At 39.8% G+C, this 48,918-nt stretch carries 30 protein-coding genes and 2 rRNA genes (1 of these 32 running past the window's edge); 21 read left to right on the top strand and 11 right to left on the bottom strand.

What is annotated here, in order from left to right:
* Nucleotides 1-670, top strand: a 23S ribosomal RNA gene (locus J4N24_RS04015); the annotation flags it as partial.
* Between the two features lie 84 nt (nt 671-754).
* Nucleotides 755-866: ribosomal RNA gene (rrf, locus tag J4N24_RS04010) — 5S ribosomal RNA — on the top strand.
* 315 nt (nt 867-1,181) lie between these two features.
* On the opposite strand, the gene J4N24_RS04005 is transcribed toward rrf, so the two are convergent.
* The 4 genes from J4N24_RS04005 to J4N24_RS03990 all read right to left on the bottom strand — a co-directional run bounded on the left by J4N24_RS04005 (nt 1,182) and on the right by J4N24_RS03990 (nt 7,757).
* Nucleotides 1,182-3,575 carry a TonB-dependent receptor gene (locus J4N24_RS04005; RefSeq protein ID WP_207532330.1) on the bottom strand — a complete coding sequence of 798 codons (2,394 nt, stop codon included), beginning with the start codon at nt 3,573-3,575 and terminating at the stop codon, nt 1,182-1,184.
* 82 nt (nt 3,576-3,657) lie between these two features.
* Nucleotides 3,658-5,820 carry a cation:proton antiporter gene (locus J4N24_RS04000; protein WP_207532329.1) on the bottom strand — a complete coding sequence of 721 codons (2,163 nt, stop codon included), beginning with the start codon at nt 5,818-5,820 and terminating at the stop codon, nt 3,658-3,660.
* Between the two features lies 1 nt (nt 5,821).
* Entirely contained in the window at nt 5,822-6,364 is a 543-nt protein-coding gene (locus tag J4N24_RS03995; protein WP_207532328.1) for a hypothetical protein, read from the bottom strand.
* Nucleotides 6,365-6,521: 157 nt separating this feature from the next.
* Nucleotides 6,522-7,757 (bottom strand): isocitrate dehydrogenase (NADP(+)), encoded by a 1,236-nt coding sequence (locus J4N24_RS03990; protein ID WP_207532327.1) that lies wholly within the window; start codon nt 7,755-7,757, stop codon nt 6,522-6,524.
* A gap of 150 nt (nt 7,758-7,907) precedes the next feature.
* On the opposite strand from J4N24_RS03990, the gene J4N24_RS03985 reads away from it, so the two are divergent.
* Nucleotides 7,908-8,372, top strand: coding sequence for a hypothetical protein (locus tag J4N24_RS03985; RefSeq protein WP_207532326.1), 465 nt, complete (start codon nt 7,908-7,910; stop codon nt 8,370-8,372).
* 113 nt (nt 8,373-8,485) lie between these two features.
* Here the strand turns inward: J4N24_RS03985 and J4N24_RS03980 are convergent, their stop codons facing one another.
* Entirely contained in the window at nt 8,486-10,312 is a 1,827-nt protein-coding gene (locus J4N24_RS03980) for a DNA polymerase III subunit gamma/tau (RefSeq protein WP_207532325.1), read from the bottom strand.
* Nucleotides 10,313-10,589: 277 nt separating this feature from the next.
* Between J4N24_RS03980 and J4N24_RS03975 the strand changes: the two genes are divergently transcribed.
* A complete protein-coding gene (locus J4N24_RS03975; RefSeq protein WP_207532324.1) occupies nt 10,590-11,270 on the top strand; it encodes a TatD family hydrolase in 681 nt (226 codons plus the stop codon).
* A gap of 27 nt (nt 11,271-11,297) precedes the next feature.
* Nucleotides 11,298-12,113 carry a tRNA threonylcarbamoyladenosine dehydratase gene (locus J4N24_RS03970; RefSeq protein ID WP_207532323.1) on the top strand — a complete coding sequence of 272 codons (816 nt, stop codon included), beginning with the start codon at nt 11,298-11,300 and terminating at the stop codon, nt 12,111-12,113.
* Between the two features lie 107 nt (nt 12,114-12,220).
* Here the strand turns inward: J4N24_RS03970 and J4N24_RS03965 are convergent, their stop codons facing one another.
* Nucleotides 12,221-12,622, bottom strand: coding sequence for a GtrA family protein (locus J4N24_RS03965; RefSeq protein WP_207532322.1), 402 nt, complete (start codon nt 12,620-12,622; stop codon nt 12,221-12,223).
* 212 nt (nt 12,623-12,834) lie between these two features.
* Here J4N24_RS03965 and J4N24_RS03960 point away from each other — a divergent pair, with 212 nt between their 5' ends.
* Entirely contained in the window at nt 12,835-14,175 is a 1,341-nt protein-coding gene (locus J4N24_RS03960; RefSeq protein ID WP_207532321.1) for a deoxyguanosinetriphosphate triphosphohydrolase, read from the top strand.
* Here the strand turns inward: J4N24_RS03960 and J4N24_RS03955 are convergent.
* From J4N24_RS03955 to J4N24_RS03945, 3 genes are all read right to left on the bottom strand, one after another.
* Nucleotides 14,172-14,753, bottom strand: coding sequence for a chemotaxis protein CheB (locus tag J4N24_RS03955; RefSeq protein WP_207532320.1), 582 nt, complete (start codon nt 14,751-14,753; stop codon nt 14,172-14,174). The genes J4N24_RS03960 and J4N24_RS03955 overlap by 4 nt on opposite strands.
* A 92-nt stretch (nt 14,754-14,845) precedes the next feature.
* Nucleotides 14,846-16,234 (bottom strand): hypothetical protein, encoded by a 1,389-nt coding sequence (locus J4N24_RS03950; RefSeq protein WP_207532319.1) that lies wholly within the window; start codon nt 16,232-16,234, stop codon nt 14,846-14,848.
* A 214-nt stretch (nt 16,235-16,448) separates the two neighbouring features.
* Nucleotides 16,449-17,708, bottom strand: coding sequence for a PAS domain-containing protein (locus J4N24_RS03945; RefSeq protein WP_207532318.1), 1,260 nt, complete (start codon nt 17,706-17,708; stop codon nt 16,449-16,451).
* Nucleotides 17,709-17,920: 212 nt separating this feature from the next.
* On the opposite strand from J4N24_RS03945, the gene J4N24_RS03940 reads away from it, so the two are divergent.
* The 15 genes from J4N24_RS03940 to J4N24_RS03870 all read left to right on the top strand — a co-directional run bounded on the left by J4N24_RS03940 (nt 17,921) and on the right by J4N24_RS03870 (nt 47,141).
* Entirely contained in the window at nt 17,921-19,111 is a 1,191-nt protein-coding gene (locus J4N24_RS03940; RefSeq protein WP_207532317.1) for an L-lactate MFS transporter, read from the top strand.
* 238 nt (nt 19,112-19,349) lie between these two features.
* A complete protein-coding gene (locus tag J4N24_RS03935; protein WP_207532316.1) occupies nt 19,350-19,580 on the top strand; it encodes a hypothetical protein in 231 nt (76 codons plus the stop codon).
* Between the two features lie 223 nt (nt 19,581-19,803).
* The gene (locus J4N24_RS03930; RefSeq protein WP_207532315.1) at nt 19,804-22,584 is read left to right on the top strand and encodes a carboxypeptidase-like regulatory domain-containing protein; all 2,781 of its coding nucleotides are present in this window, start codon (nt 19,804-19,806) and stop codon (nt 22,582-22,584) included.
* A gap of 403 nt (nt 22,585-22,987) precedes the next feature.
* Complete coding sequence (locus tag J4N24_RS03925; protein ID WP_207532314.1) at nt 22,988-26,224, top strand: two-component regulator propeller domain-containing protein; 3,237 nt, start codon at nt 22,988-22,990, stop codon at nt 26,222-26,224.
* Between the two features lie 272 nt (nt 26,225-26,496).
* Nucleotides 26,497-28,047, top strand: a complete 1,551-nt coding sequence (locus J4N24_RS03920; RefSeq protein WP_207532313.1) for a serine hydrolase — start codon at nt 26,497-26,499, stop codon at nt 28,045-28,047.
* Nucleotides 28,048-28,087: 40 nt separating this feature from the next.
* A complete protein-coding gene (locus tag J4N24_RS03915) occupies nt 28,088-28,954 on the top strand; it encodes a polysaccharide lyase (protein ID WP_207532312.1) in 867 nt (288 codons plus the stop codon).
* 48 nt (nt 28,955-29,002) lie between these two features.
* Nucleotides 29,003-29,887 carry a hypothetical protein gene (locus tag J4N24_RS03910; protein WP_207532311.1) on the top strand — a complete coding sequence of 295 codons (885 nt, stop codon included), beginning with the start codon at nt 29,003-29,005 and terminating at the stop codon, nt 29,885-29,887.
* 6 nt (nt 29,888-29,893) lie between these two features.
* Entirely contained in the window at nt 29,894-31,078 is a 1,185-nt protein-coding gene (locus J4N24_RS03905) for a chondroitinase-B domain-containing protein (protein WP_207532310.1), read from the top strand.
* 130 nt (nt 31,079-31,208) lie between these two features.
* Nucleotides 31,209-33,131, top strand: a complete 1,923-nt coding sequence (locus J4N24_RS03900) for a 7TM diverse intracellular signaling domain-containing protein (RefSeq protein ID WP_207532309.1) — start codon at nt 31,209-31,211, stop codon at nt 33,129-33,131.
* A 585-nt stretch (nt 33,132-33,716) separates the two neighbouring features.
* Nucleotides 33,717-36,902: a SusC/RagA family TonB-linked outer membrane protein gene (locus tag J4N24_RS03895; protein ID WP_207532308.1), complete on the top strand. Its 3,186-nt coding sequence runs from the start codon at nt 33,717-33,719 to the stop codon at nt 36,900-36,902.
* Nucleotide 36,903: 1 nt separating this feature from the next.
* Nucleotides 36,904-38,658 (top strand): RagB/SusD family nutrient uptake outer membrane protein, encoded by a 1,755-nt coding sequence (locus J4N24_RS03890; RefSeq protein ID WP_207532307.1) that lies wholly within the window; start codon nt 36,904-36,906, stop codon nt 38,656-38,658.
* Nucleotides 38,659-38,687: 29 nt separating this feature from the next.
* Nucleotides 38,688-41,738: a SusC/RagA family TonB-linked outer membrane protein gene (locus J4N24_RS03885; RefSeq protein ID WP_207532306.1), complete on the top strand. Its 3,051-nt coding sequence runs from the start codon at nt 38,688-38,690 to the stop codon at nt 41,736-41,738.
* 17 nt (nt 41,739-41,755) lie between these two features.
* The gene (locus J4N24_RS03880) at nt 41,756-43,498 is read left to right on the top strand and encodes a RagB/SusD family nutrient uptake outer membrane protein (protein WP_207532305.1); all 1,743 of its coding nucleotides are present in this window, start codon (nt 41,756-41,758) and stop codon (nt 43,496-43,498) included.
* A 62-nt stretch (nt 43,499-43,560) separates the two neighbouring features.
* Nucleotides 43,561-45,861 (top strand): glycoside hydrolase family 3 N-terminal domain-containing protein, encoded by a 2,301-nt coding sequence (locus J4N24_RS03875; protein ID WP_207532304.1) that lies wholly within the window; start codon nt 43,561-43,563, stop codon nt 45,859-45,861.
* A gap of 188 nt (nt 45,862-46,049) precedes the next feature.
* Nucleotides 46,050-47,141, top strand: coding sequence for an alginate lyase family protein (locus J4N24_RS03870; RefSeq protein ID WP_207532303.1), 1,092 nt, complete (start codon nt 46,050-46,052; stop codon nt 47,139-47,141).
* Nucleotide 47,142: 1 nt separating this feature from the next.
* Here J4N24_RS03870 and J4N24_RS03865 read toward each other — a convergent pair whose 3' ends face one another.
* The gene (locus J4N24_RS03865) at nt 47,143-48,267 is read right to left on the bottom strand and encodes a glycoside hydrolase family 18 protein (RefSeq protein ID WP_207532302.1); all 1,125 of its coding nucleotides are present in this window, start codon (nt 48,265-48,267) and stop codon (nt 47,143-47,145) included.
* Between the two features lie 9 nt (nt 48,268-48,276).
* On the bottom strand, nt 48,277-48,918 hold the 3' portion of the coding sequence (locus tag J4N24_RS03860) for a DUF5009 domain-containing protein (protein WP_207532301.1). 576 nt of this gene lie beyond the right edge of the window; the window shows 642 of its 1,218 coding nt (coding positions 577-1,218); its start codon lies beyond the right edge, outside the window; the stop codon is at nt 48,277-48,279.

Raw genomic sequence — 48,918 nt, 5'->3', positions numbered from 1 at the left:
GAGTAGAGGACATTGTTTGGTGGGTAGTTTGACTGGGGTGGTCGCCTCCAAAAAGGTAACGGAGGCTTTCAAAGGTAAGCTCAGTACGCTTGGTAACCGTACGTGGAGTGCAATAGCAAAAGCTTGCTTGACTGTGAGACAGACAAGTCGATCAGGGTCGAAAGACGGATATAGTGATCCGGTGGTTCTGCATGGAAGGGCCATCGCTCAAAGGATAAAAGGTACGCTGGGGATAACAGGCTGATCTCCCCCAAGAGCTCATATCGACGGGGAGGTTTGGCACCTCGATGTCGGCTCGTCACATCCTGGGGCTGGAGAAGGTCCCAAGGGTTCGGCTGTTCGCCGATTAAAGTGGCACGCGAGCTGGGTTCAGAACGTCGCGAGACAGTTCGGTCCCTATCTGTTGTGGGCGTAGGAAAATTGAGTGGGGCTGACCTTAGTACGAGAGGACCGGGTTGGACAAACCTCTAGTGAATCTGTTATGGCGCCAGCTGTACTGCAGAGTAGCTACGTTTGGAATAGATAAGCGCTGAAAGCATCTAAGTGCGAAACTAGCCACGAGATGAGTTTTCCATATAGGATCGTAGTAGACTACTACGTTGATAGGCTACAGATGTAAAGGTGGTGACACCATAGTCAAGTAGTACTAATCATCCGAAGCTTTCTTAGAGCAGATTAAAACTGTTGTTTTCTAAATTACTTCTTTCAATATATGTCTTAGGTAAAAGCGAAAAGCTTTCACCTTAAATGATCTTCAGGTGCCTATATCGGCGGTGTCCACCTCTTCCCATTCCGAACAGAGAAGTTAAGCCCGCCAGAGCCAATGGTACTGCAGTAAAATGTGGGAGAGTAGGTCGGTGCCAACTTTTAAACAAAAGCCCTTCAGGTAACTGATAGGGCTTTTTTAGTTTTAGGGCTTTTTCTACTTTTAATTATGCCTTGTTGAGTTCACAAGAATGAACAACAAGTTTTAGCGCTTCTATCAGCGTTAATCCGCGACCACAATCTTGGCAAAAAGAGATCTCTGAGATAAAGTATCGAAATGCCATGCAAATCCTGTTCCTACCGCTGCACGACAGATTTCACCCCTCCAGAGATAACAGTTCATTTTAAACTTAGAAGTTCCATCATTTTTAAACAAATAGTGCTCTGCAACACCAATTTTCGCTAAGTTATCTCCGTTAGTCTTTTTTTACCCGACTGGATTCATCTTCCGAAGCTGTTTTTCTGTTTCTTTCAGCTTTTAATTTCTGGTTACCGAAAGAATAGCTGAACGTTAGCCTCGCATTGCGGCTTTCATAGAACTGACGAAAATTTACGTTGATTTCCTGATACAATATAGATCCTCGTACTTTGTCTGAAAACAGAACGTCCTGAACATTTAAGCTTAAGCGCGCTTTGTTATCCCAGAACGTTTTTTGAACAGAGGCATTAAGGCTCCCCAGGTTCTTTATCAAAATAAATTCATTGAGGAACTTAGTCATGTAATATCCGGAAATTTCAAAGCTGATCGTTTTTGTGGGCTTATAAGCGGTTTGCCAATAAGCCAGCCAATTCCACTTTCCACGATCAAACTTGGATCCTAAATAGTCAGCTTTGTAATGATTGTAGATGAATTGGTTTCCACCGAAACCACTAATCTTCTTACCCAATTTTAGAGGAAAATTAAGTTCAAAAGCTAAATTATTAAAAGATGCCAGATTCTCAGAAGTTGTATAGGTTAGATTGCCGTTCTGCTTTGGCGCATTATCAAAAATTACATCTTGCTTTTTATTGTAACTTACCGAGAAGAAAGGTTGGTTATCGTAAGTGATTGATAGCTTATATTGATCAGCAGTTTCAGGTCTTAGTTTCGGGTTTCCCTGTGTATAAGTTAATGAGTCTAAGTATTCAATGAAAGGGTTTTGCTGATTAAAACTTGGCCGGTTCACTCTCCGACTATACTGTAGTACTGAAGCAATTTTAGAATTGATATTTCTGGTGACGAAAACTGAGGGAAATAGCTGAATATAATTCCTGTCGAGAACTGTTCCTCCTTCGTCTTTACCTTTCGCTATGGTTTGTTCTGCTCTCAACCCTGCCTGAAGGTTCCAATTACCAAACTTCTGCTGATAAGAAGAATAAATAGCGTTAATATTTTCATTGTATTTAAAATCTGTACTCCGATTTTCATCAAAGATGCCATTGCTGCTGTAGGTAAGATAATTGTCGATACTAGCTAAACTACTTTTTGCACCTGCTTCCAGTTTTGAATCTTTAGTAAAGGTTTTAACATAGTCAATCTTAAGGACACCAAGATTGACGGGGTTTCTTACTCGTTGTTCGTTTTCATACTGGCTTCCATTTGATAAAATGTTACTTATTATACTGTTATTGGAGCTATTGAAGTGCGAATAATCCAGGTCAATATTAAGATCCGTTCCGATTGTATCGAAGCTGTGTTTCCAATTAACGTTTCCTGAGAAATTTCCCCTTTTGTTGTCTGTTGCAATTTCTGTTTGAAAATTGCTTATATGACTATTATCCGATGATAACAATTGCTCGGTTGCATTAGTTGCCATCCTGTCCCCGTCTCTAGTAAAGCCTCTTAAAATAATTCCAAAGGTATTTTTTTTGTCAGCGTAAAGGTCAGTCCCTATCCTGAAGTTGTGACTGCTGAAGGCTGTAGGAGTGTAGTTTAGTTGTACATAACGGTTCGGTGAAATGATGCGATCGAATTCGCTATATTCATAGAGGTTTCTATGAAAGAAGCTGTAGTTGCCAAAAACATTTACTTTGCCTTCCCGGTGATTGAGGGTGATCGAAGGACTCGCTCTGTAAAAGTTTCTGTCGATGTTATATGTTCCTCGTTCATAAAGACCTATTCCACTGCTTAATGCTATAGATCCATTTGTCCCCAAATTAGCGTTCCTTTTCAATATGATATTAATCACAGCGCCTCCCGCTGCATCATATTTAGCTCCTGGATTCGTGATCACTTCTATTCGATCGATATTAGCTGCACTTAAATCTTTTAGCACCTGATTGATATCGGTATACTGGGAGCTTCGTCCATCGATAAGGATATTAGGTGTGCCGCGGCCGACGATAGTAAGCTTATCGTTCGTGATAATTAGACCGGGAACCTTCTGAAGAACCTCGAAAGCGGTCGAACCTGCAGAGGTAGCACTTGCATCTACATTCACCACCAATTTATCTGGTCGCTGTTCCAAAAAAGGCTTTTTTGCAGTTACTGTAACTTCTTTTAATTGAGATGCTGCTGCTGCCACTAAACGGATCTCTGGTACATCAACATTTTTGGTTGAGATTTCAATGCCTCGTTCTGCCCGTTTAAACCCTAATAGCGAGGTCCTGATCAGGTATGATCCGGGAGCAATATTGTTAAAAGTATATCGTCCTAATGCTGTGGTGAGAGCAGATTTGACTAGCGTAGAATCAGATCGTTTACTTAATAAAACAGTTGCAAACTCAGCAGGTTTGCCAGTGCTGGTTGTAATATTGCCACTTATAACAAACTGAGCTTTAGTGCAAAGACAGATACTCAGAAAAGCAAACAAGGCAAGACAAGTTCTCATTTAGTGTTAGGGTTTATGGTAAGATGATTTTTCAAAAGGAAAGTTGCAAACTTCGAGCTTTTATTAGAAATAATATTTTCTATTATTTTCGAAACAACCGTTTGAAAAGACTACCTGCCTTATTTACAGAACCAAGACGTTCTGATAGCGCTTCAATAATTTTATAATCACTTGTAGAGATCCCTTCTATGTCTATTTCATGTCCAAACTGTTTAGGGTAAAGTAAGATAAAGCTATAGTCTGAGAAGTAGTTTATTAAATAATAGGGAAGCTTATCTAGTACTTCATTATAGGATACATTGCCCTTGCGGGAGGTGACTATGAAAAATAGATCGTTCCTTCTTAGCTCTCGACTAAAAATCAGGAAATCTTCCCACTTATCAAAGATTTTAAATTCTGCTTCTACTGGTCTACCTTTCAGGTAGGCGCGGATAGCAAAGTTGGTTTTCTGAGTGGTGTAGAAGGTTATAGGAAGTGCTGCTTCTTTAGATAGCATTGTCAATCGGTGTAACCAATGCTCGAATCCAGGCTCGTCTTCTCCAGACGGAGTAACGGCAGCAACAATCCTTTTTAATGTATTAAGAGGTTGTATCGCCCTGTAAATGAAAATTGTCTCAAAAGTTCTCTGTAAAGTTTCTTGTGCCACTGCCCCAAAAAAACTTTGTTGCTCGGTTGTCCTTTGAATGCTAATCAGAACATCGCTAATATTGTGACCCTTGATCGTATAGACAATACCGTTACTAATGTTGCTGTCAAAACGGGTAAGGGGAATAATGGCGTTTTCTGTAGCTGCAGCGTATTTAGTAGCTGCATCGAGCATTTTCCTACCTGCTGTTTGTGCGTTTTCATCGCTAAGAGTGTCGCTCACTACATGAAGGGCGTAAATTGGCACTTCACTTCGTTTCGGCTTTAACATCACCGCCAGGTCTACAAGTTGTGTAACAGATTCAGGGTGGGCAAGGGAAAGAAGTATTCGTTCATTACTTTCCTCTTCTTCTGTAGTTGATGTTTCCTCATTAACAGCCATCTTTCTTGCTGCTTTTTCTACTACAAATGAGCTTACGGCACAACTTACCAATATAAGGAGGATTGTTCCATTCAGAACATCTTCGTCCAAAAGCCTTATAGGCTGTCCATTTTCAGATTCCCCAATAATAATGTTATAGCCCACTAGTATAATGGCCAGAGTAGCAGCAGCATGAGAAGCACTCAGACCAAAAATGATATTTCCTTCCTCCCGTGATAGTTTAAACGTTTTTCTCGTAATATAGGCAGCCAGGTATTTAGTTATCAAGGCCACGGCTACAATAACGCCTGCTACCTCCAGTGCTCCCGTACCTGTTATTAGCACCCGTACATTAACAAGCATTCCTACGCCAATCAGAAAAAAGGGGATAAATAACGCATTACCTACAAAATCTATCCGGTTCATAAGAGGGGAGGAGTGCGGGACAAAGGTATTAAGGACTAATCCAGAGAAAAAGGCGCCAATAATAGCTTCTAAACCTGCAACTTCGGCAAGGAATGATGAAAGGAACACAATTGCAAGAACAAAAATGTACTGCGAAACACTGTCGTGGAAGTTTTTGAAAAACCATCTTATTATAGGGGGGAACACGAAGAAAACTGTAGCCACGAATGCTACACAGGAAACACTGAGCTGAACCCAGAAACCTGTTCCTGCTTCTCCTTTGGCTGCACCAGCAATAGCGGCAAGGATAAGTAAGGCAAGGATATCTGTGATCATCGTACCTCCAACAGTTAATGCTACGGCACGATTTCGAACTATTCCATACCGGCTAGCTATAGGATAAGAAACCAGCGTGTGTGTGGAGAACATACTTGCCAGGAGCAGTGATGATAAGAAACTATATCCAAGGATATAATAGCTGGCGAGGCAACCTATACTAAGCGGAAGCAGAAATGTTGCAATTCCGAATACGGCAATCTGCTTGCGGTTTTTCTTGAACTCTGAAATATCAATTTCCAATCCGGCGAGAAACATGATATATAAAAGGCCCACAGTTCCAAAAAGCACAATACTGCTGTCACGACTTAGAAAATTTAAACCATAGGGACCTACAACGACCCCGGCAATGATCAGCCCGATGATATGAGGAATCTTTATCTTCTGCAGGAGTATGGGTGCAAAAAGAATAATGAAAAGCACCAGTGAGAAAATCACCACAGGGTTTTTCAATGGCAGAGTAAAATCCACCTTAGAGATCAGAAGAAGGAGTTCCATATTATTGCTTTTCTAGTTCAAGAGAATAAATTATCCTGCATCCTTCTCTATATATTTCCCTTCTGCCTTCCATCTCCTGATAAGACAGAGGTTTTAACCGTACCAGCATTTTAGCCTTAGTATCATTACTGTTTATTGTGGGTCTTACCGACAGTAAGAACGCTTCTCCATTTTGCGCTCCCCGGTACACCCGCTTCAATTTATCATTAACCTGTGCTTCTGCCTGTAAAGTTCCGTTTTTGTAGGAAATATCCCAACGTTCTGTCTTAATATCTCCTACGGCTGAGCCTTCGCAATCAGTTTCTATACATGTCATGGTTACAGACCATAGGCCACTGATAGAATCGTTTGCTGCCGCATTTACCTGACCAGTTAAAATGCTGTCCGTATGATCTCCCAAATCTTTACCTTCCAGGGCTTTTTCCCGCTCTAAAAGTTCCTGTTCTTTCTGGTTAAGCTCCGATTCTTTTTCACGGAGCTTCTGTTCTCTGTCGCCACATGAAAATAGAGTAAGCAGTAAAATAAAGGTTGAGAAGAGTTTCATACGAAATTTGGACTGGTAGCGATATTTTGTATATAAAGTAAAAGAAAGGGCTTTCGGTTTTTAATAAAAGAGGCCCACTGATATTTGATGATAGGTAAGATGAAATAAAAAAGCCCTGCATGCAGAGCAGCAGGGCTTTTACATTATATTGCTAATCTTAGTAACCTAGTTTAGCTTTCAAATTCTGGTCGATAGCTTCTAAGAACTCTTCAGTATAAAGGTAATCTGTACCATGTTCAACTTTAGCTTTGATAGAGATAGCCAAGTCTTTAGTCATTTTACCGCTTTCTACAGTTTCGATACAAACTGCCTCTAATTTGTGGCAGAAATCGATAAGCTCCTGATTGCCGTCTAATTTACCGCGGAATTCAAGTCCTCTTGTCCATGCGAAGATAGAAGCGATAGGATTTGTTGAAGTTGGGCGTCCTTTCTGGTGTTCGCGGTAGTGACGTGTTACCGTTCCGTGTGCTGCTTCAGCTTCCATTACCGTTCCATCCGGAGTAACTAATGTAGAAGTCATTAAACCTAATGAACCGAAACCTTGAGCAACTGTATCAGACTGCACGTCTCCATCATAGTTTTTACAAGCCCAAACAAAATTACCATTCCACTTAAGCGCAGAAGCAACCATATCATCAATTAGGCGGTGTTCGTAAACTATACCCGCAGCTTCGAATTTTTCTTTGTAATCTGCCTGATAGATCTCTTCAAAAATATCCTTGAAACGACCATCATATTTTTTAAGGATAGTATTTTTAGTAGATAAATATAAAGGCCATCCTTTTTGTAATGCAGTGTTAAAGCAAGAATGAGCAAAACCTTTGATTGACTCGTCAGTATTGTACATCGTTAATGCAACACCATCACCTTTAAAGTTGTATACTTCGTAAGATTGCTCTTCGCCTCCGTCTTCTGGGGTAAAAGTAACTGTTAATTTACCTTTTCCTTTTGTTACGAAATCTGTAGCACGGTATTGATCACCAAAAGCGTGACGACCGATACAGATAGGAGCAGTCCAGTTCGGAACCAGGCGAGGAACATTGCTCATAACGATCGGCTCACGGAATACCGTACCATCAAGGATGTTACGAATAGTTCCATTCGGAGATTTCCACATTTGTTTTAAACCAAACTCTTCAACACGTGCTTCGTCTGGAGTAATAGTTGCACATTTAATACCAACACCATATTCTTTGATCGCGTTAGCAGCATCAACTGTAACCTGGTCATTAGTCTCATCGCGGTACTCGATACCTAAATCGTAGTACTTGATATCTAAATCAAGGTAAGGAAGGATCAATTTGTCTTTGATGAACTTCCAGATGATACGGGTCATTTCATCGCCATCAAGTTCTACAACCGGATTGGCAACTTTGATTTTTTGTATTGACATGCTTTGAATTTGTTTTTATGTTTATCTGAGCGTCGCAAAGATATAAAAATTGCAAAAAAGCCGGTGTTTGATTCTATTTCAAATTCTACTGTAGTGTAAAAACATTTATAAGTGATTTTTTCTTTAATAGATATAGTAAAAACTAATCTAATGGGAGAGAAAAATTCGTTTTATCCGGGTTCTAATGATGAAAATCTGGATAGAGATAAAGAAATGAAAGAACAATTGGGCGCAGAGATAAGTAAGGATGATCTTTCTTTTAACGAGGATACAGACAGCTTCGAGCTGGATGTTGACAGTAAAGACGAAGATTATGACCATCCCGATCCATATAATACAGCTGTAAAAAGCGGAAGTGATTTCGACTCTGATTATGATGAGGCAAACATTACAGCAGTAGACGAATACCGCAGAGCAAATGATGTTGAAGTGGTAGATCCGGCAATTGAAGAATTTGGGATGCACATTGACAGCGGGAAGATTGTAGAACTGGATCCTCTTGATGAAGAGTTAGCCCACACACCAGAAGATGATCGTGACGATTTGGATGAAGAGGGTTATCCGAAGAACGATGAAAGTCCCGATGATCTTGGGGGAAATGAGTATTTGAAGTAAAAATACTGAAGTTCGAAGTTGAGAAGTAAGGTCGATTAAATATTGATATTTTTTAAGGTAATAGAAGCTTCCGCTTTTATTACCTTTCTTATTATTTGAGGTATTGCTTTAATTTATTCCACGCTCAAATTAAATCGTCTCTTGAATTCTTCAAGAGTGGGATTCTTCTCTGCAAGAGCCTGGTATTTTTCAACAGAAGTATACAAACGCCGCTTTTCGTTTTTCTCTATCTGCCTGGTAACGATATCTATATCAAAGTTTCGAAGTTGAGTTCGTAAATAGTTCAAAAGGTCAACCTTTTCAACTGAAAGCGTCATCTCCTGTATTTTGTTCTCGATAACAACTTCTATATGATAGTTATCTAAAAGTGTAGGAGCATTTGAAGTCATTAAGGTATACAAGTTGATCTTACTTTCCCGGTTGGCCTTGTCTGCATACTTTGCCCACTCTTGTACAAAGGTCTGCTGGCTGAAATGTTCACGACTATCACCTGTCACATACTGAGGCCCTTTATCTTCTTCCTTTTCTGTGTTACTGCCCGACAGATCGTTAAGGCTTGGGATAATTGAAGGGATGGCTGATACTGGCTTTATCGCAATTTTCGGACGTTCGGCTACCGGAGCAGGTGCCGCTGAAGAAACAGGAGTTCCTGACGGCTTAGCAACAGGGATATTTCCTGTAGCAGGACCGCTCTGTGGTTTCTGCGGTGGTGCCTGTTGATGACTTACGGGCTCCCTGGTATTAGTTGTAGCTGCCTGAGATTCAACTGCGAGGGTGGAATTGCTTACTGGGGTATCAGGTTTTTTTTTTACCGCTTCAGAAGGTGTTGAAGAGGTTAAACTTAGTGCTGAAGGAATATGACATATTTTTATGAGTGCCAGTTCCACCTGTAATCGCTGATTTTTACTGTTTTTATAGTTCAGATCGCACTGATTCGCAATATTGAGGCCTGACAGCAGGAAGGAAGCGGAAGCTGCTTTAGATTGTTCCAAATACTTTTGACGGATACCTTCACTTACTTCAAGCAATTTCAGCGTTGCCTGGTCTTTTCCTACAAGCAGATTTCGGAAGTGGGAAGCAAGACCTGTGATGAAGTTATTACCATCAAAGCCATTAGCAAGGATCTCATCGAAAATGAGCAGTGTCCCGGCAATGTCTTCCTTCAGGAGTGTGTCTGTTACTTTAAAGTAGTAGTCGTAATCAAGAATGTTCAGATTATCAATAACAGAACGGTAGGTGACGTTCCGGTTCGAGAAGCTAACGATCTGGTCGAACATAGAAAGAGCGTCTCGTAAACCTCCATCTGCTTTTTGGGCAATGAGGTGAAGTCCGTCAGCATCAAACCCAACACTTTCTTTTTTAGCTATCGAGGCCAGGTGACTGGCCATGTCTTCCACTCTGATTCTGTTGAAATCAAAGATTTGACATCTGGATAAAATAGTAGGAAGGATCTTATGCTTTTCTGTTGTCGCGAGGATGAAGATTGCATAAGAAGGCGGCTCTTCAAGGGTTTTCAGGAAGGCATTAAAAGCAGCCTGAGATAGCATGTGAACCTCATCTATAATATAGATCTTGTACTTTCCTGTTTGGGGTGGGATTCTTACCTGCTCAATCAAGCTTCTGATATCATCTACCGAATTGTTTGATGCAGCATCTAGTTCATGGATACTAAAGGAATTCCCGTTCTGGAAAGATCGGCATGAATCACATTCACCGCAGGCTTCTATTTGAGGGGTTAAGTTTTGGCAATTGATTGTTTTTGCCAAAATACGTGCACAAGTAGTTTTTCCTACTCCACGCGGACCGCAAAAAAGAAAAGCTTGAGCAAGTTGATTATTCTTGATGGCATTTTTTAAAGTGTTAGTAATGTGTTGCTGGCCCACAACGCTTTCAAACGTTGCTGGCCGGTATTTCCTCGCCGACACTATAAAATTATCCATCGCCGCTAAATTAAGGAGAAGTTGGCAAATTGGGAAGAGGAAGTTTAGGGTTCTCCGATTTTAGAGATTTAATATAAGTGTAACTTCTTTAAGCTTAAAAAGGTAATAATGGAGTATTTAATAGCTTGATGGTCAAAAGGTTGTTAAATGATGTTGTTGGTTTTAAGGTTAATAGTTCGGAATGCCTGTTAATTATGCTTTTCTTTGGAAGGCCTGATCAGCTTTTTTATAGGCTTTTAACTTTTATTCTGATCTTTATCGCTCAATGGATCGTTAGATGTACTTAAACTTCCACACTCATTTTCCCGGTAAAAAGTCAGAGGTTCAGTCTGTACAAAACCTTATTGTTGGAAAGGATGATGTTCAAGTACTTGAAGGACAAGATTCGGTATTTTCAGTGGGAATACATCCCTGGTATCTTGACAAGTCTGAATTTGAAAAACAATTTCATAAGTTGGAGGCACTGGCTGAAATGCAAACGGTACACTTAATTGGAGAGTGCGGTTTGGACCGTTTACGAGGGCCTGAGTTGAAATTTCAGGAATTCGCGTTTGAAAAGCAGATAAAACTGGCCGAAAGAGTTAATAAACCGCTTGTTATCCACTGTGTAAAGTGTTTCAGCGAACTACTGGCAATAAAGAAAAAACTAAATCCAAGGGTACCAATGGTAATACATGGATATAATAATAAAGTAGAAACTGGATTACAGTTATTAAAAGCAGGCTTCTATTTCTCAATAGGGGGAGCAATTATGAGGGAAGGTTCTAATGCAAGAGCATTGCTTGAACAATTACCTATCGAAAAAGTATTCCTTGAGACTGATGATCAGGAAATACGGATTGAAGAAGTGTATGAAGCAGCCGCTGTTGTAAGAAAATGCACGGTGAATGAGCTGAAAGAATTTATCTTTGCAAATTGGGTGAGTTTACGGAAGGATGCATCACAAAGCTCCTTTTAATTGAAATATAGAATTTGATTTCGTAGAATGACTGATTTAGGATGGCTGTCGCGGTCTGCCTTATTGGTGGGCAATGAAGGTATTGATGTATTACAGACAAAGCATGTGCTTGTTGTTGGGTTAGGTGGGGTAGGATCTTTCGCTGCTGAGTTTATTTGCAGATCGGGAGTGGGAGAGATGACGATTGTTGACGGGGACGTGGTAGATCCCTCAAACAGGAACAGGCAACTGCCAGCCTTAGCAACCAATCACGGGGTTTCAAAAGCAGAGATTATGCAGGAGAGGTTGCTTTCTATTAATCCTGATCTGAGGCTACATGTGGTAAGAGATTTTTTGACACCACAAAAATGCCGTGAGATATTAGAGACTAAGTTCGATTATGTAATGGACTGCATTGACAGTATTACACCTAAAGTAACCTTACTATCCACTGCTTTTAACACAGGCCAGCGAATTGTAAGTTCAATGGGAGCAGGAGGAAAGTTTGATCCCTCTAAACTTCGAGTTACTGATCTATTCGACACTTACCAATGTCGTTTTGCTGAATACGTTCGTAAGCGTGGAAAGAAATTAGGAATCACCTCTGGAATAAAGGCAGTTTTTTCAATTGAGGAAGTAAAACGCGATTCATTAATCATGACAGACGGAAGTAACTTTAAACGTTCGGCATACGGTACCATATCCTATCTACCGGCTGCATTCGGCGGGATGTGTGCATCTGTAGTAATTCGTGATCTGCTTAATATAGCGATCGAGATGGAAGAGCGCCCGAAGAAGATCCAGCACAAAAATCTTCAGGCAAAGAAAAAGCTTAAAAAAACTAAGAAAAAAGAGATTGTTTAGTTGAGCGCTTTACAAAATGAGGGTACCTGGATTCAGGCACCCTCTTCTCTTTCTCAATATTTGTATAAAATTATCTTCTCTCTTTCGGGATTTTCCTTCTAACTCAACTAGAAAACAAAGAATCGTTTCGTAATATAATTAAAGCCAGATACTACTGCTACTGCCGTAACTTTAGATACCTTAACATTAAGGTGAAGTTTTTCAACTGTAAACCAAAGTAGAAATTGGTTTAAAACCACACCAGCCAATGTAAAGGCAATAAAAAGAATAAAGGTTAAACGGTCATTATAACGAGTTGAGTCAAATACCAGTTTACGACTCAGAAAGTAACTTGCTACTATCGCCACACTAATAGACGGAAGGTTAGCATGTGTATATTTTACGTGAAAAACATCGATAAGTAAAGTAAATGTGAAAAACTCAAGAAGAAAGCAGATGAAACCTACAAAAAGAAATCTGATCACTTGCGATCGACCTAAATCTTTTACTACCGCTGCTGTTTTACTCATAAGTTGCTTTTTTAGATAGAATAATAATTAATTATTTGGTTTACTTATAACTACAAAAAAGGTTACTTTAAAATTGATAACTGAAATTTGTTTAGCAAAGTCGGTACCAATTTAGCTTTATCACCCTGCAAGCCGTACTTGCAGGCTTGCTTTCGTTCATTGCATTATCATTTCCGGTTCCTAATTCCGCGGTCTTTCGTTTACTTTGCAACATGGAATGGGAAAAACTGCTTTCAGCAAAACGCTGGGGAAATGAGAAGAAAGTACAAAGTGCAGAAGAGGCACGGTCTGAATTTCAAATTGATTATGATCGCCTGATCTTTTCATCTCCGTTCAGAAGACTGCAGAATAAAACCCAGGTATTTCCTTTGCCGGGCAGTGTCTTTGTACACAACCGTTTGACTCATAGCTTAGAAGTTGCAAGCGTTGGGAGATCTCTTGGACGTATCTTTTACAACAAATTGAAAGAACAGCAAGCAGATCTGGATAAAAATTTACCGCTTATCAGCGAAATCGGTAATATTGTTGCGGCGGCCTGTATTGCCCATGACATGGGGAATCCGGCATTCGGACATTCTGGAGAAACTGCTATATCCCACTATTTCAAGGAACGAGAAGGAAAGCAATACAAGGAACTGGTAACAGAAACACAGTGGAGGGATATCATCAAGTTTGAAGGCAATGCTAACGCTCTTCGCATTTTAACCCATTCCTTTGCAGGAAAAGGCAATGGCAGTTTCGCTCTTACTTATTCCACACTCGCCTCTATTGCAAAATATCCCTGCGCTTCAATTGCCGGTCACAATAAAAAGAATATCTATACCAAGAAGTATGGTTTTTTTCAGACGGAGGAGGAAACCTTTAGGAAGATTGCTGAGGAGTTAGGTTTAGAGAAGGTACAAGATGCCCCATTAGTCTACAAAAGGCATCCTTTAGTTTATCTGGTTGAGGCCGCAGATGATATCTGTTATAACATTATCGATCTTGAAGATGCTCACAGATTAAAGATCCTGACTTATAAGGAAGTTGAAGATCTATTGATGCCCTTATGCTTTAGTGAAAATCTGCCTAAGCGACTTGCAGAGATGGAAGACGAGGATGCCAAGGTGGGGTTGTTACGTGCAAGAAGTATTAGTGCAATGGTAAGGGCATGTTCCGATGTTTTCTTTAATGAGCAGGAGACTTTATTAAAAGGAGATTTTAATAAGTCTCTTACTGATGCCATCCCTTCCGAGTTAAGCAACGCTTGGAGAAAGATTGCGGAAGTTTCTATAGAGAGAATTTACAATAACAGCTCGGTTGTTCAAATAGAGGTGGCTGGTTATAAAGTAATAGGGGGCCTGCTGGAAGAATTTATTCCTGCTTATTTACAGAATGATTCAAGTTATCATGAAAAATTAGTACAGTTAATTCCAAAGCAGTTCTTGACCGGTAATGAGGATACTTATTCGAAAATAATGGCTGTCCTCGACTTTGTATCCGGTATGACGGATATCTATGCGGTAGAACTCTACCGCAAGATTAAAGGAATTTCCTTTCCTTCTATGAGTTAAGTGGCGGTTAGTTGTTCCAGGTGCCAGTTTAACGATTCTGCAAGTTCAGCAGGTGGAAGGATAAGTGTAGGATGGTTTCTATTTACGATCTGAGATGGCATGCTGTTGAACCTTGTGGTAGCGGGGTCTTGAACGAGGATACGTCCTCCTTTATCTTCAATCGCTTTTGCGCCTTCAAGTCCATCTGTTCCGGTTCCGGAAAGGATTATACCGATAGCTCGTTCTTTACAATCTTCGGCAAGTGATTTGAAAAAAATGTCTACAGCGCGGTTAATTACTTCTTCATTTCCCCTGTCTCGAAGGTATAGAACGCCCTTTTGTATGACCATCATTTTACCTTCCGGTAAAACATAAACTTTATTTGCTTCTACCTTTGTAGGTGCATCCACCCTGCAAACTTTCATTTTGGTTGTTCTTGACATAAAGTAGTCGAGTCGACTGCGTGCATGAACATACAAATGTTGAATAATTACGAAAGCTACGCCTGTAGACGTGTCTACGTGTTGAAAAAAATCAGTTAGTGCTTTCAATCCACCTGCAGAGGCACCAATTCCAATTACCAATAAAGGTTTCTCCATCAAACAATCCTATTTGCTTCTGTATAACTATAACCTCTATTAAAATATTTGGTTTTAAGGTGACTGAATAGTTACTGATAGGAGGGGGATTATTAGAGATATATCTGGAACTGCATTATCCATTCCCCCGCTCTTTCGAATATTTTATTGTTATTGTATAAGGGTCTGTCTGAATATTGGATTGTTATCTTAGCATTATGGCCATCGATATAAAAGTTGGATCCAATGTCATAATAACTTCCTGACTCATCCAGAGCTTCTAAATTTTTGACAGTATATGCTGCCATGGGTTGAATCCTTACTTTTTTACTGATCTGCTGAGGAAGCAGAAATCCGGCCTGTGTATACCAAATTTTACCCGTTCCTAAAACATATCTGGCATTACCAGCACCTTCCTGTGCTTTAACACCTGTAAACCCGGGATCCACAACACCCGTATTCATTGTTCCTGATGCCCTGATGTAGTTAGGGCCATAGTTGTAATTGTAGAAAGATGTCAAGGCAGTTAGTGACATTTTACTGGCTTTGCCGCCAACAGGTAGATCGGCAAAGGCATCTACACAATAAATCTTTATGTCGTGTTTTTTAAGTTCGTTATTCGTAGTAAGACTCTTTGTGCCATCCTTATCGCTTAGAAAGCCTGCACCTATATTGAAAACCTTTTTAGTTCCCAGGTAAGTTCCAACTTTGAAGGGTAAAATGTTACTTTCCTGATCCAGAAATTGATAATCAAAATAGCCGCCTAGTGAAGCCTTTGAATTTCCATTATTATCAACGGCAGGACCACCTGCAACAGGAGTGTTACTGGTTGCAAAAGGTTTATTAATGCAGGCCTGGTAATGGATCTTTCCCAGGACCCCTTTAGTATATATTCCAAATTGCCTGGTGAGCTGATCAGACATTTCAAGTGTCGGCCAATTAAATCCAGGGGCATCGATCATCAAAAGATTAGATGTACTGGCTGAATTCTGGCGGGATAAACCGTTCCAGTAATGTAGACCCGCACCTATGAAGTTAGTAAATTTATTTTGCTTTCCTGTCCCGGGATCTTTAGCCGGAATGATAGCATATTCGTTCCATACATCATGATAGAAAATCTGCGGTTTTTTGCCCGCTCCGTTTGCTCCTGTACCGCTATTTCCAGCGCTCCCATTGTTAATAAATGTTTGATTGTTGATTCCAATATGTGTTAGGATAAGATAACGGGGAGATAACTGAGCGTAAGCGATGGTACGGATTCTACGAGCTCCGATATCAAAGGTTCTGCGTGCTGCTTCACTCCCCACCAAAGTTCCCGGGTTATTTTGTATGCTCCTTGCCCAGATCTGATTCCAGATCACAAAACGCAGAAATTTCGAGCCGTCCTGGTTAAGGTTGACCTTTAATCCCTGACTATTGTCAGTGACCGGCTTAGAGGGAGTTTGAGAAAACGAAACTTTAAAAAACAGGATAAAAACAACAAAACACCTTCTGACTTTCATAGCACTTTTGTAAAAAAAGGAGGTGAGCATTACTGTTCCACCTCCTTACCTTAGAAATATAAATTATGGAAATTCTAAAAACCTGCTATCGCCGGCATAGCACAAAGAAAGCTGAAGTAGGGAAGGTAAAGAATGATCGGAATCAGTTTTAACTGTGATTGAGATTAAGGTAATAGGTGGCTGTAGTGTGGATCTAGGGAGAGCTTTATTCTTCTTACTGATCAGCAGAGCTTTCTTTCATTTCTGTTACAAACTCAGAAAGTTCTCTTGTATATCTGTCTAACAAAAGCGCACAGCTTTTCATTGAATCAATAATCATGGGGAGTTCCTTTTCTTCGATAAGTGAAAGTTCCATCAGTTGTGCCACTCCAAGGATTTTTACTACCGGTGATCTAACCTCGTGGGATATTTTGAATAATACCTCTTCCAGTTCGGCAATGTATTGCTCCTTGTATAATTCTTTAATCTTTCGGTCAGTGATGTCCATAGATAAAACAAACAAACCTTCCATTATAGGTTCAATACTTAATTCGAAATACGCAACATCTCCGTTAGGATAATGAAAGGTGTTTTCGAATTTTTCCGGAACTCGCATAGTCATCACTTTTTCCAAATGTTTGAAAAGTTCAGTCTCCTCAATTCCTGGGAACAAGTCGGTCAGTTTTGCTCCAATCATTTCTTCGACTGAGAAACGGGCTTGTCTTGTCAATGCATCGTTCACATACATAAAGCGCCATTCCCTGTCAATAATCTGTGCTCCCTCAAGTAAATTGTCTAATACTAATTGATACTGTTTTTCTTTTTCTAAAAGTTGACTTGCTTTTTCTTCTACTCTTTTCTCAAGTTTTTGATTCAATTTCAAAATGGTCAACTCACTTTCTTTTTGCAAGACAAAGTATTTCTTTAAGGCAAAGTAGGTCGAAATCAGTAAGAGCAATCCAGCAAGAAGAAAGCTGTAAAATAGGAGGTTTAATGCTTTTCTGCTTGAGTTATTTGCCTTTGTCCTTGACGCCAACAATTCATTCTCCTCCTTTTGGATTTGGTCAACCAAATTTTGCGAAGCCAACCTTAAGCTATCCTGGAACCTAACATTGGTATTAAAGCCTACCGATTGTCGTTTAGTTCTTAATTTAACTAGTGTCTCAAGTTTTCTTATCCTCACCTGCTGACTGCTATTATCCCTGGTAAGATATTTCAGATAATGTATTTTGCTAAGTAAAGAATCCTTTAAAACACTTAATCCGGGCGTGTTTATCAAACTAGTTGATCTGGCAGGCTCCAATGCATGTTCCAATTCGTTCACAGAGAAAAGGACTTGTTCAGCTTTAAACAATACATCGTGAGTATGAAGTACCCATCTATTTGTATCATCTACTGTCTTATTTACTCGGAACGTTAAAATTCCTAAAATAATTAAGCCTATAAGTACAATTATACAGAATACACCGAGTGCTCTTTCAAATGCTGATTTCATAAATGTAGGCTGCGACTAGCCCTTTAAATGCGTGCGTTGGAGTTAGTTAGTTTAGAGAGTGCAATTTAGATTATTATTCTTGTTCTAATTTATAGAAAAAATTGATACCGTATATAAACTGCTTTTGTTTTTTCATATCACATAATCTTATGCTACAGGTCATTTTTCTGGAAATCAAGGCTTGTACCTTCGTAAAGTATAATTAATCCTATATGATTCCGAAAAATAAATGGTTAATGGCAGCGGCAGGCATGATCTTGCAGTTGTCAATAGGTTCTATATATGCGTACAGCGTTTGGATAAAACCTATAGAAGTATTGAATGGCTGGGATGCTCACCAATTAAAACTTGCTTTTAGTTTGGCTATCTGCTTTTTAGGGTTCACAGCCGCGTTTATGGGAAAGTTTGTTCAAAAAATAGGGCCTAAGAAAGCAGGGTTATTAGGGGCAATATTCTTTGGGGTGGGACTGGCCGGAGCAGGGTTTGCAAGTTCCATCGGCTCGCTTCCTCTATTCTATGTAACTTATGGTGTTATTAGTGGTATTGGACTGGGATTCGGGTATATTACACCAGTATCTGTTGTTGTAAAGTGGTTTCCTGATAAACCTGGTTTGGGTTCAGGTCTGGTTATTATGTCATTTGCAGCAGGATCTATACTTGCCTCACAAATTATTACGCCGCTAACGAATACAGTCGGTGTTTCCAATTCTTTTTATTCCCTTGCTGTAGTTTATGCTTTGCTGATAGTGTTTGCTTCACTATACCTGGAAGCTCCGGCTGTTTCTTCCAGCAATGTTAAGGACTACCATAGCGGTGGCTCGCACGTGCCTATAAACGAATTACTTACCGATGTTAAGTTTTATGCTTTATGGCTAATGTTGTTCCTTAACACTACTTGTGGAATTGCGTTAATAGCAGTAGCGGCCCCTATGGCAAAGGATGTGATTCATATAAGTGAAACCGCGGCAATAGCCTTTGTAGGGATCATTGGACTCTTCAATGGATTAGGAAGACTTGTCTGGTCGAGCATCTCTGATAGAGCCGGAAGATGGAATACATATCTTATTTTCTTTGCGGTAGGAGCAGTTTGCTTCATTCTCCTTACTCAAACCAGTAATGCGTATTTATTCCAAACCCTGGTTTTCGTTATTATTAGTTGCTATGGCGGAGCTTTTGCTACTATGCCGGCTTTTATAAAAGACATATATGGGGCGGAGAAATTAGGACCTGTGTTTGGCTATGTTCTAATTGCCTGGTCTGTTGCTGCATTTGCAGGTCCCTGGCTTATTTCTTTAACTACTAATTATTCAAGTATATTCTTCCTTTTTGCCGCTTTACTTTCATTGGCCGCAATTATGGCAGTGTTGTTAAAAAGTAAATTGAAACCAGTAGCACTCAACTAACAATACATTCCTGTAAGACGGTTTTCCCGTTTTGCAGGAATCTTTTTATATCCGCGTTTATATAGAGGTTATTCCGTAGAATATTACCATGCATGATAATTGCTCCTTTTCTCGCAGGTGATATTTATTTATAACTAAGAGTTGCTTGAAAAGGAGAGAAATTTCTCCTGAATTAAATGAGAATTATTTATTAAAAGCTTTTGTGTGACTAAAAAAATTAGTATAACTTAGTAGGGTTATGGCAAGGGTTTTAAGGATTACAATTAACAATACTGATTATAATTTCTCATTATTAAATAAAGAACCAATTACTAAAAATACTACAGAAATTCCTATTCATATTAATAGCCAGAATATCACCCTGGTGAAGGCTAGTAACAGCTGGCAGGCAAAAGATCCGAATCATCAAATCGATAAGAATATTCTAGAATCTATTGGAAGAGCGATCGGCTTACGGTACAGATTTTAGAACCTTTATTTTGTCCACTTTTATTTCTTCAACAGATACTTGTATCGTTAGGTTATTATTCTAACTCCTGTCTCTTATATTATTTAAATCTCTTCTCCTTTCTTCAAATAATCTCACTAGATTGGTCTTGAATTTTAGCCATTTATAGATAGATCGCTTTCCAACGTTAGGCCTCTACTGCATAAATGACCTTTTGCCTTAAACACTATTACTTATCAAATCCATGGAACAAAAGCTCTTCTGCATTTTAATGTTGCTGGTTTTTGCTATTAACACTTTAAATGCCCAGAATTCGGAGAAGCAAACTCTCCCCTCTAATCCTCTTTTTTCCCAACTATTCGCAGCAGTAGATACATTCAGCAACCGCTTCCCTCAGGAGAAAATCTTTTTACACACAGACAGATCGTCCTACGTTCGTGGCGATACGCTCTGGTTCAAGTCGTACCTTTTTTCCGAGAGCCTGGGTTATTCACCACTTAGCGGATTAATGTATATCGAGTTACTAACAAACAATAGCCTGGTCAAACGAATTTCAGTACCTGTCTTTTTGGGTGTTTCCTGGGGACAAATTATCCTACCTGATGGATTAAGTGAAGGTACTTATGTATTAAGAGCTTATACTAACTGGATGCAGAATCAGGCAGAGGAGAGTTTTTTTAGAAAACGAATCTATATCAGTGATCATTCGCCAGAACACTGGATTGTTAGCCAATCGAACAAAATCGATCAGGTGAATGGTAGAGAAACCCTCCGGTGTTCCATTCAATTCAAAACTGCAAACAACCAGCCTCTAGGATATAAAACTATAGAATGGAAATTGACCGACGGAAAGAGGATCATTATGAAGGATGAGTATGAGACTTTGAAGAATTCTCTCGAAATAAATATTCCCCTGAGTAACGATGATGCGATCAGAACATTATACCTGGAGGCTGAGGAAAAGGGCGGAACAAAGCAAAAGCTCTCCTTTCCTTTAATCATAAGGCAGGAAAAGGATATTGATCTGCAGTTTATGCCCGAAAGTGGTCATCTTGTAGCTGGCCTTCCCTGCACAGTGGCATTTAAAGCAATAAATGGAGATGGAAAAGGTGTAGACGTTGAAGGTGTTATAAAGAATAATAAAAATGAGCAGGTCACTTCATTTCAATCTACGCATAAGGGGATGGGGGTTTTTAGCCTAACCCCTGTGCTGGGGGAATCCTATACTGCAAGCATAAAACTTAGCGATGGAACAGACAAGGCTTATTCTTTACCAGTTACAAAGCCCTCGGGTACCGTTTTACAAGTGCTAAACACTCCAAGTGCCGACTCATTAAGAGTATATGTTTTATATAGCGAAGGCCTTGTTAATAATCAAACTTATAAGCTGGTAGGTTTTGCTCAGGGACAAGTGGCTTACGCAGCAAATTTTGTTGCTAATAAACAGCGGATAGGAGGTAAAGTTGACAAACGTCTTTTTCCTCCCGGGATTGCTCATTTTACTCTATTCAACGACAAGAACGAGCCGATTAATGAGCGTATCACCTTCATTGACCATCTTCAGCAACTTGATATAAAAGTGTCCACTGAGAAGCCAGGCCTTTCTTTAAGAGATAGCGTCCCTGTTAACATACAGGTTAGTTATCCTGATGGAAAACCAGTACAGGGAAGTTTTTCCCTTTCAGTTACAGACGATTCTCAAGTGAGATCAGATTCAGCCGAAAACAATATTCTTAGTCAGGTTTACCTCCGTTCTGAGTTAAAAGGATACATAGAGGAGCCTGGCTGGTATTTCAATGGAACAAAGGAAGCTGCAGTTGCAAGAGACCTTCTGATGCTAACGCAAGGTTGGATAGGGTATAAATGGTCGCAAATTCTTAATGTCAATACCCGGCCCACTTTTGCTCCTGAACCTGATTTTCGTGTCACTGGTAAGGTTTCTAATATTCTTAATAAGCCGGTAGCTAATTCAAAGCTGTTACTACTTGCTTCCGGTAAATATCACTTTATTAAAGACACACTAACGAACTCTTCCGGTCGGTTTACTTTCCGGAACTTGCCACCGGTTGATACTGTAAGTTTTTTCGTGCAGGCCCGTACTGCCAGAGGAAAAAGTTTTAATGTTGGGCTAGAGGTAGATGAATTTAAGCCAGCACCTGTCATTAAACAAAATGAACCACTGGTTGTCCCCTGGTTTGTAAATGCTGATTCAACCTCTTTAAATTCGGTAAAACAAAGGGAAAGAATAGCGGCTGAACAAATTAAGGGACAAGGCCAAATGTTGAAGGATGTTGTGGTTACAGCCAAAAAGGCGATTAGAACATCCAAAAATTTAAACGGGGCAGGTGAAGCAGATCAGATACTGGATGAGAAAGATGCTTTGGCAGCTGGAACAATGAATGTATTACAGTATATGGAGAAGTATTTAAAGGGTTTTAGTCTTCGATTAAAGGATACCGATAAATACTACTATTTAAATGAGAAGCGCGTGCGATTTGTAGTGGATGGTGTAGAGCTAAATCGCCTTTATATGCCGTCTGATCCTCCAATTTTATATGATTATTCGAGGTTTATTGAAGATGCTTTGTCTAATATCGAGACTACTGACTTGTTGGGTGTCGAAGTTATGTATAATCAGCGATACGCTTCAAAATACTCTTCTCAGTTTCTTGATACCAAGGAAATGATGAATATTAACAATAGCTTCGCTTTTGTAGAAATTACTACGCGTTCAGGTAATGGTATATCTATCAGACGAACTCCAGGAGTTACTGTTTATCGTCCTCTGCCTATTACCTGGCCCAAGGAATTTTATCAACCAAAATATTCAGCGAACGCCTCTAAGCTTCCTGACTATAGAACAACAGTTTTTTGGGCTCCTAATTTAATTACGAATAGCTCGGGTAAGGCAAATGTATACTTTTATACAACCGATAAAGCAGGCACCTATACCGTGCTAGTTCAAGGTGCAGATCTAATGGGAGCAGTAGGATTTAAGACGGTTAAATTAAAAGTGGGAAAATGAGTAACTCTGCTTGAAATTAAGAATTTTTAAAATAACAAGAAGCTCTGGAATTAACAGCCAGGGCTTTTTTAGTTCTACCTGGAGACGTTAAAGAACAAATGTTATTTAACCGTATTAAAACTGTTTTTTACAGCGGAAGGTTGTTTTTGGTATTCAGCTAATTAAAGATTTTTAAGCTTGAGATTAAAGCGTATTGTTTTTCCGTTATATTGTTGATTTTCAGATATTTCTGTTGTTTTTGTTTTGTATACCCGCATTATTTCCCCTAGTTTTATTTAGGTTTTATCATAATTATAGTCTGATTTGAAGACTAGTAATTGATAATCTACAGTAGAGTCATTGCCAAACAAGTTATTCCTTAATCTTCGTGCAGCAGAAACAGGTATACCTTAACCCATCTGAAATGTGCCCTAATTCTCTTTTAGTATTCTGTAATAGAACAATATTCCCGGGTTTGAACCAGTGGCTCAGCCGTACTTTGTTCGAGCTCTTGAGCTATCTCAGTTTTTTCATTTCTTTCAACCTTCAAGGACAAGAGAAGTTATCGTTTGAACACTATACTGTAGCTCAGGGCCTGTCTCAAAATTCAGTTCTTGCCATTGCTCAGGACCCCCGAGGGTATATGTGGCTGGGCACCAGGTATTGCTTAAATAAGTACGACTCCCGCACTTTTAGAATTTATAAAAGTACTTCAAAGCTAACAGACTCCCGCAGGTCTAATGAATATGTACAGGCCCTGCTTAAAGACTCAAAAGGAAGCCTATGGGTTGGCACAAGGGCTGGATTAAACTTGTACAAAGCATTGGCAGATTCCTTTACAACCTTCAATAGGTTTAATGGTAATACTTCTGATGCTAATTATATAAACTGTCTTTTCGAGGATGATAGAAGTAATGTTTGGATTGGCACTAATGAAGGATTGGCAATATTAACCGACAGAAAAAGGGAAGTTTTTCAAAACAGGTTTATTTACCAGGGAAGAGCCTTTACTTTCAAACCATTTAAGGTAAATGTAATCTTTCAGGATCATAGGAAGATTATTTGGATAGGTACCCAGCGCGGATTACTCGGAATCGAGCTTAAGGGAAATGTAATCGCAAGAATTAGGCATTTTGAAAAGGGGGCAGCAGGCCTAACAGATAATTACATAACAGCCATAAACGAAGATAAGCAACATTGTCTCTGGGTGGGAACTTTGAAAAAAGGCTTGTTTTTATTTAATAACACAACTTCTTCTTTTACCAGCTTTTCACATGATCCCTCAGATCCTAGTTCTATTGTGAACAACTACATCCGCAAAATCTTTGTACATCAGAACGGCAAGTTATGGCTAGCTACTCAGAATGGCCTTTCTATTTTTGATCCCCAGAGAAAACAAGCCATTTCATACCAGAATAATCCCCAGGATCCTCATTCCCTAAACCAGAACTCAATATATGATATCTACGAAGATTCAAGTGGCTCTATCTGGCTCGGTACTTATTATGGTGGAGTAAACGTAACTCATTTCTATGATACCCCTTTTAACACTATAAAGTCAGGCAAGGCAATCAATGGCCTTAGCAGTAATGTTATTAGTTCAATTAGTGCAGACTCTTCTGGAAATCTATGGATTGGTACAGAAGCTGCAGGCGTTAATTATTTAGATGTCAAAACCGGGAAATTTACTACCTATAAGGATTCAGGAGGGGAAGAGGGGATAAGTTCAAATCTAATTAAATGGATATATAAGGACAGGGACAATGAGATATGGCTGGCAAATCATCAGGGTGGATTGAATTACTTTGATAAGAAAAAGAACCGTTTTGTACACCATTTGCATAATGATCAAAATAAGCGATCTATTCCTTCAGACGACGCTACGTGTTTACTTGAGGATTCTGAGCGAAGGTTTTGGGTAGGCACGGAGGATCAAGGATTGTGTTTCTTTAATAAAAAGGACAAAACTTTTACCTTACTTCCTTCGGCATTTGGATTACCGGTAACTTGCAAATATATCAATTGGATTTACGAGGATTCCAGAAGGAACGTTTGGGTAGGTGCAAGTAATGGTACCTATGTTTTGTTCCACGGCAGGGCAAACTTTGTTAATTTTTTCTCTTTTATAGATAGAGCCCATCGTCCTGCTTCAAACATCGTCAACTCGTTCAGGGAAGATCGTTATGGGAGTATTTGGCTGGGTTCATATTTTGGAGGGCTATATAACTATAGGCCGGGATCAAGAAGGCTGAAAGTCTTTACAGTTAAAGACGGACTTCCCACTAACAATGTACTAGGTATTCTTGAAAGTAAGAATGGTATACTTTGGTTGAGTACGGATAACGGACTCTCTCGTTTTGATTCAAAACGAAAAGAATTTATCAATTACAACACGTATGATGGTCTCCCTGGAAATGTTTTCAGTTATAATTCAGCATTTAAAGCCAGCAATGGAAGATTTTACTTTGGAAGTAACAACGGGTTAGTAAACTTCTATCCCGATAGCATTAGAAAAAATACAAAAACACCTAAAGTAGTTTTTACGGGCCTTTCGTTATTTAACCGCAGGGTCGGTGTTAACGACAGCACAGGTTTATTGGGTCAAGACATCAGTCTTACCAGGGAATTAAGATTTGACTACGATCAGAATAGTTTCTCCATTGATTTTGCTATTCTCAATTTTATTAAATCTGCAAAAAATAAATTCGCTTTCCGCCTTGAAGGTTTTGAGAAACAGTGGAACTTCGTTACTACTCCCTCGGCCAGTTACACCAATCTAAACCCCGGAACCTATACTTTGATCGTCAAAGCTACTAACAATGATGGTGTTTGGAATGAGGAGGGTATGCAGTTAATAATAACAGTGACACCGCCGTTTTGGATGACCTGGTGGTTCAGAGTACTTATCCTATTTGCAATATTCCTTGTCGCCTTTTTATTCTATCACTATCGGATCAACTCAATTAAGAAACAAAAAGTTGTTTTAGAACGACTTGTTGAGGTACGAACATCAGAAGTGGTTGAAAAGGCAGAGATAATTATCAGACAAAATGAAGAACTTTCCCAAGCTAATAATTTACTGAAGGAACAAGCCGACGAAATAACAAGAATGAACATCTTGCTGGAACGAGACAATCAAGAGCTGTCAGTTAATATTGAAAAGGTTACCAGAGCAAGAGTTATGTCGCAGGATGTAGATTTTGAAGAGTTTTCAAAGATCTATCCAGATAAAGAAACCTGTTTCAAATATCTTTCGGATTTAAAATGGGACAAGGGCTTTAAGTGCCGGCGCTGCAACAATGATCATTATTTTTCAGGCCATCTACCTTATAGTAGAAGGTGTACAAAATGTAGGTATGAAGAGTCAGTAATTGCCTACACTATTTTTCAAAACAGTCGTATCGCTATTAATAAGGCTTTTTATATGCTGTTTTTAGTCTATTCCTCTAAAGGGAAGATTTCCTCTCATAAACTGTCTGAAATATTATCTATCAGACAGAGCACCTGTTGGTCTTATAGCAGCAGAATGAAAAAGGTACTTGATGAACGAAAAAGGGAGCTGAAAAAAGATCCCGACAAAGGTTGGACTTTGCTTATCCTGGATCATGAAGAGAACCAAAAAAGCGGACGAACAGTTCAGGGGGAAATGGATGAAGAATAAAAAAATGAAGAAAAGTTTTGTGGAATTTAGCGTATCAACATTTTTTTTTATTCTTTGGTTAGGCATTCATTTTCAACAGGATATAAAAAACCGCCGGGACTACTAAAACGTATTGATTTTTTTGTAAGTTACTGATATACAGTTAAATATTGCTGTTTTCCTATTGCTTTTTTCATTTAAACCTTAGTTATTTGTGTTGTTCTGCCGAAGGAAATTAGTCCTTCACCAATTATAAACCAGCCCCATGAGGCAAATAAACAACCAACAAGAATATGACCATTGAAGTAAAACGCGTGGCAATAGGCCTTCTATTATCTACACTATTGTTTTTGGTTCTAGTGAAGGTTCTCAGTGGTTCCAAGCAGCAAGGGAAACCTACGGTTTCATTTTCAAATGCAAGAGAGCAACAGCTAGCTGCCTTGATAAACAAGTTACAGGAAGACTTGCCGATACCTGCTATAGGAGTTGCCTTAGTTTCAGGGGATTCAGTATTCTATACAACAGCAGGAGTTCGTAATAAGGAGGAGCAACCTTTTACTGTAACCACACCAATATTTACAGGTAGTTTATCTGAACCATTAATTGCAACAGCAATACTGAAACTGCAGGAACAGGACAAATTGAACCTTGATGACCCCGTAATAGACCATTTGCCTTACTTTAAGATGGGCGGAAATACTTATAAGAAAGTTACTATCCGAAACTTGCTTACACACACTTCCGGAATTCCTAAGTACGAGATGATCTGGGATTCGCCAAATTATAGTCCCAACGCTCCTCAGGTAACCACTCGGAGTATCGCTTCTCAGCTACCTAAGTTTAACCCTGGCAGCAGAATTTCCAGATCTCCTTACAATTATGACATTCTTGCGGATGTTATCAATAAAATCACCGGCCATCCCTTTGAAAATTTTATAGAAAAGGAAATATTCATACCTGCGGCAATGCCTGCATCAACTTTTCTTCAGCCCAAAGGCAACGAAGCTAAACCATTCAAGATCGATAATTGGCTTCTGTATAAATTCAAACAGGATACACTATATCCCTATAATCGAGAGAATGCGGGCAGTAATGGTTTTCATACCAGCACCAGCGATATGGTAAAATGGATGCGATTGATTTTAAATGAAGGCAGGTATCAGGAGATTGAAGTTTTGAGAAAGGAATCTCAAAAAGAGTTAATTAGAATTCAGTTTTCATCGGCCGGGAATAAGGGAGTGGCTTTAGGTTTTGACGTATTAAGCAGGGGGGGGGAGATTGTGTTAACAAAAAGCAGCTATTATGGTGGTTTTAATTCAGAACTGGTATTACTTCCGGGAAGAAAGATTGGTGTTGCAGTATTTAGTAATATATCGGGTTATCTGAACGTGTCGTCGATATCTCAACAATTAGCAGAATGGCTCGAGGGTAAACCCCTGGTCTACCCTAAAGTACCTATAAGTATTCCATTGGGTAAAAAGCTTATACAAAGCAATGATCTGGAAGCGGTTTTGAAGGAGTACGAGCAGTTAAGCGAGGGATCTGCTAAAAAATACGATTGTAGTGCTGATGCCTTAGCGCAATTTGGAATGAGTTTGTTATACAAAATCAGAGATCGTCATAAGGCCATCCGTGTATTAGAATACTGTACAAAAAAATTTCCCGAATCTGTGCCAGCCCATCTATACCTGGCAGAAGCCTATCTGCAAAATAAAGATCTTACTGAATGCAAAAAGGTTTTTGCGAAAGCAAAATCACTCGCCGGGAGTAAGGGTCTTAATCAGGAGCAAGCCGCCTATATCGAGGAGAATATTTTGGTTCTCGAAGAGAAAAAGCAGGGCTAGAATCCAGAACTCAACCAATGTAAACTTATAAATTAAACTTATGAACATCACTTCGAATTCTAAAAGAATCCTAGCGTCAGGTATGATGCTTTCACTTCTTGCATTAGCAAGTTCATGCAAGAAAAATGTTACTGCAGATACGCAGATAATTGATGAAGATACTAGCCCCAGAGCCATTTACAGCAGCCGGTCAGTCAGTTTCGATCGTGCAGACGGAACGTACACCTTATCCCAGGCGAACGGAGACTTTGGAAATATCTCGGGCACGTGGAAAGAGGCAAATGCTTCGATTTACAGTAACCAGGCTCGCATTCGAATCCCGGCTAATACGCTTTCCAATGGTAATATTGTTAATATTGATGTATCGGATGGTTCGGAATATGAACTTACTTTTAAAGTTCGTTTCGGACCTAATTTTCAGTGGAGCCGCGGGGGTAAAGTAGGTTTCGGATTTGCAATTGGAAATGGGTTCACCGGCTGTAATCCTGCCTGGGATGGAACAGGTGGTACAGCTCGTCTCATGTGGTATAACCCAACTAATCAAAAGGATAACAGCGGTAGTGATAATCCTTATTTCAGACCTTACGTTTATTATAAAGATATGCCAGAAAGCTGCGGTAATAACTTTGGCAAGCAAAGTGTAAGGTTAAATAAAGACCAATGGTACACTGTAAGGATAAGGGTAAAAAGCAACAATGGAAGTAATGCTGATGGTAGTGTTCTTTACCAGATAGACGGAGTTACCCTTTTAAGTACTTCCCTCAGATGGACAACGAATGATACCTATAGAAAAATTAAGGAAATAACATTCCATACCTTCCGCGGAGGTAGTGATACTTATTGGCAATCAACTTCTGATGGCCTTATTTACTACAACGATTTAAGTTGGACGAGAATAGCAAGTTAATACTATACAGGGGGTATCTTGGTTGAGGGATACCCCCTTCATTACTGTATGAAACTATTAATAATCCTTGTTTTAGTGGCCTTTAACATCGTCCCTTTAGCTGCTCAGCAAAGGGACATTAGCGTTTTACGGCCCGTTATTTACATCGGAACTGGCTTTTTTTTTGAAAGTCTTAATTGGTCCATAGCGGGAACCGCTGAAGGGAAAAATCCTAATATTCTCTCTGAGTTAAAATGGACCAGGCAAGAGGGGCCATTGGTTGAATTTGGAGTACACATTGGTTTGAGACAGTTCTTTGCAGAGGGAGGGTGTTATTATGGGAGGATCTATAATGGCAAGGTCAGCGATTCTGATTTTAGTAAGGATGACAGGGATGAAAGAGTATTTTATACAGTCCTTCCAACAAAGAAAGGATTTTCTTCCATCACATCGCTCGGCCTTGGGTATTCCTGTGGTAGTACAGCCAAAACTCAGGTAAGAATATCGGCTGGGCCCATGAAGAGAACTTCCAGGTTATTTCTTTCAGATCCTGGTTCTAACCTTAATAGCTCTTATGCTCCAAACTTTACAGGATGGTATTTCAAGACCAAGGTTGTGAAACGGTTAAGTAAAGTTTATTCTTTTGATCTAAGTATAGCGTATAATCAATTGCACTACAAGGCAAAGGCTAATTGGAATCTAATTGAAGAATTTGAACACCCGGTTAGTTTCAAACACAAGGCTAAGGGCTTCGGACTTAACTGTGAACCATCATTAAAGACCAGGTTAGGCAGCAAAACTATTTTATCTTTTGGTGCTGCAGCCTGGTTTACCCAAACAGGCAGGGGAACGGATCAGCTGTTCCTGGCGAATGGAAAAACGAGCATAACGCAATTAAACGAAGTAAAACAAGGTGGCATCATTGTAAAAACTGGGGTGAATTACAATTTTTAAACATAAATGGAAAGAAGATTTAAGTATCAGCTGATACTATTGTTTGCAGTATTTTATTTTGGTAGCTTAAATGCCAAAGAGTACAAGGTAGCCTCGCAGCAAGAGTTTGAGGCCGCGGCAGCTAAGGCAAAGCCGGGAGATGTCATTACAATAAAAAATGGAGAGTACCATGGCTGGGCTACTAAGGTAAATCTTAACGGTAGTGCTAAGAGGCCTATTGTTATTCGTGCTGAAAGGAGGGGAGAGGTAGTTTTTGCCGGGGAATTCTCTGCCCCTATATTTCATCTTCGCACAAAGTACACAGTTATTCGGGATATCAACTTTAAGAATTGTACTCTTTTTAAATCAGAAGGAAAGAACGGCCTTTTAATCCAACTTGATGACTCTGAGAATTCGCGAATAAGTTCCTGCATTTTCGAAAACAACAGGGTAATGGTCCAAAATATGTCTTTGATCATTATTTCCGGAAATGGAAAGAACAATGAAGTGGATAGTTGTAGTTTTTTAAATAACAAAGATGCGCAGGATTTGAAAGTTCAGATCACACGCGAAACTTGTCCTCAAAATACCCTTATACAAAATAACCTTTGGCGTGATAAACAAAAGGTGAGCTGGAAGAATTTGAATGGGGGAGAATGTGTCCAGATTGGTCAGGAGCCGGTTTTGTTAGGAACAATTAAGGCAAATGCAACAGTTCGGGAGAATACTTTTATTAGGTGTAATGGAGAGGCCGAGGTGATCAGTAACAAGAGTTCGAATAATAAGTATATAAGAAATTATCTGGAAGATTGCGATGGTGAAATAGTAATGCGTGGCGGTCATAATTGTCTGATAGATAGTAATATTATAAAGGGCGGAAACAGCGGAATCCGGCTAAGCGGAACGGAACATATAGTTTTAAACAACCAACTATCAGGAGTAAAAATAGCTATCAGACTACTTTATGGCGCCGGTAAAGGGAAGATGGAAACTGGTTTTTATGTCGCTCCCAGTAATTGCGTCATTAAAACCAATCAGATCAGAGATTGTGAAACGGGTATTTTAGTAGGTGATAGCAAGAATATTGATCTGACCGGAAGATTTGACCCAGCCCGGTATCCTTCTCCGCTGCAGCAGAACATTGCCCCGTTTGACAATAAGATCGAGAGCAATACATTTAAGAATGTAAAGCAAGAAGTTATTTGGAACTAAAAGTATTCAAAATTTACTTGCTTCTGTACGCTAAAAATTGATACTTTAGCTCAATATCCAATTAATCAATTCTGAAACCAATAGGTAGGGTTTAGCTAATCAAATTTCATTCAAGGGATAGAACGAAAAGATGCGTGAGTGTAATGTATTTATTAAAAATGCAATAGATAATATTGTGAGACTTTTATTGTCTCTTTTGCTGATTCTTGTTTCTGTTTCAGTGTTCTCCCAGCCTGCAGTTCAGATCAGAGATTCTGTTCCTCAACATATCTTTTCATACAAAGAGATTGAGCAGCTGGAAGATCCTTCTACCCTCCTTAAAATAGCTGACGTTGTAAAGTTTGAAAGTAGATTCACACCCAGTGCTGTTTATACGCCTAAAGCATTCAACCTGAATTCTGCATATTGGTACCGAATAAAGGTTAAGTTCTCTCCCAGGTCAGAGCAGCAATGGCTGCTGGAATTCTTTGACCAGACCATAGATGATATTACTCTTTTTGAGCCGATAGGTAATGGAAAGTTTAAAATATCGCGCTTCGGCGATAAGTACAAATTTTCGAACAGGCAGTATACCCATAAAAACTTTACTTACAATCTTTCTAATACCACATCTGAAGAAAAGGTATTCTATATAAGGGTGCAGTCAACACAGGCAGCAAGTGTTATCGTTGTGCTCCGCAGCTTCAAATGGTTCTCGGAATATGCCACAGAAGAATACCTTTTCTTCGGGCTTTTCTATGGAATGATCGCTGTTTTTGGATTCTACAATTTACTTATGTTTTTTGCTGTAAAGCAGAAGCAGTATTTGTACTATGTTCTGTATAATCTAAGTATAGGATTGTATGAAATGTGTGTAGACGGAATAGCCTTCCAGTACCTCTGGCCGAACAATCCCATTTTAAATAATTACTCTTATGGAATAGCATTGTATCTAAGCAGTGTTTGTGGCCTCCTCTTTTCTCTTAATTTCTTATATCTCAAAAGTAAATCGCCGGTTCTATATAAAACTGTTCTAATTGTTATAGGTCTTCGCACCTTGTTCTTTGTAATATGTCTTTTTGATACCAGGCTGTTTACTTATAAATTAGTTGAGATACTACCGCTAATTGTGGCCCTTTATTCCGGAATCACGGTCTGGAAAAAAGGATATAAGCCTGCCCGCTTCTTTGTGGTCGGTTACAGTTTCCTTCTTTTAGGGTTTGTCACCAAAATACTTGTTCTATTAAATGTAAGCTGGTTACCATATGGTCCCGTTACTCACTACAGTCTCAGCTTTTGCTTTGTTGTAGAGATGGTGTTAGTGTCTTTCGCTATCGGTGATAACATCCGGCACCTTAGGAAGCGTAAAGACAAGGCACAGAAGAGAATGATCTATCAGTTGCAGGTTAATGAAAAATTGAAGGATACCCTGAACAGTGAATTAACAACTTTGGTAGACCAGCGCACCAGGGAGGTTGTGGAAAAAGCTAAGATCATTGAGCAAAAAAATGAAGAACTGTCAGCTGTGAATGTGCTTTTACAGCAACAAGCTGAAGAAATATCCAGAATGAACCTGCTTCTGGAAAAGGACAATCAGGAGCTTACAGTAAGTATAGAAAAAGTAACAAGGGCAAGGGTAATGTCTCAGGAGGTAGATTTTGAGGAGTTCTCCAAGATTTATCCTGACCGGGAGACGTGTTTTAAGTACCTCTCAGATTTGAAATGGACCAAAGGTTATAGTTGCCGTAAATGTGGGAACACAAATTTCCATGAAGGACAATTACCTTATAGCCGGCGTTGTACTAAATGTCGATACGAGGAATCAGTTATTGCCAATACCATTTTCCAGAACAGTAGAATTCCAATTAATAAAGCTTTTTACATGCTGTTCCTTGTGTACTCCACCAAGGGTAAAATTTCGTCGCACAAACTCTCAGAGATACTCTCCATCAGGCAAAGTACCTGCTGGGCATATGGCAGCAAAATGAAAAAAGTTATGGATGAGCGCAAGCGTGAGCTGAAGAATGCAGGTGAGAAAGGTTGGAGTAAGCTGGTGCTTGAAGTAGTTGAGTAGTAAAGCTTCGAATTTTAATGTTATTTCCACTTTACAGGCCCTGGATTTTCTGTCCCGGGCTTTATTTTTCTCATTAGTAAAAGAAAAAAAGGGTCTCTCTCGTACTCAATTAGGCGCGTTTTCTGTTCTTTTCATACTAATCTTTAGTTAGGGTAGCAGTGTCCCGGAAACAGTTAAAAATAATTGAAAATTCTTTAGTGTTATCTAAGCGTATCGCTACACTCCACGCTATTAACCTATATCTGGTATTTGTTGCTCAAAATCAAGTATTAACAGTAAATGTTACCCGTTAGTAAAGCGTATCAATTACTTTGTAAGTATCTATTTATCAGGAACTTATCTTGTTTTTTTAAATTAAAACCCTTTAACTTTACAGCACCAATTAGAGTTTAGAACAAGCATTTATTCAAAATGAGGATTACCTAAAGTAGAAGGAATAAAGAGGGTGAAGAGCGCAACAAGGTTGCATGCTTCAAAGAAGTTAACACACTTATTCAAACCAATTATCAACCGTACTGAACCATTAATACTAAAGAGTTGGCTTTCTATTAATTGACGGTCCGGTGCAAAAAAAATTATAATTACATGGACAAACTTTACTATTCTCCGGGAAAAGAATTTGATAATAAGTTCAGGTATATCAAACAGTTAAAATCCTTTGTTTTGCTGTTTTTATTTACCATTGGTTTTATGCTTTCAGCTTTAGCTCAGAGCGTAGTAACCGGTACTGTTACAGATTCAAAAGGAGAACCGCTTCCAGGTGTTAGTGTGAAGGTTAAAGGCGCACAGACTGGAGCAACTACCGATTTAAATGGGAAATTTACGTTGAGGGGGGCTACGCCTTCTAATGTTGTGGTTTTCAGCTTTATTGGCTTTAAATCACAAGAAGTAGCTGTTGGCGCAAAGACAGTGATCGATGTAAAATTAACCGATAATACAACGGATCTGGAAGAAGTGGTAGTTGTTGGGTACGGTACGCAAAAGAAGGCTACCCTAACAGGAGCTATTTCCAGTATTAACAGTCAGGAAATATTAAAATCACCAACTGCAAACCCAACTAATAGTCTTATTGGAAAACTTCCCGGCTTGCAAGCAATTCAAACCAGTGGTCAACCTGGCGCAGATGCAGCAACTTTACGCATCCGTGGTATTGCAACTACTGGAAATTCAAATGCGATAGTGGTTGTTGACGGAATTGAACGACCTGGTTTTGGCGATATTGATCCTAATGAAATTGAAACCATCTCCATTCTTAAAGATGCATCCTCAACGGCAGTTTACGGTATACGCGGAGCCAATGGTGTAATTGTTATCACAACAAAGGGAGGAAAAATAGGTACTCCCCGCGTTTCTTATACAGGCAATGTGAGTCTGCAAACTTATACCGGAATTCCGCGCGGTTTGGATGCTTACAACAATGCATCTCTTCTTAACGAAGCTTATGTTAATGACCAGAAAGCAGCTCCATTTACAGACGAAGAACTTCAGAAGTTTAAGGACGGATCTGATCCCTACGGATACCCGGATGTACAATGGTTTGATTATTTAACACGTAAATACTATCCGCAAACCCAACATAATGTGAATATAAGCGGGGGGACTAAAATTGCCAAGTACTTCGTATCTGCAGGGTATTTATTTCAGGATGGTATTTTCAAAAAGTTTGATTCTCCCTATGGAATCAATACAGTTCCGAATTACAATAGATATAATTTCCGGTCTAATCTAGATTTTAATCTAAGTAAGGATATAACTTTTGGTATAAAGTTAGGTGGCCGTTTTGATAAACGTTACCAACCCTCAGGATTGCGTTCAAGTTCAGCCTTTTCCTATGATACTATGGAAGGAATGATCTCAAGGATCCTGCAAACACCTTCTTATGCATTTCCTGTAACTCTTCCGGACGGAAGAATTGCTCAAAATGCAGATGTAGGAACTAATATCTGGAATCCATATGCAGTGCTTACAAGATTCGGTACAAGGACAGATACCCGCAACGCCATCGAAAGTACGTTTAATATTAACTGGAAGCTGGATAAAGTAACCAGAGGTCTTTCCTTTAAGACAAACTTCGGTTATGATGCCTATTATCTTAATACTGCAAGAAGGAATGCTAACTGGGCCGCTTACCGGTGGGACCGTCGCACGGGCCAAATCAGCTTATCAACCGATACACGGCAGCGTGATGAGCCTTTGGGTGCAATCGTAACCAATGATTACACACCTATTTCAGGGGATATCAATTCCAATTTGCAAGTAGGCTTTAACTATGAAAAGAGTATTAAAAAGCATAGTCTTACTGCATTGCTATTGGGCACAAGGCAGCTTTTGAGAACTAATACAGGTGCTGATATCTTTCAGTCTCCACCAAGGGCTATGCAAGGCCTCGTTAATCGGATCACCTATAACTACGCAGATAAGTACTATTTCGAGTTCAATGCTTCGTATAACGGTTCCGAAAACTTTATGAAAGGCCGTCAGTACGGTTTCTTCCCTGCCGGATCATTTGGTTGGACACTAACTAATGAGCCTTTTATGAAGAAGGTTGAATGGCTCAGCTATTTAAAGGTTAGGGGAAGTTATGGACAGGTAGGTAGCGATAATATAGGCGGTAGAAGATTTTTGTTTCTAACAAGTTACACGAATGGTGGAACTAATTTTGGTGGACCAGGCAACTCGGTTCAATTTGGTTCGCCTCAGTCGCCAACCAATTATCCAATCACCTGGATTTCGCCAGACAATATTGGTAATGAGCTATTGACATGGGAAAGAAGCACCAAGCGAAATATTGGTTTGGAAAGCCGGTTCTTCGAGGGTGCTTTGAAATTTAATGTCGATATCTTCGATGAGGCAAGAAAAAATATCCTTATCGAGGCTAAGAGAGGCCTACTTTCATTCGGTCACAAATATCCACTGCTGAATAATGGCGAGGTCTATAACAAGGGATATGAGGTGGAATTGGACTACGAAAGAAAGACAGGGGAGTTAACATTAGGTATTAATGGTCAATTGTCTTTTGCGAAAAATGTGGTACGAAATTTTGATGAACCAGAGGGGACACCGGATAGATTAAAAGTAGAGGGAAAGCCGGTTAATCAATTTATTGGTTACGTAACTGATGGTTTTTATACTTCCATTGAGGATATTAATAATTCGGTAAAACCTCAGGGAGCTGTCCCCGGACAAAGTATAATTCCGGGTGATCTTAAATTCAAAGATCTGGATGGCGATGGAGTTATTACGTCTGAAGACAGACAACCTATTGGCTACTCGAGTAATCCGGAATATATATACAGCTTTACACCAAGGGCTTCCTGGAAAGGGGTATCACTATCTGTTTTATTTCAGGGAGCAGCCCATGTAAGTTCAAATCTAATCCTGAACGAGCAAAATAATGGTCAGCAAATGTATCCCGTTCAACTGGAACGTTGGACTCCTGAAACTGCGTCTACTGCTACCTGGCCTGCACTCCATTCCAGAGGCTATACGGGTTTAAACTATGCTCTTAATGATTTTATCCTTCAAAATTCAGCTTACCTGAAAATAAGGAATGTCGAACTAGCGTGGACTGTACCATCCAGATGGACAGACAGGATGAAGATCAGAGGTATAAGAATATTCGCAAACGGGCAGAATTTGTACACATGGACAAAGTTCAGAATGTATGTGGATCCTGAGAATTTAAATACGGTAAATCAGGCCTTCCCACTACAGGCACTTTACCCTTCTTCACGAGTGTATAATCTAGGTTTAAATATTAATCTTCAATAGGATGATTTTTGGTAAAAGATATATAGCAGCTCTTTTGTCTCTAGCTTTAATACAGGGAGCCTGCAAAAAAGATTTTCTTAATAGGGCCCCTGGAATTGAGCTGAATGATGAAAAGGTATTTGGAGATGCTGTTCAGGCTGCCAGATATGCAGATGAAGCATACAACTATCTCATCAATGACTATGTACGATTTAATGCCTACCGTGGAGCTACATCTCAGGCCTCAGATGAAGCGGTAAGCGGAAATTCAGAAAATACAGTAGTTACACTAAATAAAGGTCGCTATCACGATCATGCTGTAGCTGCCTCCCTTAATGATATACGTGACGTTTGGGAAAGGTCGTACCAGGGAATAGCTATAGCTAATAAAATGCTTGAAAATATCGATAAGGTCCCTCAACAAACAGCAGAGCAGCAGGGGATTTTTAGGCCTAAAAGGGTAAGAGGAGAGATGCATTTTGTAAGAGCTTTGTGCTATTTTGAATTACTTAAACGCTTTGGTGGAGTGCCCCTTATGGACAAGGTTTACACTGTAAATGATGATGTGGACCTGCCGAGGGCGACGGTGGAGGAGACCGTTAACTTTATTCTTTCTGATTTAAAGCTAGCTGTAAACGAGTTGGGAATGGATACCGATCCGGAGTATGGTTCATCAAATTATGGACGAGCTACCAAAGGAGCGGCTTCAGCACTGGTGTCAAGAGTGCTGTTATATGCTGCAAGTCCTGTAAACAATCCTACTAACGATAAAGCTAAGTGGAAATTAGCTGCAGATTCAGCAAAAGGACTTATAGACAAGGGCTGGTATTCCTTACAGGCTAGTTATAGTAATATATTAAATGTTCCTGAATCTCCTGAATATATAATGATTAAGGTGAGAGGAAACCGTCCTATTGCAGGTATGTTTCAAGACTTCTCTATGTCTCCAGCATCGGGCGGGCAACAAGGACAGATGAATCCAACCCAGAATCATGTGGATATGTATGAGATGGCAGCAACTGCAAAACTGCCCGCCGAGACTGGATCTGGTTATAACGCACAGTCTCCATATACTGGCCGAGACCCACGATTCTATGCGAATATATTATATAATAATGCAGACTGGCAGGGTAAGAAAATTGAAACCTGGCGCCAAACTACCGTTGTGAACGGCAAAGAGCAAACCACTTATGGAAAGGACGCTGGTACCGATATCAAGTTCACGGCTACAAGCTACTATTGTAAGAAATACTGGCCCGAAGTTTATTCAACCAATGGTGGTACTCAAACCCTCTTAAATTATATCTACTTCCGCTACGCTGAAATACTATTGAATTATGCAGAGGCTTTGAATGAGGCAGAAGGCCCCGGATCTGATCTTTCCAAAAATAGTATTCTGGGTGCTGTAAACCAGATAAGAGCACGAGTAAATATGCCAGCTCTTCAGACAGATAATCCTGCGGGCGTTGGATATGTTGAAAGAACTCAGGAAGCCTTTAGATCCAGGATCAGGCATGAAAGAGCTATAGAGCTTGCTTTCGAAGACCATCGCTGGTACGATATCATGCGCTGGAAAATTGGTGTCGAAACTATAAATACACCCATGTATAGAATGGATGTGGTAAAGAATGCAAATGGATCCTTTACTTATACGAAAGCCCTGTTAGGGGATGCTTTTCAGAAGATTTTTGAAGACAGACAACACCGGTACCCTGTTCCGAGAACGGAGATCTATAAAAGTAAAGGTATCCTTAAGCAAAATCCTGGGTGGGAGTAATAATTCATATAATTAGATCAACATTCTTTATGAGACTTAATCTAAAAAGATTTTTAATGCTCCTGCTATTTATTCTGGCAGGATCCGTATCAATATTTGCACAGAAGCCTGATCAAAACATTACTATAAATGGGGTAGTGGTAGATCAAAATAAGAGGCCTCTCGCAGGAGTGAATATTTCTGTGCAAGAATCAAAATCCAAGAGTTTAAATACAGGAGCGGAGGGGCTTTTCGCTATCACCTGTACTTCAAGTGATGCCATTGTTTTTCAATTAGCAGGATATCGTACTTTAATAAAGCCGGCGGCTGAACTTAAAGATGCAACAATTATCCTTGAACGTTCACTTTTGTATGCCGGAGATCAGGATAATGTTTACATCCCCTTTGGAGTCCGGAAGAAAAGGCAGGTAAGTGCCACCATTAGTTCGATTGATGGAGATCAGCTACCTCAACTTCCTTCATCATCACTAAATACGGTTCTTTCGGGTCGTGTGTCAGGTTTATACATCTATCAGAATGGGTCGCAACAGCCTGGCTATGATGTCTCTTCATTTATGATCCGTGGTCGTTCTTCCTATAATAATAATCAGGAGCCGCTTGTTCTTGTGGACGGGGTTGCACGTGCTTTTGAAGCAATGGATCCTAATGAAATTGAAAGTATTAGTGTTTTGAAGGATGCAGCGTCATTGTCATGGTATGGAATGTACGGAGCCAATGGTATTATCTATGTTAAAACCAAACGTGGTTCTGCTACTCAAACCAGGGTTACTGTAGATGCTCAGAACGGCTGGCAAACACCTATGCAAATAGCTCAGCCACTTGATTCTTATACATTTGCAAGCCTTTATAATGAGGCCCAGATCAACAGCGGTAGTAGTCCAACTTATAGCGATGCTACACTTGCTGCCTATAGGGATCCATCTTCTAACCCCTATTTATATCCTAATAACAATTTTGTAGACCGTTTTACAAAAGACATTACCCCAGTTCAACGATATATTGGAACGGTAAGCGGAGGAAACGCCTTTATCAAGTACTATACCATGATAAGCTACCTTAACCAGGCTGGTTTTTATCAAGGCGCAGAGAACCCCTTGTATGATGCCAATACAAACTTTAAGCGTTATAATTTGAGAACTAATCTGGATCTGCATGTAAATAAGTCGTTGGATGTTAGTTTAGATGTAGGCGGACGGATCACAAACCTCAGATTCCCGAGAGTAGGGACATCAAGCATCCTTTCTGCTATTTATAGTACTCCGGCAAATGCCTTTCCCGTATTGAATGAAGACGGTACTTACGGTGGGACTTCCAATTTTCAGTCGAATAACCCCCTGGCAATGCTTCAGGCTGGAGGTGTGAGTACAGATGTGGGTAGAAATATGCTCGCAACCATTAACGTGCGTCAGAAACTGGGTTCTATAATTGATGGATTAAGTTTAAATGCCTTATACTCCTACGATGTTAGAGGATTGTTCAGACATGGTTTTACTCAAACCTATGAGGTATATCAAAGAAATGATAATGGTAGCTATGCACGTTTTGGGAATGCAACTGTAGCTAACTATTCAGCAAATGAATTCAGGGAAAATTTTAGGAATAATGAGCTATGGATTGGGTTTGATTATGATAAAAGCTTTGGAGATCACAGTTTTAACTTCTCAAACAGGTTTAACCGAACTGTTGCTACAACATTCCTCGCCCTGGATGAAAAAAGAGAAGGAATTTCTAACCGGCTAACCTACGGATATAAACAACGTTACTTCATTGACCTTATAGGTTCTTATTACGGATCAGAGAATTTTAAGCCGGGTAAGCGATACGGTTTCTTTCCAGCATTCTCTGCTGGCTGGATAGTGTCGGATGAAAACTTTATGAAATCGGCTTCTTTCCTTGATTATTTAAAGTTAAGAGGAAGTTACGGGTTGATGGGCAGTGATGCTCTGGGACTTTCAAGGAGGTTTTCCTTCAACAGTACCTGGAATAGAGGTGGTACAGGATACAATTTTGGTACAGGATTCAACGGCGCTAATGGTTCTACAGAACGTACACTTGGAAACGAGAATCTGACTTGGGAGAAGGTGAAAAAAGCAAGCTTAGGTTTTGATAGTCAGTTATTCAAACAAGCACTATCACTTTCGGCAGATTACTTTTATGAAAATAGGTCTGACCTGTTAACAGGGTCGTTACTACCTAATATATTAGGACAGTCTTTAGTAAATGTAAATGAAGGCGAAGGTGAATATCGGGGAGTTGAAGCCGACATAAATATTAATAAGAAGATTGGTAATTTAAACCTGAGCCTGTTTGGTAATTACACTTATACAAAGAGCAAAATTGTTTCAATTAATGAGAGTGCTGGTTTACCCGATTATCAGAAAAGAAAGGGGCACGCTATTTCAAGTGTTATTCAGGGGAACTCCTATGTTAACTCTTTCCTAAAGGCTGACGGGATCTTCCAAAACCAGGCAGAAATTGATAAGGCTCCTGTGCAACGATTTTCAAGAACGGTAAAGCCTGGGGATATCCGCTACAAGGACATCAACGGTGATAACGTAATTGATAATCTTGACTTTTCTGTAACTGATTACAATTTCGTACCGAAAGCTTTCTTTGGTTTTGGCGCTAATGCATCCTACAAAAGTTTTGATATTTCCTTCCTGTTTCAAGGTACTGAAGGACGGACTATTTCAATTAAAGACTTAGTTAACGCGGGTAGTAACAACACAGGTTATGTTAATCAGTTTAGTGTAAATCGCTGGACACCGGAAACTGCGGGAATAGCTGAATATCCTCGTTTAGCAATCGGAGACCGTGATAATAATACTCAAAATTCGGATTTCTGGCTTCGTTCGGGCGATTATTTGCGACTGAAGAATGCAGAGCTGGGTTATACCTTGCCAGCCTCTCTGACAAGCAGGATAAAATTGTCTACTTGCAGATTTTTTATAAGCGGTTTGAATCTGCTGACTTTTGACAAGCTGAAAGGGCTGGATTTAGATCCTGAATTACCCGATGCCGGATATTCTACTTACCCCTACATGCGCATCTACTCGATGGGCTTAAATGTTAAGTTTTAATATTAAGGATTGTAAAAATGAAAACGAAGATATTTTATACTCTTTTACTTGTAGTCGGAATTCTGGGAGTTTCCTGTAAAGATGACTTTCTGCAGGATGGAACTATTCCTGCGGACGGTGATGTAACTGAAGAACAATTCTGGAATCACGCTGACTGGTCGCGGAACTATCTGAATAATATTTATTCACATGTAGAACATAGGTTCAATGTATTGGGTGAATGGTCTCTGTTGGCAGATGCATCAGACGAAGCCGTGAGTTCAAATCCAAATAGTGATATCAGTATTTTTAACAATGGCACCTGGGGACCGGTTAGAACAGTTGATGATGTTTGGACTGATATGTATAGCGGAATTCGTAAGACTAATATTTTTCTTGAAAAAATCAAGACTGCTAACATTGTTCCTATGAATGGCCTCAGCTATGATGAGGATGTTAAAAGAATGCGCGGGCAGGCCTTTTTTCTCAGAGCTTTCTTCCTGTTTGAGCTCGTAAAGAGATACGGAAGTGCTGTTATCATAACCAGAGAGTTGAGTCCGGATGAAAATTTAAACCTGCCACGAAATTCTTTCGAAGAATGTGTTGCGCAAATTACCCTTGACTGTGACTCAGCAATTGCAAGATTACCGGTCTGGACAAAGGATTGGATGATTGGCGATCCTAATAATAATCCAAATACAGCTAATTACGGTAGGGCTACGCAAACTGCGGCAATGGCTTTAAAATCAAGGATATTGTTATACGCAGCAAGTCCTTTGTATAATCCATCCGGAGATCAAACTAAGTGGCAAAAGGCAGCAGATGTTGCTAAGGCAATTATGGATTTAAACAAACACAAGATCTTTAGTAGTTACGGCAATCTCTGGATGTGGAATACTGCTGCAAATCAGTACAATGATGAAGTTATCTTTGCAACCCAGACCTACAATGCAGCCGAGTTTGACAGGCAAAATGCGCCGGTAAGTTATGAGGGAGGACTTGGGCGCACCAATCCTACTCAAGAGCTTGTTGATGCTTTTGAAATGAAAACTACTGGCCGATTAATAACAGATCCATTGGCTGTTTACAGTGATGCAAATCCTTATTTAAACCGAGATCCAAGGCTCGGATTTTCAATCCTGTACAACGGACAAACCTATAAAACAACTACTCCTGCCTCTGTAGTTGAAACTTTTATTGGTGGAAAAGACGGAATTGGTGTAAATGTGAATGCCACAAAAACGGGTTATTACCTTCGTAAGTTTATGGACCCGGCTGCTTCATGGAATAGCAACCCTGTAGTTAATCGCCGCCGTCCATGGATCCTCTTCCGATATGCTGAAACACTTTTAAACTATGCAGAGGCATTGAATGAAGCACAGGGAGTTGCAGCCATGACTCAGGTATTGGGCGCAATAAACCAGATCAGGGCAAGAGCCGGTGTAGCAATGCCCGCACTGCAAACAACCAACCCTGCCGGGAACGGTTATGTAGCCCCAACCAAAGAAGCTATCAGAGCAAGAATACGTAATGAAAGACGTGTAGAGTTATGCTTTGAAGAGCATAGGTTTTTTGATGTTCGTCGCTGGAAAGAAGGTGAGACCTATTTTAATAAGCCTGTAACCGGGATGCGCATTACCAAAAATGCAAACGGTACGTTCAATTTCGAAAGGTTTAATGTAGAGAACAGAGTATTTACAGAGAAAAATTACTTGTTCCCTATTTCACAAAATGAATTAAACCGGGCACCGGCACTGGGCCAAAATAAAGGATATAACTAGTGTATGTACCTCTCATTGTTTCTATTAAACTATTAAAGATAATCCTGCAATTTTTGATAAATATGTTTAAAATAGCCTTCGTGAGCGATTGCTCAGTAGTGGGAAGGAGAGTGTTTAGAAGGTTCTTTAATACCTCTGGAAAAACTCTTTGCGGAGTAATTGTTTTCGCCCTTAAATTTAATGGGATTGTCTTTGCACAAGCACAATATGGTATCGATGCTAAAGTTGAAAGTCTTCTCGCTAGAATGACCCTTGAAGAGAAGGTTGGACAGCTTAACCAATATACCAGTGACCGTCTGGCAACGGGCCCTCTTACTGAAAACAGTACTAAATACAACGAAATTAAGGAAGGGAAAGTTGGCTCCATGCTGAATGTGCGCGGTGCCAAAGATACCCGGATGGTCCAGGAGCTGGCGCTCCAATCGCGATTGAAGATCCCTCTTTTATTCGGTTTGGATGTTATTCACGGCTATCGTGTTACATTTCCAATTCCATTGGCAGAAGCTGCAAGTTGGGATCTGAAGGCGATCGAGACTTCTGCCCGGGTTTCGGCAACAGAAGCTGCTGCAGCTGGTATTCACTGGACCTTTGCTCCGATGGTTGATATCTCTCGTGACCCCAGATGGGGCCGGGTAATGGAAGGAGCTGGAGAGGATACTTACCTTGGCTCTCTAATTGCCAGGGCAAGGGTAAGAGGATTCCAGGGCAAAGGTTTGGGTAGCACTGATGCGGTAATGGCCTGTGTGAAGCACTTCGCCGCTTATGGTGCCGCTATTGCTGGACGCGACTATAATACAGTCGACATGAGCGACAGGCTTTTATGGGAAACTTATTTGCCTCCTTTTAAAGCTGCTGCAGATGAGGGTGCAGCAACTTTTATGAATTCTTTTAATGATCTGAATGGTATCCCGGCAACGGGTAACAGCTATCTTCAAAGAGATATTCTAAAAGGAAAGTGGAATTTTAAAGGATTTATAGTAAGCGACTGGGGATCGATAAAGGAGATGGTGCCGCACGGCTTTGCTAAAGATAATTCAGATGCTGGGCGCCTTGCAATCAATGCCGGAAGTGATATGGATATGGAAAGTCGTAGCTATGTCACTAGCTTACCAAAACTAGTTAAGGAGGGTAAGGTGTCTGAAGCTTTGATCGATGATGCGGTGAGAAGAATTCTTCGTAAGAAGTATGAACTTGGCCTCTTTGAAGATCCATTTAGATTTAGTAGCGATAGCAGGGAGAAAAGGATACTGAACTCTGATGCAAATAGAAAGGCGGCCCGGGAAGTGGCAGAAAAGAGTATCGTTTTACTTAAGAACCAGAACCAGGTATTGCCGCTTTCGAAGAACCTTAAAAATATAGCAGTAATAGGTCCCCTGGCAAAGTCAAACGAAGACATGAAAGGCTTCTGGTCGGTAAAATGGGATAATGATCATCTGGTTTCCTTGTATGAAGGTCTGGAGAATAAAGTGGGCAAGCAAACAAAACTTCTGTATGCAAAAGGTTGTGGCATTTCAGATACTGCTTCCGCTGGTTTTGAAGAAGCGATTGAAGTGGCAAAGAAGGCAGATGTTGTAATCATGGCTGTTGGTGAAGCCTTTGACATGAGTGGTGAAGGAAAGAGCCGGGCAGAAATTAAACTACCAGGATGTCAGGAACAACTTATTAAAGCGGTAAAAGCCACCGGAAAACCCATGGTTGTATTGGTAATGGCCGGGCGTCCTTTGATTTTTAATTGGACCGCCGACAATGCTGATGCGATCATGTACACGTGGTGGTTGGGAAGCGAAGCTGGAAATGCTATTGCAAACGTGCTCTATGGCGACTATAATCCTGCAGGAAAACTTCCTATGACTTTTCCTCGCTCTGAAGGTCAGATCCCTCTCTTTTATAATTGCAAAAATACAGGCAGGCCGTCAATGAATGAGAATGATAAAACTTACAGATCAGTGTATATCGATCTGCCCAATACGCCAAAGTATGCCTTTGGTCACGGGTTAAGTTATACTACTTTTGCCTTAAGTGATTTGAAGCTTGATAAACAAAAGATGAAGTTATCAGACTCGATAATTGTAACAATGACATTGAAAAATACAGGGAAATATGCAGGCGAAGAGGTTGTCCAACTGTATATACAAGATCTTGTAGCCAGTGTAACCAGACCTGTTAAGGAATTGAAGGACTTCAGGAAACTCATGTTAAATCCAGGAGAAAGCAAAACAATCTCCTTTACCATCAATAAAGAAAAGTTAGCCTTTTATGATCAGCGGATGAATTGGAACGCCGAGCCGGGCGAGTTTAAACTGATGATTGGTTCAGCTTCAGATAATTTACCACTTCAGAACAAGTTTGAATTGGTAGAATAATTTTCCAATAATTACTATTTACCGCAAGGTTCAGAGAGGGAAGCAGAGTAAAATGATTAAATTGGTTCAACTGCGTATTCTTATGATAAGCATATCTGTGCCCTTTCTGATCTTGTTGGTAATAATGCTTCAATTCCCGGATCAAAGTCTGTAAAATTCTGTTTTAAAAATCAATTACCAGCCATTCGATGAGAAATATCCTAGCACTATTACTTTTATTCCCTTTAGCTCAATTAAATGCTCAAGATGTAAGTTTTAGAAAAGTTGAACTGAAGTTGTTGAAAAAGGAGTTGAAGAATAATCCCAAAGCCAGGGATATAGTTAAGGAATTTGAAAGCAGGGCTGAAAAAGCATTAACGGATGCACCAGACCCGATTAAACTGATTCAATCCCAGGGACTTCTAATGGGGAACCCTGCGAAGATGTCCAGCTTGAAATCATTGGGAGATGTGAATAAGATATTCGCTCTCTCACTTATGTACAGACTTAAGGGAGAAAGAAAATATCTAAACAAAGCGGTGGAATTTTTAAAAGCCTGGGCCCGTGAAAATAAGCCTGATGGAAATCCTATAAATGAAACCAAATTGGAGGATCTGGTATTCGGATATGATTTGATAAGAAAAGCCCTCAGTATTAACGATCGTAAACTAATTGATGCCTGGTTAGATGCAATGGCTACTGCTGAGGTTAATCATCCTTCCGGTAAAGGAAACAAGGGGACTGCCGTGAATAATTGGAATTCTCACCGGATTAAGATGATGACAATGATAAATTATGTGCTCAAAGAGGGTAAGTACGACAAAATAGTTGAGAATGAATTGAACAGGCAGTTAGAGGTGAATTTGAATCCTGACGGGTCTACACATGATTTTTACGAGCGAGATGCTTTGAATTACCATATCTTCAGTGTAGAGCCCTTGCTTAAAACAGCTATAGTAATTCAAAGAGCAACCGGTAAAAATTACTTTACCATCGAATCCTCCAAAGGGGGCTCAATCAAGAAATCTACTGATTTTCTGGTTCCTTTTATGACAGGTGCAAAAACACACAAGGAATTTCAAAACAGTAAGGTTGAGTTCGACAGACAACGCGCCAATAATAATGAAAAAGGATTCATTGTTGCTAATTTTATACCATCTAAAGGAGTTGTGGCATTGGTGACAGCCGATTACTTTGATCCAGCCTATTTAGAGGTGATAAAAAAGGCATCCGGTGATGAAGATTATATGGAATGGCAGTTGTTAGTAAATAAAGTACGAAGGAGGGCCGAAGGGAAATAGATCATTTCCCCAGCACCTTATTTATCTCACTTAATAAGTACCCTTTTTCATCATTGTCATACTCCCAGAACATCACTCCGGCCATTCCTTTTTCCAGTACATAATCACATTTGTGCTTTACAGACCATTCATTATCGTAGGTGATGAACAGCTGCGATTGATCATTATATAAATAAGGCGCTTTAGCTTCTTCGTCCCGATACTCTTTAAACCCGTTCTTATTTACCAGGCTATCTTTAATCTTTGAATAGCCATCCCCAAAGGTTTGTGAGGTGATTTTGCCTCCCAGGCCAATTTTGCTCTCGCCTGAAATCTTCATATTCCTTCCATAAAAGGCAATCCCCATAACAAGTTTATTGGTAGGTACTCCAGCGGCAACGTAGGCTTTGACAGCTTTATCTGCAGAGTTATCAGAGGGATTAAGCGAAGATGAAAATAAGTTGGTATGATGACCCGCCAATTTACTGGAATAAAAGTCGTAGGTCATAATGTTGACATAATCCAGGTATTGTTGCGCCTTAGCCATTTCGGTATTGTCAAGAAAAGATGCAAATCCGGCAGTGGCTGTTGTAAGGAGTAATTTCTTAGCGCTTTGTTTTTCCAGCATGTTCAGTTCCTCCCGTAGTACCGCGAACATCAACGTGTAATTTTGCTTATCTTCAGGGCGGTATAAATTTCCTGCTTCTCCAGCCATTCCCGGATATTCCCAGTCGATATCTACCCCATCGAGTTTGTATCCCCGCACAATATCTACTGCACTTTTAGCGAAAGCTCTGCGAGACGAGTCGGTTAAAACGGCATTTGAGAAGTTTTCACTCCAAGACCATCCTCCAATGGAAATTAGAATTTTTAGATCCTTATTTATACGTTTCAGCGCATTGAGGTTTTTGAAATTAACAGTGTCTGTCTTTTTATTTTCCAGAAAAGCCTTACCATCTTTAATATTTATGAAAGCATAATTTATATGGGTGATCTTAAGAGGCTCCATCTTCGAGGTGTCTATAAGTCCCTTGTATCCTCCTGCATATGCAATGATTACAGGTTTATCTATTCTTTGCTGTCCAAGAGCAAATTGAGCCAGAAATAGTATTAGAAGAGCAGGAAAATTTTTCTTTATTGTTTTCATGTAGTTGAATTAAACTTTTAGGATTAGCTCTTTTTTCTCGATGTACCCCACAAATAGAATAATAAGAAAAGAAACCCCGAGAGATCTTAAAATTCCCAACAAACCAGAGTTTAGAAATCCAGGGTACCAGAAATGGAGAAGCTCAAACCCGGAATATAAAAAATAGGGGATAAGATAACAGGTAAGTGTACTTGTTCCTGCCGGTTTAATAAGATTGAACCAGTTGGCTTTATTTTTTCGGTCAATAAGGATAATAAAAGAATAAAAAGTAAGACCACTTATTCCTGCACAAATAAAAACCCAGGCTGGTGTAGAGTTTATTTTAGAAATACCGCCTGTTATGGGGGAAAGAAGCATTCCCAGGGCTATCAATAAAAGGGCGGCAAGCGGAAGATAAATTACAATATTAGACCGCTGTGTAGCATAAAGGGTTACGGTGCACGTACCAAACAACATCAGAGCTATGCTTGAAGCATCGTTTACAATGGGAATACTGAAAGGAACAAGATTCAAATGTGTAAGTAGATTTATAGTACAGAAAGCCAAGAGTAGAAATGCCTGAGCAATCACGTATTTTCTGGAAACTAAAAATAGGAAGGAAGTAACAAGATACGCCCAACCGATTATACCTAAGATCCCCCACCAGGATGG

Origin of the sequence: Desertivirga arenae (genome assembly GCF_017355785.1) — a bacterium.
Classification (GTDB): Bacteria; Bacteroidota; Bacteroidia; order Sphingobacteriales; family Sphingobacteriaceae; genus Desertivirga; species Desertivirga arenae.
Note: the sequence above shows the minus strand (reverse complement) of the source record. Positions and strands in the feature narration are given on the sequence as shown.

Excerpts from the sequence above, each read along its gene's own strand:
- J4N24_RS03930 (WP_207532315.1), top strand. The coding sequence starts at position 19,804 with ATGGAACAAAAGCTCTTCTGCATTTTAATGTTGCTGGTTTTTGCTATT.
- J4N24_RS03995 (WP_207532328.1), bottom strand. The coding sequence starts at position 6,364 with ATGAAACTCTTCTCAACCTTTATTTTACTGCTTACTCTATTTTCATGT.
- J4N24_RS03980 (WP_207532325.1), bottom strand. The coding sequence starts at position 10,312 with ATGGATAATTTTATAGTGTCGGCGAGGAAATACCGGCCAGCAACGTTT.
- J4N24_RS04000 (WP_207532329.1), bottom strand. The coding sequence starts at position 5,820 with ATGGAACTCCTTCTTCTGATCTCTAAGGTGGATTTTACTCTGCCATTG.
- J4N24_RS03890 (WP_207532307.1), top strand. The coding sequence starts at position 36,904 with ATGATTTTTGGTAAAAGATATATAGCAGCTCTTTTGTCTCTAGCTTTA.
- J4N24_RS03975 (WP_207532324.1), top strand. The coding sequence starts at position 10,590 with ATGTACTTAAACTTCCACACTCATTTTCCCGGTAAAAAGTCAGAGGTT.
- J4N24_RS03905 (WP_207532310.1), top strand. The coding sequence starts at position 29,894 with ATGGAAAGAAGATTTAAGTATCAGCTGATACTATTGTTTGCAGTATTT.
- J4N24_RS03925 (WP_207532314.1), top strand. The coding sequence starts at position 22,988 with ATGTGCCCTAATTCTCTTTTAGTATTCTGTAATAGAACAATATTCCCG.
- J4N24_RS03985 (WP_207532326.1), top strand. The coding sequence starts at position 7,908 with ATGGGAGAGAAAAATTCGTTTTATCCGGGTTCTAATGATGAAAATCTG.
- J4N24_RS03935 (WP_207532316.1), top strand. The coding sequence starts at position 19,350 with ATGGCAAGGGTTTTAAGGATTACAATTAACAATACTGATTATAATTTC.
- J4N24_RS03970 (WP_207532323.1), top strand. The coding sequence starts at position 11,298 with ATGACTGATTTAGGATGGCTGTCGCGGTCTGCCTTATTGGTGGGCAAT.
- J4N24_RS03955 (WP_207532320.1), bottom strand. The coding sequence starts at position 14,753 with ATGGAGAAACCTTTATTGGTAATTGGAATTGGTGCCTCTGCAGGTGGA.
- J4N24_RS03945 (WP_207532318.1), bottom strand. The coding sequence starts at position 17,708 with ATGAAATCAGCATTTGAAAGAGCACTCGGTGTATTCTGTATAATTGTA.
- J4N24_RS03940 (WP_207532317.1), top strand. The coding sequence starts at position 17,921 with ATGATTCCGAAAAATAAATGGTTAATGGCAGCGGCAGGCATGATCTTG.
- J4N24_RS04005 (WP_207532330.1), bottom strand. The coding sequence starts at position 3,575 with ATGAGAACTTGTCTTGCCTTGTTTGCTTTTCTGAGTATCTGTCTTTGC.
- J4N24_RS03895 (WP_207532308.1), top strand. The coding sequence starts at position 33,717 with ATGGACAAACTTTACTATTCTCCGGGAAAAGAATTTGATAATAAGTTC.
- J4N24_RS03865 (WP_207532302.1), bottom strand. The coding sequence starts at position 48,267 with ATGAAAACAATAAAGAAAAATTTTCCTGCTCTTCTAATACTATTTCTG.
- J4N24_RS03900 (WP_207532309.1), top strand. The coding sequence starts at position 31,209 with ATGCGTGAGTGTAATGTATTTATTAAAAATGCAATAGATAATATTGTG.
- J4N24_RS03885 (WP_207532306.1), top strand. The coding sequence starts at position 38,688 with ATGAGACTTAATCTAAAAAGATTTTTAATGCTCCTGCTATTTATTCTG.
- J4N24_RS03880 (WP_207532305.1), top strand. The coding sequence starts at position 41,756 with ATGAAAACGAAGATATTTTATACTCTTTTACTTGTAGTCGGAATTCTG.
- J4N24_RS03960 (WP_207532321.1), top strand. The coding sequence starts at position 12,835 with ATGGAATGGGAAAAACTGCTTTCAGCAAAACGCTGGGGAAATGAGAAG.
- J4N24_RS03870 (WP_207532303.1), top strand. The coding sequence starts at position 46,050 with ATGAGAAATATCCTAGCACTATTACTTTTATTCCCTTTAGCTCAATTA.
- J4N24_RS03910 (WP_207532311.1), top strand. The coding sequence starts at position 29,003 with ATGAAACTATTAATAATCCTTGTTTTAGTGGCCTTTAACATCGTCCCT.
- J4N24_RS03915 (WP_207532312.1), top strand. The coding sequence starts at position 28,088 with ATGAACATCACTTCGAATTCTAAAAGAATCCTAGCGTCAGGTATGATG.
- J4N24_RS03875 (WP_207532304.1), top strand. The coding sequence starts at position 43,561 with ATGTTTAAAATAGCCTTCGTGAGCGATTGCTCAGTAGTGGGAAGGAGA.
- J4N24_RS03990 (WP_207532327.1), bottom strand. The coding sequence starts at position 7,757 with ATGTCAATACAAAAAATCAAAGTTGCCAATCCGGTTGTAGAACTTGAT.
- J4N24_RS03920 (WP_207532313.1), top strand. The coding sequence starts at position 26,497 with ATGACCATTGAAGTAAAACGCGTGGCAATAGGCCTTCTATTATCTACA.
- J4N24_RS03965 (WP_207532322.1), bottom strand. The coding sequence starts at position 12,622 with ATGAGTAAAACAGCAGCGGTAGTAAAAGATTTAGGTCGATCGCAAGTG.
- J4N24_RS03950 (WP_207532319.1), bottom strand. The coding sequence starts at position 16,234 with ATGAAAGTCAGAAGGTGTTTTGTTGTTTTTATCCTGTTTTTTAAAGTT.